Origin of the sequence: Streptomyces sp., assembly GCF_019510245.1 — a bacterium.
GTDB lineage: Bacteria > Actinomycetota > Actinomycetes > Streptomycetales > Streptomycetaceae > Streptomyces.
In genome coordinates, this window is the sequence record NZ_JAEKKT010000167.1 from 1 (window position 1) to 46,321 (window position 46,321).

Sequence of the window (46,321 nt, forward strand, 5' to 3'; positions counted from 1 at the left end):
TCAGCGGGGCGTTACGGTGGGACACGAGGGCCTCCTGAGCGTCGGTGCAGATGTCGCAATCCACACCGAACCCAGAAGGCCCTCACTCGTTCAAGCACCCAACCCGCGTGTCACCAACGTTCCGGGACAGCACACCTAGAACGTGAGCACCCCCCGCGCCACCCGCCCCGCCTCCGCGTCGGCGCGGGCCTTCTCGAAGTCCTCCACGGAGTACGTCTCGGTCACCAACTCGTCTAGCAGCAGGCTTCCCTGGCGGTACAGCCCGGCGTAGAGGGCGATGTCGTGCTGCGGGCGCGAGGAGCCGTACCGGCAGCCCAGGATGGACTTGTCGAGGAACATGGAGGCGACGACGAAGGACGCCTCGGCGGTGGCGGCGGGCATGCCGAGGAGGACGGCCTGGCCGTGCCGGTCGAGGAGGTCGACGGCCTGCCGGACCAGCTCGACCCTGCCGACGCACTCGAAGGCGTGGTCCACCCCGGTCGGCAGCAGGTCCTTCACCGCCTCCGTCGAGGTCAGGAAGTCGGTCGCGCCGAACTGCCGGGCCACCTCCTCCTTGGCCGGGTTGGCGTCCACGGCCACGATCCGCAGCGCGCCCGCGATCCGCGCGCCCTGGATGACGTTCAGGCCGATCCCGCCGGTGCCGATGACCAGCACGGTGTCGCCGCGGTCGACCCGGGCGCGGTTCAGGACGGCGCCCACACCGGTCAGCACCCCGCACCCGATGAGGGCGGCCGACGTCAGGGGGATGTCCTTCGGGATCCGTACCGCCTGCACGGCCTTGACGACCGTCCGCTCCGCGAAGGCCGAGTTGCACGCGAACTGGTACACGGCCCGGCCGCCACGCGTGAACGGCTTCTGCGGGCGCCCGATGGCCTTGCGGCACATGGTGGGCCGGCCCCGGTCGCAGTCGGCGCAGGCACCGCAGTTGGCGAGCGTGGACAGGGCGACGTGGTCCCCCGGCGCCACATGGGTGACGCCCACACCCACGGCCTCCACCACACCGGCACCCTCATGACCGAGCACCACAGGAACGGGGAAGGGTATGGTCCCGTCCACCACCGAAAGATCGCTGTGGCAGAGCCCAGCCGCCGACACCGCGACCAGCACCTCCCCGGGCCCCGGCTCCCGCACCTCCAGATCGTCGACGACCTGCACCTGCTTGCCGTCGAACACGACCCCACGCATCACGACTCGACCCCCTTCGGTTCCCTCGGCAGACCGAGCACCCGCTCGGCGATGATGGTGCGCTGGACCTGGTCCGAGCCGCCGTAGACGGTGTCGGCCCGGGAGAAGAGGAACAGGTGCTGGGCGGCGTCCAGTTCGTACGGTGCGGCGGCCGACCAGCCGGCCGGGCCGACGCTCGCGGCCGCGCCCCGCACCAGCACCGCGAGTTCGCCGAGCCGCTGGTGCCAGCCGCCCCACAGCAGCTTGGCCACACTGGGCGCGCCGGGCTCCGCGGCCGAGTTCCCCAGCGTCCGCAGGGCGTTCCACCGCATCACCCGCAACTCGGCCCACTGCCGTACCAGCCGCTCCCGTACGACGGGATCGTCGGCGGCCCCGCTCTCCACGGCGTCCCGCACCACCCGCCCCAACTCCTGCGCGAACCCGATCTGCTGGGCGAGCGTGGACACCCCGCGCTCGAACCCGAGCAGGCTCATCGCGACGCGCCACCCGTTGCCCTCGCCTCCGACGACGTGCTCCACGCGCGCGTGCGCGCCGTCGAAGAAGACCTCGTTGAAGTCGCTGGTGCCGGTCATCTGCCGGATCGGGCGGACCTCGATGCGGCCCGGCTGGTCCATGGGCACGAGCAGGAAGCTCAGCCCGTGATGGCGCCGCGAGCCCGCCTCGGTGCGCGCCAGCACGAAACACCAGTCGGCCTCGTGCGCGAGCGAGGTCCAGATCTTCTGCCCGGTGATGCGGTAGCCGTCCCCCTCGCGCACCGCCACGGTCCGCACGCCGGCGAGGTCGGAGCCCGCGCCGGGTTCGCTGTACCCCTGGCACCACAGCTCATCCCCGGCGGCGACGGCCGGCAGGAAGCGTGCCTTCTGCTCACTGCTGCCGTGCGCGATGAGCGTCGGGGCGAGCAGGTTCTCCCCGATGTGCCCGGAGCGGGGCGGCGCGGCCGACCGCGCGTACTCCTCGGCCCAGGCGACCTGCTGGGTGAGCGTCGCGGTCCGGTTCCCGTACCCGCCCTCCGCCCATCCCAGCCCGATCCACCCGTCGGCCCCGAGAGTGCGCTCCCAACTACGCCGGTCCACCCCGGACTCGGCATGCGCACCCAGCCAGGTCCGGACTTCACTGCGAAACACCTCGTCCTCCGGCGCTGCGCCGAAATCCACGGTGACCTCCATAGATGCGTCGGGGTTGGGGCGGTAGGAGAACCGCCGGTGACCACCGTGGTGGCTGATCACCGTCGCGGTGGAGAAGGGAAGGGGGCCGACGGGATGTGTGGATTGACGACCCGGCGGCCGGGGACTGTGGAACGCGACGTGGACAGCCAACCCAGGGCGCGGGGAACTGCGCGAACACCCCCGACCGCGCCGCACCCGCCCAACGCCCCGCCCCCCGCAACGGCGGTCAGGCGCCCGGCCCGCCCCCTCATGTGTTCGGCCGCTCCCCGGCCCGCGCGGCCGCCTCCATCGCCGCCAGCCGCGCCAGCATCGGCATCGGATCCGTCCCCACGCTCCCGGGCAGCGCCTCCGCGATCCGCTCCGGCGTCCAGGAGCCCCCGTCGGCGTACGCGGCCCGCAACTCCCTCGGCTGGGCCCACACCGCGATCTTCGGTCCGGCCACGGTGTAGACCTGCCCGGTGACCCCGGCGTCCCGCGCCGCGTCCGACAGCAGGTAGACCACGAACGCGGCCACGTCCTCCGGCTCGCCGATCTCGGTCAGCTCCGTCGGCACGCCCGCCGACATCCGGGTCCGGGCCACCGGCGCCACGGCGTTCGCGGTGACCCCGTACTTGTGCAGGCCCAGCGCCGCGCTCCGCACCAGCGAGATGATCCCGCCCTTCGCCGCGCTGTAGTTGGCCTGCGAGACCGAGCCCTGGTGGTTGCCGCTGGTGAAGCCGATCAGCGTGCCGGCGCCCTGCTTCCGCATCACCGCCGACGCCGCCCGGAACACCGTGAACGTGCCCTTGAGGTGGGTGGCGACCACCGGGTCCCACTCCTCCTCGGCCATGTTGAACAGCATCCGCTCACGCAGGATCCCCGCCACGCACACGACCCCGTCGAGCCGCCCGTACGACGCCAGCGCCGTGTCCACCACCCGCTGCCCGCCGGCCATCGTGGAGATGTCGTCGGCCACCGCGACCGCGTCCCCGCCCGCCGCCTCGATCTCCTTGACGACGGCCTCGGCGACCTCGCTGGTGGGCGAGGCGCCGTCGACCGAGACGCCGTAGTCGTTGACGACGACCTTCGCCCCCTCGGCCGCCGCCGCCAGCGCCACCGCCCGTCCGATCCCGCGCCCCGCACCCGTCACGGCGACGACCTTGCCTGCCAAGAAGTTCCCCACGCCCGGCCCCTTCCCGCGGTTTCTGACGGACCGTTAGATTTTATGGCGCGTCGGATGTGCGGACACAAGCCCCGGGGAGGACCCAGATGCCAGCGCTGTCATCTCATCCCGCGTTCCACGACATCGCCAAGCGCGTCAACAACTGGGGGCGCTGGGGCGCCGACGACGAGATCGGCACGCTGAACCTGATCACCGACGAGGTGGTGCGGGAGGCGGCGGCGACGGTCCGGACCGGGCGACGCGTCCCGCTCGCCCTGCCGCTCCGGCAGGACGGCGTGCAGACGGGGATGATCCCCGGCCGGGTCAACCCCCTGCACACCATGGTGCAGATCAACCAGGAACTGTTCGGCCCGGGGACCGTCGCGTGCAGCGACGACGCCGTGACCATGGGGCTGCAGGCCGGCACCCACTGGGACGCCCTCACCCACGTCTCGCACTCGGGCCGGCTGTACAACGGCCGCCCGGCGGACACCGTCACCGCGCACGGCGGAGCGGAGTTCAGCGGGATCTCGACGGCGCGGCACATCGTCTCGCGCGGGGTGCTGCTGGACGTGGCACGCGCGCGTGGCGTGGACCGGCTGGCGGGCGGCCACGCGGTCACCCCGGAGGACCTCGACGCCGCCGAGGAGTTCGCCGGGACGACCGTGCGCGGCGGCGACATCGTCCTCGTACGGACCGGGCAGGTGCAGGTGTACCTCGCGGGGGACAAGCACGGGTACGGCTATCCGTCGCCGGGCCTCTCGGTGCACACCCCGGAGTGGTTCCACGCGCGCGACGTGGCCGCCGTCGCGAACGACACCCTGACGTTCGAGATCTTCCCGCCGGAGATCGAGGACCTGTGGCTGCCCGTGCACGCCCTGGACCTCGTGGAGATGGGGATGCTCCAGGGGCAGAACTGGAACCTCGAAGAGTTGTCCACAGCCTGTGGAGAAACTGGCCGGTACGCGTTCCTGCTGTCGGCGATGCCCGAGCCGTTCGTCGGGGCGACGGGCACTCCGGTCGCGCCCGTGGCCGTCCTCTGAACGGCGCCCGTCCGGAAGCCGGTGTCACGCCCGAGGGGACGTGACACCGGCCTTCCCCCATTCCCCCCTGAATCCGGACGGCTGCGCGCACCGGCCCGCCCCGAGCCCGGTCCCGCACGCCGCCGTCCGGCCCGACCCACACTCGACGAGGGCATCCGTCGCCAGACCCTCGCCGTCCCCTCGCGGCGAATCGCAGACCTCAAGCGTGAGCACGTGGTCACAAGGCGTCAACACCCGTTCGGGGTTTTACGACTTATGCCCCGGTTCACGATGGGCGCGCACGGATGCAAACCCCGGCGCATCGCCGCACACCGGGATCACACCGCCTCGAAGGCCAGCCCTTCGTACGAGGCCAGGCCGCCCCCGTACGCCACCGCCGCGCTCTGCCTGGTCTCCGAACAGCGGTCGAGCTCGCACCAGATGCGCTTGCCGGCGCCTTCGGGGCTCCAGCCCCAGCGGTCGGCGAGCCCGTCGACGAGGGCGAGGCCCCGGCCGCCGGTCGCGTCGCCGTCGGCGCACCGCGGCACGGGCGCGCGGTCGCTGGCGTCGGCGACCTCCAGCCGCACGGTGACCGACCCGTCGGGGTCCCCGCGGTCCGCCCCCGGCAGCGAGAGCCGCAGCACGGCCGGACAGCCGGTGTGCACCACGGCGTTGGTGACCAGCTCGGAGACGAGCAGGATCAGCGTCTCGGCCAGCGGCTCGTCCGCCGCTATACCGGACCCGGCGAGGCGCGAGCGAGCCCACCTTCTGGCACGCCCCACCTCCGTGGGGTCGGGCCGGATCTCCAGCTGCACTTGAAGCACCTGCACCGCTCACACCATCCGAACCGGCGGACACATGAACCCGCACCGAGCGAGCGCCGCGACGAGTGCCGCGGCGACAAGCACGGCGAGGGCCACGATCGTAGCCATTTTCTGCATGGCCAGAACAACGGCCAGAGCAAGGGTCACGGAACGTGATTCCCTTACGAGACAGCATGGTTGACGTACAGTCACCCCAACAAGCGCTTCGGGCATATTCCAGCGCGAAGGAGTACGCCCACGGCATACTGTGCGACGCTCGCGGCGGGGAGTCGAACAAGCGGGGGCGCAAGCCCTTACCGCCCTGCGAGCGGCGGTACGCACCCCGAGCGGCGGGGCCGCTTCGACGGCACCGCCGGCATGGCTCGTCCTCGGAACCACTCGCATCCCACAGAAGGTACCCGAGGGGGCAGCCGACTCCAGGCCGTGACGAGTCACGCGTTGGACACAACCCGGTATCAACGCTCAGTGATTCCGGTATGCCACAATCCGCGACATCCAGGTCGCCAGAACCCAGGATTCCGCAGGCCAGACCGGTTTCGAACGCTCAGCCGAGCAGCTCTGCGGCGAGCATTTCCTCACTCTCCGTATTCACTCCCGTACGCTGCGTCCGCACCCATGTCCGTTTCAGATGCAGATGCACCTCCGACTCCCACGTGAAGCCCATCCCGCCGTGCACCTGGAGGCAGTCCCGGGCGCCGCGCACCGCGGCCTCGTCGGCGAGCAGCCGGGCCGCCGCGATGTCCATCGGGTCGGAGGTGACGGCGGCGGCGTAGACGGCCACCCGCGCGGTCTCGGTGCGCACCAGCATCTCGGCGCACAGGTGCTGCACCGCCTGGAACGCCCCGACGGGCCGGCCGAACTGCACACGTGTACGGGCGTGTTGCACGGCCAGCTCGCACGTGCGCGTGGCCGTGCCGAGCTGTTCGGCGGCGGTCAGCAGGACGGCGAGGGGACCGGGCGGCCCGGCCGCCCGCCCCGGAACCCGGTGCAGGGGCGTCAACGGGTCGACCGAGCGCACCGGTACGGCCCCCGACGCGTCCCCGGTCACCGCGTCCGCCTCGGCAAGCCACTCCACCAGGCCGCCGTCCACGCGGGCCACCACGGCCTCCCCGGTGGCCGCGCCGGGCACCTCGGCGGCCGCGAGGTGAGTGGCCACCAGCGGTCCCGGCAGCAGCGCCCGCCCCGCCTCCTCGAACACCAACACGGCTTCCGGCAGCCCGAGTCCGACCCCGCCGTCGGCCTCCGGAAGCCGCAGCGCGAAGAACCCGGCGGTCCCCAGCTCCCGCCACAGGCCCCGGTCGAGACGCCCCGGCCCGTCGGCGGCCGCCCGCAGCGCCGCACCGTCGAACCGGCGCCCGAGCAGCTCCCGCATGCCCTGCCGGACCGCCTCCTGGTCACGGGTCAGTCGAAAGCGCACGTCCGCTCACCGCCCCTTCGGCAGCCCGAGGATCCGCTCGGCCACGATGTTCCGCTGGATCTGCGAGGTCCCGGCCGCGATGGTGTACGAGAGCGAGGAGAGCCGGTCGAGGACCCACGGCCGGTCCAGGTCGAGCGCGTCGGGGCCGAGCACGGCTGCCGACGCGTCGTAGAGCTCCTGCCGCGCGTGCGAGTAGCGCAGTTTGAAGACCGAGCCGCCGACGCCCGGCACGCCCCTGCCCTCCGCCTCGCTGACGTTCCACTGGGTGAGCCGCCACAGCGCCCGGAACTCGGCGTTCAGGCGGCCGAGGCGGCGGCGCAGTTCCGGGTCGTCCCAGGCGCCGTTCGCGCGCGCCGCGCGCGCGAGGTCGCCGAGGACCCGGCGGCAGGCGACGACCTCGCCGACGAAGGCGGTGCCGCGTTCGAAGGAGAGGGTCACCATGGTGACGCGCCAGCCGTCGTTCTCGGCGCCCACCCGGTTGGCCACGGGCACCCGCACCTCGTCGAGGAACACCTCGGCGAACTCGGCCGACCCGGCGAGCGTGCGCAGCGGACGTACGGTGATGCCCGGCGCGTCCATGGGCATGGCCAGCCAGGTGATGCCCCGGTGCCTGGGCGCCTCGGCGTCCGTCCGCACCAGCAGCTCGCACCAGTCGGCGACCTCCGCGTGGGAGGTCCAGATCTTGGAACCGCTCACCACGTAGTCGCCGCCGTCGCGCCACGCGCGCGTGCGCAGCGCCGCCAGGTCGGAGCCGGCGTCCGGTTCGCTGAAGCCCTGGCACCACACCTCGTCGCCGCGCAGGATCGGCGCCAGCCAGCGGGCCCGCTGCGCCTCGGTGCCCTCGGCGGCGATGGTGGGGCCCGCGTGCAGCAGACCGACGAAGTTGGCGCCCACATAGGGCGCGCCGGCCTTCTCGGTCTCCTCCAGGAAGATCAGCCGGATGGTCGGGGAGGCGTCCCAGTGGACGTCGGCGTACCCGGCGTCGTACAGCGTGCGCTGCCAGCCGAGGTCGTAGGCGCGGCGGCCGGGCCAGTCCTCGGGGCGCGGCTTCGGCGGCAGGCCGGGCAGCACCTTGGCGAGCCACTCCCGCAGCCGGGCCCGGAAGTCCTCCTCCTCGGGCGTGTACGACAGGTCCACCGGCAGACACCCCCACGGAGCTGATGGTTCGTCAGGCTTGGTCGGCCATCGCAGGCTAGCCCCGCACCCCTGGACCGACAAGGCGCCAGGACCTACGATCTGACGACTCGTCAGTTACGCGGTTCCGCTGGGCAGGGGGACGCCATGAACGCCACCGCACACGAGCTGAGCACCTCCCGCACCCTCTGGGACCTGGTCGCCCGCCGTGCCGAACTCACCCCCGGCCGACCGGTGTTCCTCCAGGGCGACCGCGTCCTCTCCTTCGGCGGGCTGCGTGCGCGTGCCGAGCGCGTCGCGGCCGGGCTCCACGGCATGGGCGTGCGCCCCGGCACGGTGGTCGCCTGGCAGCTGCCGACCCGGATCGAGACGGCCGTGCTGTCCTTCGCGCTGGCCAGGCTCGGCGCCGTCCAGTCCCCGGTCATCCCCTTCTACCGGGACCGCGAGGTCGGCTTCGCGCTGCGCGAGTCCAGGGCCGAGTTCTTCGCGGTGCCGGGCGTGTGGCGCGGCTTCGACCACACGGAGATGGCGCGGCGGCTGGGCGCGAAGGGAATCTTCGAGGCGTACGACGACCTGCCCGACGGCGATCCGGCCGTGCTGCCCGCCCCGCCCGCCGAGGGCACCTCCGTCCGGTGGATCTACTGGACCTCGGGAACCACCTCCGACCCCAAGGGCGTTCTGCACACGGACCGTTCGCTCATCGCGGGCGGTTCGTGTCTCGCGCACGCGCTGCGGCTCACCGCGGACGACGTGGGCTCGATGGCGTTCCCGTACGCGCACATCGCCGGTCCCGACTACACGGTGATGCTGCTGCTGTACGGCTTCCCGGCGGTGATGTTCGAGCAGTTCGCGCTGCCGGACGCACTGCCGGAGTACCGCAGGCACGGGGTGACGGTGGCGGGCGGGTCCACGGCGTTCTACTCGATGTTCCTGGCCGAGCAGCGCAAGCAGCCGGGGGTGCCGGTGATTCCCTCGCTGCGGCTGCTGGCCGGCGGCGGGGCGCCCAAGCCGCCGGAGGTCTACCACGCGGTGGTGCGCGAGATGGGCGTGCAGCTGACGCACGGATACGGCATGACCGAGGTGCCGATGATCACGATGGGGGCGCCGGACGACACCGCGGAGAACCTGGCGACGACCGAGGGGAAGCCGCCGGCGGGGATGGAGATACGGATCGCGGAGGGCGGCGAGGTGCGGCTGCGCGGCGAGGCGGTGTGCCAGGGGTACCTGGATCCGGCGCAGTCCGCCGCGGCCTTCGACGAGGAGGGCTTTCTGCGCACCGGCGACCTGGGCCGGGTGACCGGGACCGGCCACCTCGTCCTCACCGGGCGGCTCAAGGACGTGATCATCCGCAAGGGCGAGAACATCTCGGCGAAGGAGATCGAGGACCTGCTCGCCGCACACCCGGTGGTGGCCGACGCGGCGGTGGTCGGACTGCCGGACGCGGAGCGCGGGGAGCTGGTCTGCGCCGTGGTCGAACAGCGGCCGGGCACGGTCGCGCTGACGCTCCCGGAGGCGGTGTCGTACCTGCGCGCGGAAGGGCTGTCGGTGCACAAGCTGCCGGAGCGGCTGGAGGTGGTGGACGCCCTGCCGCGCAACGAGACGCTGCGCAAGGTGCTCAAGTACAAGCTGCGCGAACGGTTCTCCGGGGTTCCCGCCCCGGCCCCCGGGGGCGCTACTCCGGGATCGTGAAGTAGCGGGCGAACGCGGGGACGATCTCGGCCTCCGCCACGTTGCCGTCGCCGTCGGTGTCGAGGCCGGACGCGATCGCCCGCGCGAGTTCCGGGGCGACCCCGAGGGTGCGCAGCACGCGCGCGGTGTCGTCGACGGTCGCCGTGCCGTCGCCCTCGGTGTCCGCGAGTGCCAGGGCCGCGTGCAGGAAGGGGCGGGCGATCTCGCCGAACCGCTCGGGGTTGTCGTGCAGCCGCTTGACCGCGCCGCTCACGAACTCCTGGCGGCTGATGCGCTGGTCGCCGTCCCGGTCCGCGATGCCGGCCATGCCCTGCCAGAAGGCCTCCGCGCCCGCGTACAGGGCCTGGCCCTTGTCGGAGCGGGCGGGGGTGCCGAACTCGGCGAGCAGTGCCTTGGCCGCCGAGTTGAAGTCCTCGCGGTCGATCCAGCCGTTGCCGTCCTGGTCGAAGGTTGCGAACCGGGCGGCGATCCGTCGCTCGTACTCGGTGCTGACCATGTCTGTTCGGGCCGCCTTACGTGACGTGGGGGTTCATCTCGCAGGGAGCGTACGACGCGGCGGCGGGCGCGGAGCGCGAAAACGACGGTTGTGCCAAGACCGGGGGAATTCCGGGACAACAACGTGGCACTGCCGTGATCGTCGGTTATGGGGTGACGAGGCACGGTGTTATGGGGTGCCGGGGCACGGCTAGGCCGACAGCGGGTCCTCCTCGTCGGCGGTCGCGCTGTCGACGTCGGCGTAGACGTCGAAGAGCCGTCGGACGCCGAGGGCGCCGAGGACCCGGTTGACGTGAGAACCGTCACTCGCGCCCCGGGCGGGCAGGATCAGCCGCAGCCGGCCCCGGCAGGAGCGGATCAGGCGGCGGGCGGCGATGAGGACGCCGACCCCGCTGGAGTCGCAGAAGAAGACGTCGGACAGGTCGAGGACCAGGCTGTGGTGGCCCTCGGCGACCACGTCGTGCACCCGCTGGCGCAGCACCGGCGAAGTCACCAGGTCCAGTTCGCCCGAGACCCCGAGCACGGCCCACTCGCCCTGTTCGACGCCGGTCACCTTGAAAGCCACGGCTCAGCCCTCCGCTCGCCGGATCTCCGGAACCGCCCGGAAACGGAGCGTGTTCCTACGCTTCTTGTCGCGCGGCTGCCCAGCGGCCGTTCCCCGAAACCCCGGATGACAAACGAGCACCGATCGGGAAGGGTCTTGTTTCGGTCACGGTCAGTCCTGTTCGATCAGAAACAGAAGTGTGGGCCGAAGACGCCCGTGAGAGCCGAGGAGTGGTCGAGGAGCAGCCGAGGAGCAGCCGCGGAGTTGAGAAGTACCGGAAGCGCCTACTACCACCTGCGGTCCGTCAAGGGGCGCGCATTGCCATAAAGGGGCGTGCGCTGCCGGACGTGCCGACTACATTCGAGGTGACGGTGGAGACACGCTGGACACGGACACGGGGAGGGGGCCGCATGGCGAAGAAGGACGTACCGCCCCGCTGGGACCGCAAGATGCAGCAGCGGCTCGCCCGCGGCGAGGCGGCCGCCCTCGGTGAGCTGTACGACCGCTACGCCTCGCTCGTGCACGGCCTCGCACACCGCGTCCTCGGGGACGAGCGGGCCGCCGACGGCATAACCCGCGAGGTCTTCACCCACGTCTGGGAGCACCCCGACGCCTACGACCCGCGGCAGGGGCCGCTGCGCTCCTGGCTCGCCGCGCTGGCCCACCGGCTCGCCGTGCAGCGCCTGAGGGCCACCGAGACCGCCGCGCTCGCCCCCGGCGACAGCGGCTCCCCGCAGGCGGCGGAGGAGCTGGAGCACAAGGTGCGGCGGGCTTCCGTCGCGGCCCGCGCGGACTACATCGTGCACTCCATGCCGACCCCGCTGCGCGCCGCCCTGGAACTCGCCTACTTCCAGCGCCGCGACTACCGGCAGACCGCGGTGGACCTCGGCGTCACCGAGGACGAGGCCCGTCGGCGGCTGCGCCTGGGCCTGCAGCTGCTGTCCACCGCGCACGACGCCGGGACGCCCCCCGGATACGGAGGTGGGCGGTGACCGGCGCCGAGTTCTCCGGGGCGCACGACGGCACCGGTTCCGGCGACGGTGACGTGCCCCGGGACGGCGGTGGCTTCGGCCGGCCGCCGCGCATACCGCTGCCCCGCGCCTCCGTCGAGGACGGCGGGCAGCCGCTGCCCGAGGCCGCGGGCCTGCCGCCCGTGCCGCTGGAGCTGTCGCACGACGTCCTGAAGTCGATGCTCGGCGCGTGGGCGCTGGCCGCGTGCTCGACGGCGGAGTCCCTCGCCGTCGAGGTCCACCTCGGGGACTGCGGGGCCTGCGCGGACGAGGCGCGGCGGCTGCGCGAGGCCGTGGGGCTGCTGCACCAGCCGGAGAGCCTGGACCTCGACCCGGGCCTGCGCACCCGGGTCCTGGAGGCCTGCCTGGACCGCCGGCCGGCCAGGATCCCGATCCCCGCCTGGGCGGCGCCCTACGACGCGGAGACCGCCCGCCTGGACGCCCTGCTCCAGGACATCGGCGACGCGGAGTGGCACACGCCCGTGCGGCTGCGCTGGTTCGACGGCGCGGCGGCGGCGAGCCGCCGTACGACGGTCGCCGGCGTGATCGCGCATCTGCTGACCGTCGACGGGCTGGTGGCGGCGGCGCTGGGTCTCGACGACCCGCTCGGGGAGACCCGGGCACAGGGCCCGGCCGCCCGCACCGAGGCGTTCTGGCAGGCCTCGCACTTCCCGCCGACGCGTGCGGTGCGGGTGCCCTGGCGGGAGCAGAGCCACCGGCTCGTGCAGACCGTCTCCTTCACCGGCGGCGGCGCCGGGCGCCTCGGGGTGTCGTACGGCGACTTCGAACTGCCGTTGCACGACGCGATGCTGGACCGCGCCTTCGAGTGCTGGGTGCACGCGGAGGACATCGCGGAGGCCGTGGACTATCCCTACGGGCCGCCGGCCCCCGGGCACCTGCACCGGATGATCGACCTCGCGGCCCGGATGCTGCCCGCGGTGCTGGCCGAGCGCCGACGGGCGGGGCTGGCGTCGCCCGGCCAGATGCCCCACCTGGTCCCTGCGGGACGGCCCGGCCGCAGCCTGCGGCTGGAGATCGAGGGCAACGGCGGCGGCGAGTGGCTCATCCCCCTCGACTCCCCCGGGGCCGTCGGCTCGGCGGAGTTCGAGGTGGCCCACGTCGCCCTGGACGACGTCGAGTTCTGTCAGCTGGCCGCGGGCCACGTGTCACCGGAGGAAGCCGCCGCCGGGCAGCGGGGGGACCGGGCCGCGATCAGGGACGTACTCTTCGCCGCGGCGAGCCTGAGCCGGATGTAGCGGCGTTCGCCGAGGGGCGGGGTGGTTGCGTCGTACGGCGGCTGCGGGCGCGTGGGGGCTGGTCGCGCAGTTCCCCGCGCCCCCAAAGGAAAGGGGCGCCGTAGTTCGCCCCTTCAGGGGCGCGGGGAACTGCGCGACCAGCCAGGAATCACCTGCACCCGCCGTACGACGCAACCACCCCGCCCCTTGGGCGAACGCCCCACCCCCGCACGGAAAAGTGCCGTCAGGCGAAAACGACCGTCCGGCGGCCGTTGAGCAGGATGCGGCGCTCCGCATGCCACTTCACCGCCCGCGCCAGCGCCTGGCACTCCACGTCGCGGCCGATCGCGACCAGCTGGTCGGGGGTGACGTCGTGGCCGACCCGTTCGACCTCCTGCTCGATGATCGGGCCCTCGTCCAGGTCGGCGGTGACGTAGTGCGCCGTCGCACCGATCAGCTTCACGCCCCGCGCGTGCGCCTGGTGGTACGGCTTCGCGCCCTTGAAGCTCGGCAGGAACGAGTGGTGGATGTTGATGATCCGGCCGCTCAGTTGCTTGCACAGGTCGTCCGAGAGGACCTGCATGTAGCGGGCCAGCACCACCAGTTCGACGTTCTCCTCACGAACGAGGTCGAGCAGCCGGGCCTCGGCGTCGGCCTTCGTCTCCTTCGTCACCGGGATGTGGTGGAAGGGGACGTGGTACGACTCCACCAGCTCCGCGAACTCGGTGTGGTTGGAGACCACGGCCGCGATGTCCACCGGCAGGGCGCCGATACGGGCGCGGAAGAGCAGGTCGTTCAGGCAGTGGCCGAACTTGCTGACCATGAGGACGATGCGCATCCGCTCGTCGGCCCGGTTGATCTGCCAGTCCATGTGGAAGGAGTCACCGATCGCCGCGAAGCTCGCCCGCAGCTTGTCGACCGTCACCGGCTCGTCGGCCGAGAAGTGCACGCGCATGAAGAACAGACCCGTGTCGTGGTCCCCGAACTGCTGGCTGTCCTCGATGTTGCAGCCGGTCATGAACAGGTAGCTCGACACGGCGTGCACGATGCCCTTTTTGTCCGGGCACGAGAGGGTGAGGACGTACTGGTCGGCCGGGGCGGCCTGAGTTCGGGTGGACTGATCGGTCATGCACCACAGAATCTCATGCCCCGCCCGCCCCGGCGGCCGCTGTCCGCCACGCGGACCGGCGGCTCAGGCGGCCCGGGTCATGATCCGCAGCACGTCGAGGCTGCGCGGCGGGACGTCCGGATCGTCGCCGTCGCTCGCCGCCAGGCGTATGTGCGCGTCCCGGGCGGCCCGGACCGCGTCCGGCCACCCCTGGTGGTCGAGGTACGCGGAGACCTGCGCGTCCGGCCCCACCTGGTGCATGATCCGCAGCACCCGCAGCACGGCGGTGTCGACGAGCGCCGCCTCCTGCGAGTCGCGGAATATCGTCCCGACGTATTTCTCCGCGGACCAGTTGTCCAGCCAGGTGTCCTCGACCAGCCGGTAGACCGCGTCGGTCACGTCGCCGTACCCGTCCTGCCCGGCCAGCCAGACGTTCCGCTGGAAGTCCGGGTCGGAGAGCATGTGCAGCGCGGAACGCACATTGCTGCGCCAGCGCCACCACGGCATGTCGTTGAGTGGCATGCCGCCCATGGTGGAGGAGCGACGGCCGCGACGGGAAGAGTTCTCCGAACCTTGCACGGTCATCGATCGTACGTTCCTCGTCACACCCCCTGAACAACACCCCCGTAATTCACCTGTAGGTCACCCATCGTTGACCATGGGTCACTTCCGGGTTAGTGATGTGACGGAATCGTGCGTGTCCATGACCGGCAGGCGCCCCACTTCCAGCTCCACCCACAACAGCATCCGTCCCGCGGCCCACCGGCGCGTCAGAGCCGCCGCTCTGTCCGCCGTGGCCATGACGGCCTGCGCCTCGCTCGCGGCCGGCTGCGGTGTCGTCCCGGGACTGTCGACCTCGACGGACGACTCGGTCAAGGTCATGACCTGGGCACCCCAGGGAACCAGCGCCACCAACAAGCCCGGCATGCCCGCCATCGCCTCCGCCTACGTCAAGTGGGTCAACTCGCAGGGCGGCATCCGCGGCCACAAGCTCGAGCTCGTCACCTGCAACGACCACAACTCCAGCGTGGGCGCGGCGAACTGCGCCCAGCGCGCGGTCGACGAGAACGTCGTCGCCGTGGTCGGCTCCTACAGCCAGTTCGGCGACTCCTACTTCGCCCCGCTGGAGGGCGCGGCCATCCCCTACATAGGCGGCTACGGGGCGTCGAACGAGGAGTTCACCAGCCCCGTCTCCTACCCGGTCAACGGCGGCTCGCTCACCCTGCTGGCCGGACTCGGCGAGGCGCTGGCCGACTCCTGCGGCATCGTCACCCTGGTCCGCCCGGACACCATCGCCGGCGACCAGCTGCCCCAGCTGCTCGACTCGGGCCTGCAGGCGGCCGGCCACGCCAAGGCGATCGACCAGCTCGCGGCAGAGGACCTCACCGAGTACGACCAGCAGTCGCAGAAGGCACTGCAGAGCGCCGGCTCGGACTCGGGGAAGACGGGCTGCGTGGTGCCCGAGCTCGGTGACCGCACGACCACCTTCATGGACAGCTTCCAGCGGGCCCGCAAGGGCTACCCGACGGTGAAGACGGCCGCCGAGATCGGCAGCGTCGACCAGACGGTGATCAACTCCACCGGCGGCGCGGGCGGCCCGTACGAGGGGTCGTACATCACCGGCTGGTACCCGGTGGCCTCGGACTCGCGCTGGAACGAGATGAAGAAGGTCATCAGCAAGGAAGCCTTCGGCGACAACCGGATCGACCCGGCCGACGCCGGGGTGCAGACCACCTGGATCGCCTACCAGGTCCTCACCGCCGTGCTGGAGAAGATCGGCGACGGCGAGGTCAGCGCCGACAGCGTGCGGCACACCCTCAACGACGGCCTGAAGGTCTCCACCGGCGGCCTCACCCCGTCCCTGTCCTGGCCCTACCAGGGCAAGCTGGCCGCGTCCGGCTTCGCCCGGCTGGTCAACGCCGACGTGAACGTCCAGACGGTCAGGAGCGGCCTGCTGGAGTCGGCGAACAAGCAGGCCCTGGACATGACCGAGATCCTGGAGAACGCCGACCTCAGCTGACCGGCACGCGCACCCGCGCGCGCCGGCCGGCCGCGGTCACAGCTGGGTCGGCTGCCGCTGGGTCAGGCCGTACTTGCTCGCGATCGCGTTCCACAGCGCGGCCGCCTTCACCTTCTGGCTGCTGGCGGTGCCGCTCTCACGGTTGCCGGCGGCGGTCTGGCCGGTGGCGCGAGCCTGGCCCTTGCGGCAGCCGTGCTTGCCCTTGGCCTGGTCGGCCCAGGCCGCGTAGTGGTTGTCGGCGTTCGCGGAGGCCTGCCAGGCCTTGGTGAGGGAGGCGCTCAGCTCGGCGTTGCCCGGGAGCTTGTCGACGGACAGCTTCGACAGCCGGGTGACCAGGTCGGCGCGCTGCTGGGCGGCGTTGCGCAGGTCGGAGGCGGAGCCGTCGAGGTCCTTGCACTGCTTGACCTGGGCGACGGCGTTGATCACCGAGGCCCGGCTGCTGCCGCTGTCGGCGAGCAGCTTGTCCAGGGCGACGGCCTGCGCCTTCGCGGGGTCGGCCGCGGCCGACGAGGAACCGTCGGAGGCCGTGGCCGACGCGGCCACCGTCTTGCCGGCGTCGTCCGAGCCCCCGCCGCCCCCGCTGAACAGGGCCCCGGCGCCGATGCCGAGCACGGCGATGCCGATCCCGACGGCCGCGATCAGCGGCACCTTCGACCTGCCGCCCCGGCCGCCCCGGCCGCCGCCGTCGTCGTCGTGGTCGAAGGACGCCGGGGGCGGGGTGTACGCCGGCGGCTGCTGGTAGGCGCCGTTCTGGGGCTGCTGCTGGAAGCGCGGCAGCTGCGCCGTGGACGCGGCCGGGACCTCGCCGCCGGGCCCGCTGCGGAAGAGGTTGTCGAACTCGGCGGGCGGCTGCCGGTCGGCGCCGCCCTGCGGGCCGGCGGCCGGGTACGGCGCGATGTACTGCGTGGCCTCGGCGTCGGAGTGCGCCGCGGGGGCCTGCGGGCCGCCCAGGTAGGCGGTCTGCTCGTGGGAGGCCTCGGGCGGCAGCGCCCCCGGGCCCACCGGGGGTATGAGCTGGGTGGCCCCCTCCGGGGCCGCCGCCACCGGCGGTATGTACTGCGTGGCGCCCTCGTCCACCGGCGCGCCGGGCACCGGCGGGAGGAACTGGGTGGCGCCCTCGTCGGCGGTCGGCAGCGCGCCGCCGTAGCCGCCATGGCCTCCCTGCGGGACGGCGGGCGGCAGCCCGGCGCCCGGAGCGCCGTAGGGGTCCTGGCCGGCGGCGGGGGGCAGCGGGGCGCCGTAGGGCTGCTGGGCCTGGGGAGCGCCGTAGCCGTACGACTGCTCGTAGCCGCCGTACGACGGGGCGGGCGCGCCCTCGGGCGGGAGCGGACCGGCGCCGGGGCCCTGGCCCTGACCGGTACGGGTCTGGGCGGCGTGCGACTGGGCCGCGTGCGACTGGGCGTTCCAGGCGGCCGGGAGCTGCTCCGGAGCGTCCCACTCCTGGCCGGCCGCCTGCGGCCAGTCCTGGCCGGGCTGCTGGGGCTGCGGGCTCTGCTGCTGGCCGGGGCCCCACGGCTGGCCCCAGGACCGGCCCTCGGACGGCGCGGCGGCCGGGGCGGGCGGCTGCGCTGCGGGGACGGAGCTGCCCGCCATACCCGGCAGCAGCGGCTCGCCACCGTCGGAGGGCAGCACGATGCCTTCGCGTGCGGGCTCGCCCTGTCCACTCTGCGTCACCGGGACTCCTACTAATGGGGGACCTTGTGAATCGGGCTCACGCTACCGGGTTCCCTCAGGAAGGTGCCACGCAGCCAGGGGCGCGATCTTGTTCCCTGTGACAGCAGTAACAAAACCGCCCCGCGGTGCGCTGTATACGCCGCTTCTTGCGCGGCAAGGCGCGGTTTCCCGCACGTTCACGCAGCCGCGGGGCAGGAATTCATGCGGCCGCCTGCAGATCCAGCCGCGCTCCGAACTCCCTGACCACGGGTTCGTCCCGGAACGGCTCCAGCCGCTGCTGGAAGTCCTCCAGGTACTCGGCACCCCGGTTGGAGCGGACCGTCTCCAGCAGCTCGACCGCCTTCGTCCCGGTGGCGCAGGCCTGTTCGATCTCGCGCTGCTGCACCTGCGCTGTGGCGAGGAGCACATAGCCGATCGCCCGGCGCCGCGCGCGGGTCTCCGGATGCCCGTCCAGCGACTGCTGTGCGCACCTGGCGGCCGCCTCGGCCTGCCCCAGGTCGCGGTGGCAGTGCGCCAACTCGTCCGCCAGATAGGCCTCGTCGAAGTGCTTGATCCACACCGGGTCGTCCCCGGACGCCGGATCGGCCGCCTCCATCGCCGACACGGCCCGCCCGGACGCCAGCTGAGCCGACCGCACATCGCCCAGCAGGGCGTGGCCGCGGGCCTCGGCCGCCAAGAACATCGCCTCCGCGCGCGGGGTCACGCGGCCCCGCGCCCCCTCCTGAGCCGCCCGCGCCAACTGGGCGATCTCGCGCGGGTTGCCGAGCTGCGCGGCGAGGTGGCTCATGGAGGAGGCGAGCACGTAGCCGCCGTAGCCACGGTCGCCGGCCGCCTGCGCGAGGCGCAGCGACTGGATGTAGTACCGCTGGGCGAGCCCGGGTTGACCGGTGTCGACGGCCATGTACCCGGCCAGCTCGGTGAGCCGGGCGACCGCGGCGAACAACTCCCGCCCCACGGACTCCCGGTAGGACCCGGCCAGCAGCCCGGAGACGACACTGTTGAGGTAGTGCACGACGACCGGGCGCACATGCCCGCTGCCGAACTGGTGGTCCAGGTCGGTGAGGGCCTGCGTCATCGCCTTCACCGCCGCGACGTCCGACGGCCCGACCCGCGGCCCCGCCTGCCGTGCCACCTGCGCGTCCGGCGCCGAGATCAGCCAGTCCCGGCTGGGCTCCACCAGCGCGGACGCGGCGACCGAGGAACCGGACAGGAAGTCCCGGCGCCCCACGTCGCTGCGCCACAGCTCGCAGACCTGCTCGATGGCCCCCAGTACCGTCGGCGAGAACTGGAGACCGACGCCCGAGGCGAGGTTCTTGCCGTTGGCCATGCCGATCTCGTCGATCGTGACCGTACGGCACAGCTTGCGCCCCAGCGCCTCGGCGATGATCGCGGGCGCCCGGCCCCGCGGCTGCTGGCCGCGCAGCCAGCGCGCCACGGACGTCTTGTCGTACCGCAAGTCGAGACCGTGCTCGGCGCCGCACATGTTGACCCGGCGGGCCAGCCCGGCGTTCGAGCACCCCGCCTCCTGGATGAGCGCCTGCAACCGTTCGTTCGGCTGCCGCGCGACAAGCGGCCTTGCGGCCATGGCGTACCCCCTGCGAACTCCCTGTAGGGAAAAGATCCGGCCTTTGCGATCACTGCCCAGCGGACATACCGAAAATGCGGGACATGCGAGGATTGCCGGGTCAAGGCAGCGGAATTGCGGCTACGGCCGCCACCGACCCCCCATGTGTGACTACCCGCTCACGCCCCGGTTCCTCCTGCGCGCCCCCACACATGCATCCATGCGCCCCAGTTGCGGAAAGGATGCTCCTCCCCCGCGCGCGTTACGCCCGTAACTCCAGGTGGGTGCGGGAGTTGTGTTGAGCGTGGAAGAGACGATCGTCGGCGCCGAAGCCGCTCAGATTCCGAAGCAGCGCGGGGAATCGCTGCTGGACACCGCCGTACGCTACGCCGAGGAGCGCCACTGGGACGTCTTTCCCGGCACCTGGCTGGAAGCGGTCGAGGGGGTGCAACGCTGTTCCTGCGGTGAGGTCGCGTGCGTCGCGCCCGGCGCGCACGCGGCGCGCCCGGACTGGGCGACGCAGGCCACCGGCAGTGCGACGGTGGCGCGCCGGATGTGGCAGAAGCAGCCGACGGCGTCGATCCTGCTGCCGACGGGACGTACCTTCGACGCGCTGTCCGTCCCGGAGACGGCGGGGTTTCTCGCGCTGGCGCGCATGGAGCGGATGGAGCTGACGCTGGGGCCGGTGACGCTGACGCCCAACCGCCGGATGCAGTTCTTCGTCCTTCCCGGGGCGTCGGTGAAGGTGCCGGACCTGGTCCGGAAGCTGGGCTGGTCGCCGGCGTCGCTGGACCTCATGGCGCTCGGGGAGGGGGCGTACGTGCCGGCGCCGCCGACGCGGTACGGGTCGCGGGGGGCCGTGCAGTGGGCGTGCCGGCCGACGGCCGCGAACCGGTGGCTGCCGGATGCGGAGGAGCTGATCTCGCCGTTGGCGTATGCGTGCGGGAGGGATCGGTAGCGCGCGTACGGGGCTGCCGGGTGCCTGTCTCGTCGGCGACTGCGGGTGCGATGTGGCTGATCGCGCAGTTCCCCGCGCCCCTGAAGGGGCGCTGCAGCCACCGCTTCTTCCCAGCCGCGGGCAGGCGTGCCGCAGGGCTGCACGGGTGGGCGCTGGGGTCCCCCCGGCCGAAGGCTGGGGGAGGCACCGTGCAAGCGCCGGTAAGCGTCCCCACCCCCACCTCGGCCCCGCCGACCCGCACCACCAAAACTCGCCGCACCCATAGGGTTGGCCCATGACCGATGCCGTACGTGTTCGTGGGCTCTGGAAGCGGTTTGGGCAGCAGGTGGCCGTCGGCGGGATCGACCTGTCGCTGCCCGCCGGGAAGTTCGTCGGGCTGGTCGGACCCAACGGCGCCGGCAAGACCACCACCCTCTCGATGGTGACCGGACTGCTCCGCCCGGATCAGGGCTCCGTCGAGGTCGTCGGCCACGACGTGTGGCAGGACCCGGTGGCCGTGAAGGCCCGCATCGGCGTCCTCCCCGAAGGCCTCCGTCTCTTCGAACGGCTCTCCGGACGCGAACTGCTCGGCTACTCCGGCCGCCTGCGCGGACTCCCCGGCGCCGAGGTCGACAAGCGGGCCACCCAGCTCCTCGACGTCCTCGACCTCGCCGGCGCCCAGCACAAACTCGTCGTCGACTACTCGACCGGCATGCGCAAGAAGATCGGGCTCGCCGCCGCTCTCCTCCACAATCCCGAAGTCCTCTTCCTGGACGAGCCGTTCGAGGGCGTCGACCCGGTGTCCGCGCAGACCATCCGGGGCGTGCTGGAGCGCTACACCGCCTCCGGCGCGACCGTGGTCTTCTCCTCCCACGTGATGGAACTCGTCGAGTCGCTGTGCGACTGGGTCGCGGTGCTGGCGGCCGGGCGGATCCGCGCGACCGGGACGCTGGAAGAGGTGCGCGGGGCGCATCCCACCCTCCAGGCCGCGTTCCTCGAACTCGTCGGGGCGAGCGGCCGGGACACGGCCTCCGACCTGGACTGGCTGGGCGGCGGGGCGGCCCGATGACGGACGTGACCGCCACCGTCGTACGGCTGAAGCTGTCGCTGCTGCGCAACGGACTGCGGCAGTCCGGCGGCCGGCGGGCCGCGTTCGTCGCGTCGGCGGTCGTCGCGCTGCTGTTCGCGGCCCTGCAACTGCTGGGCCTGGTCCTGCTGCGCGGTCACCCGCACGCGGACGCGGTGGCCGTCCTGGGGGCCGCCGTACTGGCGCTGGGGTGGGCCTTCATGCCGCTGTTCTTCCCGAGCGGCGACGAGACCCTGGACCCGACCCGGCTGGTGATGCTCCCGCTGCGGCCCCGGCCGCTGGTACGGGCCCTGCTGGCCGCCTCGCTGGTCGGCATCGGTCCGCTGTTCAGCCTGGTGCTGCTGGTGGGCTGCGCGGTGTCGGTGGCGCACGGCGCGGCCGGCTACGGCGTCGCCGTCGTCGCCGTGGCCCTCGCGCTGCTGGTCTGCGTGGCCCTCGCGCGCGCCGTGGCCACCGCGAACGTACGGCTGCTCAGCAGCCGCAAGGGACGTGACCTCGCCGTCCTGAGCGGCCTCGTCATCGCCGTCGGGGCGCAGCTCGTCAACTTCGGCGCGCAGAGCCTCGGTGCGGCCGGACTCGGGCGGCTCGCGCCGGTGGCCGACGTGGTGCGGTGGCTGCCGCCCGCGTCGGCGATCGGCGCGGTGCGCTCGGCGAGCGAGGGGTCGTACGGCACGGCCGTCCTCCAGCTCGGCCTGTCCCTCGCCGCGCTGGTGCTGCTCGTCGGCGCCTGGGCGCGGACGCTGACCCGGCTGATGACCTCACCCGACGGTTCCACGCTCCAGGCGCCCGACGCGGCCGCCCGGAGCCGTTCGCCGGAAGGCGGCGGGATGGGGCGGCTGCTGCCCGGCGGGCGCACCGGCACGGTCATGGCGCGCAGCCTGCGCTACGTCTGGCGCGATCCGAAGACCAAGGCCGCCTGGGTGACCTCGCTGGCCATCGGCCTGATCGTGCCCGTCTTCAACGCCCTCCAGGGCACCGGTTCGATCTACTTCGCGTGCTTCGCCGCCGGGATGCTCGGCATCCAGATGTACAACCAGTTCGGGCAGGACACCTCCGCCTTCTGGATGGTGGCGACGACCATCTCGTCCGGGCGGGACGTCTACTCCGAACTGCGCGGGCGGGCGCTGGCCCTGCTCGTGATCACCCTGCCGTACGCCACGCTGGTGACCGTCCTGACCACGGCCATGCTGGGCGACTGGCCCCGGTTGCCCGAGGTGCTCGGCCTCTCCTTCGCCCTGCTCGGCGCGATGCTGGCGACCGGCGCCTGGACCTCCGCCCGCTTCCCGTACTCCATCCCGCAGGAGGGCCACAAGAACGTCGCCCCCGGCCAGGCCGGCCTCGCCTGGATCGCGATCTTCGGCGGCATGGTGTCGGCGGCCCTGCTGTGCGCCCCCGTCATCGCCCTGACGATCGCACTGAACGTGAGCGCGGGGGGCGAGGCGTGGACCTGGCTGCTGCTGCCGGTGGGGGCGGCCTACGGCGCGACGGTCACGTGGGCGGGCCTGCACGCGGCGGCCCCGCGCACGGCGGCGAACCTGCCGGAAATCCTGACGGCTGTCAGCAAAGGGTGACTACAGCGCCCCGTCAGGGGCGCTGGGGGTACCCCCGGCCGAAGGCTGGGGGAGGAACTGCGCGACCAGCCACAACGCACCCGCGGCCGCCTACGTCGCGCGGCCCCTGCCCCATGGGCGCTCTTCACTCCCCCACCCGATCAAGAAACGGCTCCACCGCCGCCCGCCAGGCCTCAGGCCGGTCATACGGCAACAGGTGACCCGCGTCCGCCACCTCCGCGTACTCCCCTTTCGGCAGCACCCGGACCATCTCCTGCGCCTCCGCCCGCCCCAGCTCCCCGTCCACCCCGCGCACCACCAGCGTGGGACACGGCACCTGGGCCAGCTCCTCCCAGTGCGCGTCGTACACCCACGTCTCCCGGGACCTCAGCATCCGGTCGGGGTCGAACACCGGCCGCCAGCCGTCGGCGCCCTCGTGCATCACCTCGGCGTAGAACTCCCCGCGCGCCGGGTTCGGCCGCTCCACCCAGGGATCGTCCTCGCCGAACCACTTGCGTACGTCGGCGAGCGTGGCGAAGGGAACGGGCCAGGACCTGAACCAGTCGGCCCACTCACGCTGTGAGGCCGCGCCGAGCGCGGAGGCCCGCATGTCGCAGATGATCAGGCCCCGTACCAGTTCGGGGCGCTTCGCGGCGAGCTGCCAGGCGGTCAGCGCGCCCATGGCGTGGCCGATGAGCACGGCAGGGGCGAGGCCCAGCTGCTCGACGGCGGCCGCGGCGTCCTCGACGTACGCCTCACGGGTGTACGCGGCCTGCGGGGGCTTGTCGCTCTGGCCGTGGCCGCGCTGGTCGAGTGCGACGGCACGGTGCCGGCCGGCGAGCCAGCGGGCGGTGGACGCCCAGTGCGAGGCGCGGCCCATCAGGCCGTGCAGTAACAGCACGCCGGGAGAGGTGTGGTCCGGATCCTCCGTCTTGGGCGGGTCCGCGAACTCCCAGGCGGCGAGGTGTACGCCGCCGGCTCCTGTCACGTCGATGCGCCGTGCCATGGGCTTGGCACCCCCCCTAGCTCCGCGTGCCTGTGTCGCCTCGTATCGCTTCGTGGTGCTCCGGTACCACTGCAGACTATCGAACCCCTATTCGAAAATCGGCTTCCTGCGGGCAACACCCCTCATTCGAGTGACCCCTCCCCAGGCATGATCGGCGCCGCCGGGGGGATTTGTTCTGCGGGGGGCGGGCCGCTCGGGGAAAACGGTCCGAGGGGATGACCCTGAGAGCTCGGGGCTCCGGGTCAGCACTGGGGAGGACAGGCCCCGGCACCGAAAGGTGCCGGGGCCAACCCCACGTCTTCGGCACATCCTCCCCGCCCCCTCAGGTCATATGCCTCTCGCGACAGCCTTGCACGCGAAACGTTCCAGCGCTGCGATTCGGCGCACTGGATCTTGGATTCGACGCGTTCGACACAGGCGGCAAAGACGCCGGGCGGAAACCTCAACTTCCCCACCGGCAACAGAAGTTGAACGATGCTCTGGTTCTGCCCGAGCGGTTGGCGCTCAGCGCTTGGCGACGAACACGTGGGAGGCGACGTCCGACTCCAGCTCGGCCGCCTCGCCACCACTGCCCACCAGCACCCCGCCGGCCGACTCCGTCACGCTCACCACCGAACCGGGCTGCACACCGGCCCGCCGCAGCGTGTACATCAGCTGCGCGTCGGTCTGGATGGGCTCACCGATCCGGCGCACCACCACCGTCTTGCCGTCCGCACCCGGGTCGAGGTCGGCCAGCGACACCATGCTCTCGTCCAGGAACGGGTCCGCGCCGTCCTTCTCGCCCAGCTCCTCCAGACCCGGGATCGGATTGCCGTACGGCGACTCGGTCGGGTGCCGCAGCAGCTCCAGGACGCGGCGCTCCACGGCCTCGCTCATCACGTGCTCCCAGCGACACGCCTCGGCGTGCACCTGCTCCCACTCCAGGCCGATCACGTCCACCAGCAGGCACTCGGCGAGCCGGTGCTTGCGCATCACGCGCGTCGCCAGCCTGCGCCCCTCGTCGGTCAGCTCGAGGTGCCGGTCGGTGGCGACGGACACCAGACCGTCCCGCTCCATCCGCGCCACCGTCTGGCTCACCGTCGGCCCGCTCTGGTCGAGCCGCTCCGCGATGCGGGCGCGCATGGGGACGACGCCTTCCTCTTCGAGCTCGAGGATGGTGCGGAGATACATCTCCGTGGTGTCGATCAGTCCGGACATTCGTGCCCCTCGATTACCTCTGCCGGAAGCCCCGGCGGCGTGCGCTGGCCCTGTAACCAATTCTGCCGGATCCCACTGACAAGCGGGGGACACCGGAAGAACGGGGGGCGGGCCGACCTTCACCCGCGGGCCGGTGCGGGCTGATCGCGCAGTTCCTCCCCCAGCCTTCGGCCGGGGGTTCCCCCGGCGCCCCTTACGGGGCTACTCAACCGCGGGCAGTCGTGCCGCCGGGGCGTCCCCACCCGCTCCGGCCCCCACCCGCCCGCACGGAATCACCGGCCGTATTGACACGACACTGGTCCAGACCTGAGGGTGATCCGCGACACAGACGCTGACGCCGACCGTGCAAAGGGGCCCGCATGAGCGACGGCACGCCCGCCGACCTGTTCTTCGACGCCGCCATCGGCCTCCTGCAACGGGCCCGCGACGAGGAGGCCGAGGCCATCACCGCCGCCGGCACCCTCCTCGCCGACACCGTCACCTCCGGCGGCCGCCTCTTCGCCTTCGGCGCCGGCCACTCCTCCCTCCCCGCCCAGGACGTCGTCTACCGCGCCGGCGGCCTCGCCCTCATGAACCTCCTCGCCGCCCCCGGCCTCGTCGGCGTCGACGTCATGCCCGCCACCCTCGGCTCCCGCCTCGAACGCGTCGACGGACTCGCCACCGCCGTCCTCGACACCTCACCCCTGCGCGCCGGCGACGCCCTCGTGGTCATCTCCCTGTCCGGCCGCAACGCCCTGCCCGTCGAGATGGCCCTCGAGGCCCGCCGGCGCGGCGCCAAGGTCATCGGCGTCACCTCGGTGGCGTACGCCACCGAGACCACCTCCCGGCACTCCTCCGGCACCTACCTCAAGGACCACTGCGACATCGTCCTCGACTCGAAGATCGCCGTCGGGGACGCCGAACTCACCCTCGACACCATCCCGGCGCCCTTCGCACCCGCCTCCACTGTCGTCACCAGCGCCCTGCTCCAGGCCGTCCTCGCCACCACCGCCGCCACCCTCGCCGACCGCGGCACCGAACCCCCGCTGCTGCGCTCCGGCAACGTCGACGGCGGCCACGAATGGAACGCCCGCGTGTTCGAGGAGTACCGCGACCGGATCTTCTACCAGCAGTGAGGCACGCCGGCCGCTACTGCCGGCGGTCCTTCGCGAGGTGGGCCAGATCCAGCGCGGTGGCGATACGCACCGCCACGTCCTCGGCGTACGTCGCGTCCGCGCGCTCGAAACGGCTGCGGCCCGCCCCGCGCAGGAACGTCACCACACCCAGCGTCCGCCCCCGGCTGCGCAGCACCGCGCACAACGCGTGCACCGCGTCCCCGGGCCACTGCCGGTCCAGCGCCCACTCCCGCGCCCGGTCCAGCGGCACCGAACCGGCATCCGCCCGCACACTCCCGGCCCGCGCCACGCACTGCAACGCCGGATGCCCCTCCTCGTAGCGCACCGGCAGCCCCGCCGCGCCCGTCAGCATGCTCGGCCCCGGCGCCCCCGACGGCGTGGCCGCGATCCGCACCAGCCGCACCGGCCCCACCTCACCGTCGGCCCGGGAACCGCCCACCACCCGGTCGATCACCGCATGGTCGGCGAACCCGGCCAGCGCGAAGTCCAGATGGACGGTGGCCGCCTCCGCCGGCTCCTCACACTCCGCGGCCGCACGCGCCGCACGATGCAGCTGGTTGGCCCGGAAGCGCAGCATCGCCGCCTCCTGCTCGGCGTGCTTGGCCTCCGTGACGTCCTGGAACAGCCAGCCGACCCCGAGCGGCACCGGCTCCTCCGCAAGCGGCGACGCCAACCGCAGGAACCCCGACCGCCAGCAGCGCCGCTGCTCGCCCTCCGGCGTCCGCACGCTCAGCCACATCTCGGCCGGCGCGGGCGGCGCCCCCTCCGCCAGCACATGCGTCAGCGCGCTCTCCAGATCCTCGACGCCCAGCGCCAGCAACTCCCCCAGCGGCCGCCCGAGCGCCGACGTACGCCCGATACCGAGCACCCGCGCGGCATACGCGTTGACGACGGCCGGCCGCAGATCCGCGTCCACGACCACCACACCCCAGGCCGCGTCCTCGAACAGCGCCTCGCTCAGCGCGATCGACCGCTCCAGGTCGATCTGCGCGTGCACCTCGCTGAACGCGCAGTACACCCCCGCCGGCTTCCCGTCCGGCCCACGCACCGCCGCCGACTGCGTCCGTACGAGCACCCGCCCGCCGTCCTTCGTGAGCAGCGCGAACTCGTGCACCTGACGCCCCGGGGCATGCATGGCCGACAGCAGCCGCCCCTCCACCTCGTGGGCGTCCGCCTCCCGCACCGCCCACCCGGCGAACCCGTGCCGGCCCACCGCCTCGGCCGCCGTCCACCCGAGAATCCGCTCCGCCTCACGGTTCCAGTGGGTGACGAACCCGTCCGCGTCGAAGGCACACAAGGCCGCATCCATGCCGTCGAGCAGCGCCGCGAGCAGGTCGGACCCACCCGAGTCCTCCGGAACATCCCGCTCCGGCTCCGGCTCGGGCTCGTCGGGCCCCAGCTCGTCCGTGGCCCCACTACGCCGGGAAGCACTCACCTGGACCCCCATCAGGCTCACTCACTGCCCTTCATTCAACTCGAACGTGACGCAGCCCACACCGTGTTCCCGCAAGATTGAAGGAATCGTTGCAACGCGCCGCCCGCCGCCCCGTCACAGCACGAGCCGCAGATCCACCCACTCGTCGCTCTCCCCGTCGAGCACATACCGCTCCACCTCGGCAAACCCGTACCGCCGCGCGAACCGCAACCCGTCCTCGTTGACGCCCAGCACACACGTCTCGACGACCTCGGCCCCCTGCACACGCGCGTACCCCAGCGCATGCTCGTACAAAGCCGCCCCGAACCCCCGCCGCCGAAACTCCGGCAACACCCGCGCGATCACCGTCACCACCCCACCGACGACAGGCCGCACCGTCGAACACCCCACCAGCACGTCCCCGTCATACGCGTTCTCCAGCCGATACCCCCGCACAAGCCGCTCCCGCGCCTCCCCGACCGACATCGCAGCAGCCGGCACCACCACGTTGTGCACATACCGCCACTCCTCCAGCGCCTCGTCCCCGTCCACAAGCCCGACCCGGAAACCACTCACGCGCCACCCTCCTCAGAAATCGACCAACCAGCACCGCAGGAAAGCACCACGGAGCCATACGCTGCACACGCATGAAGGATCTCGGCAATCAGCTCGCGTACTGGGACGGCGCCGGAGCCGCGAAGACGTTCACCCACCCGGTGAACCTCACCTGGCTGTCCGGAGTGAACCGGACCGCGCGGATCCTGGACTACGGCTGCGGATACGGACGCGTCACGGCCGAACTGAGCGAGCACGGCTTCTCCGCCGTGTCCGGCGTCGACCCCTCTCCCGCTCTGATAGAACGCGCCCGCCGACTCAACCCGGACCTGCGGTTCACGGTCCTGACGACCCCACCGAAACTGCCCCGCGACTCGGGGAGCGTCGATGTCGTCCTCCTGTTCGCCGTCCTGACCTGCGTCCCGGACGACGATGCCCAGCAGGCACTCGTCAACGAAGTGCACCGCGTCCTGGCACCCGGCGGGCTGCTCTACGTCAGCGACATGGTCCTACAGGACGACGAACGAAACCGAAATCGCTACGCCACCCACGCCGATCGGTACAACACCCCATACGGGGTGTTCACCACCGACGACGGCGCCGTCTGCCGACACTACGACACCTCAGAGCTGCACACTCTTCTGTCCGCCTTCGACTGCATGGACGAGCACCCGCTCAAGGTCAACACCATGAACGGCCACCAGTCACAGGCCCTGCAACTACTGGCCCGCAAGCGGTGAGCCTCGGGCGCCTAGCAGGGAAATCACGTGCGCGTTCGGGAGACCGGCCAGATCCGCACAGACGAGCGACTCTGGCTCGATCAAGGCAACAGCTGCGGTCCGGATCAGTAGTTTCACCTGCATACGCCGAAAGGAGGTCACTCGTTCCCCGGCCACAGGGCCGTCGAGTGACCAGCCCCAGTCATCACGATCGCAGGATCAGGGAGGTGCCCCCGATGACTACGTTTCCCGCAGGCGAGCAGACCCACCAGGCTGTGCTTCCTCAGCAGCCTGCTCTGGAACCCGTGAGCGCAGACACCCCCGGGAGCAGGGACGAAACGGCTCACGGACACCCCGCCACCGCGCGGGGCACCGGCAGGGAACATGGGCGAGGGGAGACCGACGGGACCCGCACCAAGGCCCGTCGGCGACACGCCAAACGCGCCGCCCCGGTGGCGCAGGCGGCAGAGAACGGGAGCGGTGACGCTCCCACGCACACACCGCAGTACACGGGCGGAAGCGGCGCCGACAGAGTCTTCGTCCTGTCCAAGGAAGGGCACCCGCTCATGCCCTGCCACCCGGCCCGCGCCCGTGAACTCCTCCGGAAAGGACGAGCCGTCGTCGTACGACAGACGCCCTTCGCCATCCGGCTCAAGGACCGCACACTCGCCCAATCGGCCGTCGACGGCGTTCAGCTGCGCATCGACCCCGGCTCCAAAGGCACCGGACTCGCCCTCACCGACGAGAAGAAGGAGACCGGAGGAGACGGCCGCGTCGTCGCCGCGCGGCGCGGACTCTTCTCGATCGAACTCCAGCACCGCGGCGACCAGATCCACCACACCATGGGGCAACGCGCCGGATACCGGCATCGACGGCGCTCGGCACACTGCCGCTACCGAACACCGCGATCGAACAACCGCAGCGTGGCACAGGGCTGGCTCCCGCCGTCCCTCCGCCACCGCGTGGACACCACGTTCTCCCTGGCCAACCGCCTCTGCCGCTACGCACCCGTCACCGAGATCCACCTCGAACGCACGACCTTCGACACCCACTCCATGAGCGCGGGGCGCCGCCTCCACGGCACGGACCACGCCCAGGGCCCACTCGCCGGCAGCACCACACGCACGTACCTCCACGCCAAGTGGAACAGCGCCTGCGCCTACTGCGGCGCCACCGGCGTCCCCCTGAACATCGACCACGTACGGCCTCGCAGCCACGGCGGCTCGAACCGCATCACCAACCTCGTCCTCGCCTGCGTCCCCTGCAACAAAGCCAAGGACAACCGCTCCGTCGAGTCCTTCCTCGCCCACCACCCCGACCGCCTCGCCAAGGTTCTTGGCCAGCTCAAGACGCCCCTGCGGGACGCCGCCGCCATGAACGCGACGCAGGCGAGGCTCGCGGAAGCACTGGAGACCCTGGGCAAGCCTGTGCATGCCTGGCCCGGCCACCTCACCATGGCCAACCGCGTGACAACCGGCCTCAGCAAGACACACACCCTCGACGCGCTGGCCGTCGGACACCTCGATCACGAGGGCGGAGACGCGATCGTGAGGTTCCCCGAACGGGTCCTGATCGCGAAAGCCACCGGCCGCGGCTCGTACGCACGCACCACACCCGATCGGTACGGATTCCCGCGCCTACAGCGCTCTCGTACCAAACAGCACTTCGGATACTTCACAGGGGACCTCGTCCGCGCCGTGGTTCCGTCAGGCAGGTGGGCGGGCACCTGGACCGGGCGTATCTCTGTCCGTGCCATGGGGCAGCACAGCCTCAGCACGACGTTCGGCCGGTTCAACGTTCGCCACCGGAATCTGCGACTTCTGCAGCGGGGCGACGGATACGGCTACAGCACTCGGCCTGAACTCATTCCGCCAGCATCTCCAAAAAACAGTTGAGTCCTTCCGAACAGCTTCCTAGAGTTGCTGATACTTCGGAAGGGAGGTGGTTCGGTAGATGTATGCATATCGGACGGAAGAGGTGGCTGCGGGCTAGCGGCCCGCCACCACACGATGTGCGGTGCCGGACCGGCGTGCACGAGATGCACGCAGCCGGCCTAATCCAACGCAGTCACCCGACCCGCGAGCTCGCCGGTACGTCCGGCCGGCTTCTCCGCCGTATGGCGGAGGGACCCGAGCTCGCGGGTCGTCTGCGTGTGCGGGCCCTAGGGCTCAGGGGCTGAGGCGTTCCACGTGCCAGGTGCCGGCGGGGTCGGCGACGTAGCGGAGGCGGTCGTGGAGGCGGTTCTGGCGGCCCTGCCAGAACTCGACGGTCTGGGGGGCGATGCGGAAGCCGCCCCAGTGCGGGGGGACCGGGACCTGTTCGCCCTCGGGGTAGCGGGCGCTGAGCTCCGCGTAGGAGGCGTCGAGTTCGGCGCGGGAGTAGATGACCGTGGACTGGGTGCTGGCCCAGGCGCCGAGCTGGGAGCCGTGCGGGCGGGTGCGGAAGTAGGCGGCGGTCTCGTCGCGGCCGGTGCGGCGGGCGGTGCCGGTGACGACGACCTGGCGGGCGATGGCGTGCCAGGGGAAGACCAGCGAGACGTACGGGTTCGCGGCGAGGTCCTGGGCCTTGCGGGAGTCGTAGTTGGTGTAGAAGACGAAGCCCCGGGTGTCGTACTGCTTCATGAGGACCGTGCGGGAGCTGGGGCGGCCCTCGGCGTCGGCGGTGGCGACGACCATCGCGTTGGGTTCGTAGATCATGCCTCCCCCAGAGGGGGTACCCCCAGCGGCGGCCCGCGCGGCCTGTTCGAACCAGCGGGTGAACTGGTCCATGGGGTGTGCGGCCAGGTCGTGCTCGTCGATTCCCTCGGCCCGGTAGTGCTTGCGCATCGCGGCGGGGTCGAGGACGGGTTCGTCGGAGGCGGCGGCGTCACGGTCGGTCACGCGGTCATCTTGCCGTATGCACATATGGGTCCGGGGCACATGTGACGCATACCTATGGTGGCACTGAGTGCCGCTGGGCTCCCCATCTGTGGCACTCGGAGTTATGGTGCAGTTGCCTCCGCCTACACCCATGAGGAGCCGCCCCATGTCCGACTTCGTGCCTGGGCTCGAAGGAGTCGTCGCGTTCGAGACGGAGATCGCCGAACCGGACAAGGAGGGCGGCGCCCTGCGGTACCGGGGCGTCGACATCGAGGATCTGGTCGGGCATGTCTCGTTCGGGAACGTGTGGGGGCTGCTCGTCGACGGGGCGTTCAATCCGGGGCTGCCGCCGGCCGAGCCGTTCCCGATCCCCGTCCACTCGGGTGACATCCGGGTGGACGTGCAGTCGGCGCTCGCCATGCTGGCGCCGGTGTGGGGGCTGAAGCCGCTCCTGGACATCGATGCGGACCAGGCCCGCGAGGACCTGGCGCGGGCCGCGGTCATGGCGCTGTCGTACGTCGCCCAGTCCGCGCGCGGGCAGGGGCTGGCGATGGTGCCGCAGCGGGAGATCGACAAGGCGCACTCGGTGGTCGAGCGGTTCATGATCCGGTGGCGGGGGGAGCCGGATCCGAAGCATGTGGCGGCCGTGGACGCGTACTGGACCTCGGCTGCCGAGCACGGGATGAACGCGTCCACGTTCACCGCGCGGGTGATCGCCTCGACCGGTGCCGACGTCGCCGCCGCGCTGTCGGGTGCGGTGGGGGCCATGTCGGGGCCGCTGCACGGGGGTGCGCCCTCGCGGGTGCTCGGGATGATCGAGGAGATCGAGCGGACCGGGGACGCGGTGGGGTACGTCAAACGGGCGCTGGACCGTGGTGAGCGGCTGATGGGGTTCGGGCACCGGGTGTACCGGGCGGAGGATCCGCGGGCGCGGGTGCTGCGGCGGACGGCGCGGGAGCTGGGGGCGCCGCGGTTCGAGATCGCGGAGGCGCTGGAGAAGGCGGCGCTGGAGGAGTTGCACAATCGGCGGCCGGACCGGGTGCTGGCCACGAACGTGGAGTTCTGGGCGGCGATCATGCTGGACTTCGCGGAGGTGCCGGCGCACATGTTCACGTCGATGTTCACGTGTGCGAGGACCGCCGGGTGGTCGGCGCACATTCTTGAGCAGAAGCGGACCGGGCGGCTGGTGCGGCCGTCGGCGCGGTATGTGGGGCCGGGGGTGCGGAAGCCTCAGGACATCGGGGGGTTTGCGGATATCGCCCACTGAGTTTCCTGTGGGCGTGCGTGGGCGGGTGCGGGTGCGTGGGGGCTGGTCGCGCAGTTCCTCCCCCGGTCTTCGGCCGGGGGTACCCCCAGCGCCCCTGGAAGGGGCGCTTCAGCCGAGCGTCTCGTCCAGCAGTGCCGCCCACTGTGTCACCACGCGTTCCCGCCGTGCCCTGTCGTCGGTCAGGAGATTGGCGAGGCCCAGGCCGCGTGCCATGTCCAGGAGGCCCTGGACGGTTTCGCGGGTGCCGGGGCGGGTTTCGTCGGCGGCGAGGAGGTCGACGGCGATGCGGTGGGTCTCGCGGCCGACCCGGGCCTCCAGTTCGGTCACGCGGGGGCGGAGCTGGTCCTCGTTGGAGGCGGCGACCCAGAGGTGGAGGGCGGCGCGGAAGAGGGGGCCGGTGTAGAGGTCGACGATGGCGGAGACGGCTGCTCGGCGGTCGCCGGTGGTGTCCTCGGGGAACAGGGCGCGCAGGGCTGTGGAGCGTTCTTCGGCGACGTATTCGACGGCGGCGGTGAAGAGGTCCTCGCGGGTCGGGAAGTGGTGCTGGGCCGCGCCCCGGGAGACGCCGGCGCGTTCGGCGACGACGGCGACCGTGGAGCCCGTCCAGCCGTGTTCGGCGAGGCAGGCGACGGCGGCCTCCAGGAGCCGCTGCCGGGTGGCCCGGCTGCGGTCCTGTTTCGGGGCGCGTTCCTCCGCGGTGGTCCCCGTGGCCGTCCCCGCGGTCGTCCCCGTCGTCACCCTTGTGTTCACACCACCCACGCCGCGTCCCGTCGTTCGAGGAAGGCCGTCATCCCCTCGCGGGCCTGGTCGGAGGAGAACAGCCTGGCCGAGAGTGCGGTGAGGGTGCCCGCGTCCCGGTCGAATGTCTCCAGCACCCTAGCCGTGAGCAGCTGTTTCGTCGCGGCCAGGGCCTGGGGTGCGCAGCGGCGGAGGCCGTCGAGGACGGGGGCGAGGGCGGTGTCGACGTCGTCGGCGGTGGTGGTGAGGAGGCCCAGGTGTACGGCTTCGGGCGGGGTGAAGCGTTCGCCGGTGAGGTAGTAGCGGGCGAGGGCGCGGGGGTCGGTTCGTGGGAGGAGGGGCAGGGAGATCACCGCGGGGGCGACGCCGATGCGTACCTCGGTGAAGGCGAAGGTGGACTCGGTGGACGCGGCGGCGATGTCGCAGGCGGCGAGGAGACCGAGGCCGCCGGCGCGGACGTGGCCGGTGACGCGGGCGACGACCGGTTTGGGCAGTTCGACGATCTGGCGGAGGAGGCCGACGAGCGCGTCGGGGTGGGGCGGGTCGCGCAGGTCGGCGCCGGCGCTGAAGGTGCTGCCGGTGTGGGTGAGCACGACCGCGCGGACGTCGGGGTCCTTGGCGCAGTCGGTGAGGGCCTCGGCGAGTTCGGCGACGAGGGCGGCGGACAGGGCGTTGCGGGTGGTGGTGGCGTCGAGGCTGAGGGTGGTGACGGCACGCGTGTGTGTCCGTCCGATCGACGTCATGGGCGCTCCTCCGGTTCCGTGGTCTTGGTGAGGGCGCGCAGTTCGCGGCGGAGTATCTTCCCGGAGGCGGCACGGGGCACTCCGGCGATGAAGGTGACCTTGCGGACGCGCTTGTAGGGCGCGACGCGTTCGGCGACGTAGAGCATGGTCTCGTTCTCGGTCAGGTCGCCGGCGGTGGGCCGGCGGACGACGAAGGCGTGCGGGATCTCGTTGCCGTCCTCGTTGTAGGCGCCGACGACGGCGGCGTCGGCGATGCCCGGGTGGGTGAGCAGGAGCGCCTCCAGTTCGGCGGGGGCCACCTGGAAGCCCTTGTACTTGATGAGTTCCTTGACCCGGTCGACGACGTACAGCCAGCCGTCGGCGTCGACGTGGCCGACGTCGCCGGTGTGCAGCCAGCCGTCGGTGTCGATCATGTCGGCGGTGGCGTCGGGGCGGCCGAGGTAGCCCTTCATGACCTGGGGGCCGCGGATGGCGATCTCGCCGGGTTCGCCGACGCCGAGGTCCTTGTGCGGGTCGTCGAGGGAGACGATCCGCATCTCGGTGCCGGCGATGAGCTTGCCGACGGTGCCGGGCGGTGCCTCGCCGAGGGCGTCGAGGGGGACGATGTGGGTGCCGGGGGAGAGTTCCGTCATGCCGTAGCCCTGGGCGACGGGCGGCAGGCCGAGGCGTTGTCCGCCGGCGGTGGCGAGTTGGGCGTCCAGGGGTGCGGCGGCGCTCATGACGTACTTCAGGGAGGACAGGTCGTACTGCTCGACCAGTGGGTGCTTGGCGAGGGCGAGGACGATGGGCGGGGCGACCCACAGGCCGGTGATGCGGTGGTTCTGGATCGCGGCGAGGAAGGTCTCCAGCTCGAAGCGGGGCAGGACGACGACGGTGGCGCCCTTGCGCAGCGGCGCGTTCATGAGGGCGGTGAGGCCGTAGATGTGGAAGAACGGCAGGACGGCGAGGATGCGGTCGCCGGGGCCGGACGGCACGGAGACGTCCAGCTGGGCGAGGTTGGTGGCGATCTGCCGGTGGGTGAGCATGACGCCTTTGGGGACGCCGGTGGTGCCGGAGGAGTACGGCAGTGCGGCGATGTCCTCGACGGGGTCGATGTCGACCTGCGGCTCGGGGGCCTGACTGGCCAGCATGTCGATGAGTGAGCGGTGTCCGGGTGCGCTGTCGCAGACGAAGATCTCCGCTACGCCGCCGGCGAGTTCGGCGGCTCGGCGGGCGGTCTCCAGGAGCGGTGAGACGGTGACGATCCAGCGGGCCGCGGAGTCCTTGAGCTGTTTGGCGAACTCCTCGGGAGTGGCGAGCGGGTGCACGGTGGTGACGGAGGCGCCCGCGCGCGTGGCGGCGTAGAACGCCGTGGGGAAGGCGACGGTGTTGGGGCTGTGCAGGGCGAGTACGTCGCCCTTGCGGACGCCGGCGTCGGCGAGCGCGGCGGCGATCCGCCGGTGGAAACGGTCGAGTTGTGCGTAGGTGAGGGTGGTGCCGTCGGTGCCGTCGATGAGGGCGGGGGCGTCGCCGAACTCGGCGGCCCGGCCGAGTACGGCTTCGTGGATGGGCAGTTCTACGGGCGGAACGTCTGCGTACTCGCTGCGGAACACGGTTCCTCCAAGGCGGCCTCGGGCCTCAGTTCGGCCTGCGTGCGACCTGAGTGGGGCCTCAGTACGACTTGGGCAGGCCGAGGGTCTGGTGGGAGACGTAGTTGAGAATCATCTCCCTGCTCACCGGAGCAATACGAGCCACGCGCGCGGCCGTTATCAACGAGGCGAGCCCGAATTCCCGCGTGAGTCCGTTGCCGCCGAGGGTGTGCACGGCCTGGTCGACGGCCCGCACGCAGGCCTCGCCTGCCGCGTACTTCGCCATGTTGGCGGCTTCACCTGCGCCGATGTCGTCGCCCGCGTCGTACAGGTGGGCTGCCTTCTGCATCATCAGGCGGGCGAGTTCGAGGTCGATGTGCGCCTGGGCGAGGGGGTGGGCGATGGCCTGGTGGGCGCCGATGGGGGTCTTCCAGACGGTACGGTCGCGCGCGTACCCGATCGCTTTGGAGAGGGCGTAGCGGCCCATGCCGATGGCGAACGCGGCGGTCATGATGCGCTCGGGGTTGAGGCCGGCGAAGAGCTGGAGGAGTCCCGCGTCCTCGTCGCCGACGAGTGCGTCGGCGGGGAGGCGTACGTCGTCCAGGGTCAGTTCGAACTGCTTCTCGGCGGCGCTGAGTTCCATGTCGATGGGGCGTTTCTGGAAGCCCTCGGCGTCCGTGGGGACGATGAACAGGCAGGGCTTGAGGCGTCCGGTGCGGGCGTCCTCGGTGCGGCCGACGATCAGGACGGCGTCGGCCATGTCGACGCCGGAGATGAAGACCTTGCGGCCGGTGAGCAGCCAGTCGCCGCTCGCCGGGTCGCGGCGGGCGGTGGTGGTGATGCGGTGGGAGTTGGAGCCGGCGTCGGGTTCGGTGATGCCGAAGGCCATGAGGCGGGTGCCGTCGGAGAGTGCGGGCAGCCAGGCCCGCTTCTGTTGGTCGGTGCCGAAGCGGGCGATCACGGTGCCGCAGATCGCGGGTGAGACGACGAGCATGAGGAGTGGGGAGCCGGCGGCGCCGAGTTCCTCCAGGACGATGGAGAGTTCGGCGATGCCGCCGCCTCCGCCGCCGTGTTCCTCCGGGAGGTTGACGCCGAGGTAGCCGAGTTTTCCGGCTTCCTGCCAGAGTTCGGTCGGGGGGCGGCCTTCGGCGATGGTGCGGGTGATGTAGTCGCGGCCGTACTTGGCGCCGAGGGCGGCCACCGCTGCGCGGAGTGCCTTGTGTTCGTCGGTTTCGATTTGAGGGCTCATCGTGGCTCCTTCGGGTGCGGGTTGGGTGTGGTTGCTCGCGCAGTTCCTCCCCCCAGCCTTCGGCCGGGGGTGCCCCGAGCGCCCCTAAAGGGGCGCCTGTACCACCGCCAGGAGAGAGCCGGGCTCCACCTGCTGTCCTACGGCCACTCGCAGCTCGGTCAGCGTGCCCGTCACCGGCGCTGTGATCTGGTGCTGCATCTTCATCGCCTCCAGCCAGAGCAGCGGTTGGCCGACCTCGACCGATGCTCCCTCGGCCAGCCCCTCGGCGATCCGTACGACCGTTCCGGGCATCGGTGCCAGCAAGGACCCCGGAGCCAACTGGGCCTTGGGGTCGGGGAAGCGGGGCAGGGCGGTGAGGGTGAGGTTGTTGACGTGGATCCGGTCGCCGTAACGCGCCACCGCGAACTTGCGGTGCACGCCGTCGATGTCGAGTACGACGAGACGCGTATCGGCGTGCACGACCCGTACGCCCTCTGCCGTGAGGCCCTCGCGGGTGTGCCGGTAGTGGGCCTCGTGCTCCTCGCCCGCCATCAGGTAGCGCTTGGTCTGGGGCTGGGAGGGCAGGTTGCGCCAGCCGCCGAAGCGGGAGCGGCCGTGGGCGTCGGCCAGGGCGGCGGCGAGGGGGGCGTGCGGGTCGGCGGCGAGGGCCGTGAGTGCGGTGAGGTGGCGGTCGTAGAAGCCGGTGTCCATGCGGGCCGTCGCGAACTCCTGGTGGCGCAGGGAGCGGACGAGGAGGTCGCGGTTGGTGGTGGGGCCGTGCAGGGTGGCCTGTTCCAGGGCGTGGGCCAGTTTGCGCAGGGCTTCCGCGCGGGTGGGGGCGTGGGCGACGGCTTTGGCGAGCATCGCGTCGTAGTGGACGCCGATCTCGTCGCCGTCGGTGTAGCCGGTGTCCAGGCGGACGCCGTCCGGTACGGCGAGGCGGTGCAGGGTGCCGGTCTGCGGGGCCCAGTCGCGGGCGGGGTCCTCGGCGTAGAGGCGGGCCTCGATCGCATGGCCATGCGCGCGTGGGGCGTCGAGGGGAAGGGCGTGGCCCTCGGCGACGCGGATCTGTTCGGCGACGAGGTCGAGGCCGAACACGGCCTCGGTGACGGGGTGTTCCACCTGGAGGCGGGTGTTCATCTCCAGGAAGTGCGCCTTGCCGTCGGCGACGAGGAACTCGACGGTGCCCGCGCCGACGTAGGCGACGGAGCGTGCGGCGCGCACGGCCAGTGCGTGCAGTTCCTTCACCAGGCCCTCGGGGAGTCCGGGTGCCGGTGCCTCCTCGATGACCTTCTGGTGTCTGCGCTGGAGTGAGCAGTCGCGGGTGCCGAGCGGCCAGACCGTGCCGTGTGTGTCGGCGAGGATCTGCACCTCCACATGGCGGCCGCGTTCGATGTAGGGCTCGACGAAGACCTCGCCGTCGCCGAAGGCGCTCGCGGCCTCGGCGCGTGCGCCCTCCAGCGCGGCGGCCAGTTCGTCGAGGCGGCGTACGACGCGCATGCCGCGCCCGCCGCCGCCGGCGGCCGCCTTGACGAGTACCGGCAGGTCGGACTCGGTGACCTCGCCGAGCGGGGCGATCCCCATGAGCTGCTTGGCGCGGGTCTTGGAGGCCATCGCCTCGATCGCCTCCGGCGGTGGCCCGATCCAGACCAGGCCGGCGTCGATGACGGCGCGCGCGAAGTCGGCGTTCTCGGAGAGGAAGCCGTACCCGGGGTGCACGGCGTCCGCGCCGGCGCTCACGGCGGCCTTCACTACCAGGTCGCCGCGCAGGTAGGTGTCGGCGGGCGTGGCGCCCGGCAGCCGTACGGCGGTGTCGGCCACGCGCGCGTGGAGCGCGTTCGCGTCGGCGTCGGAGTGCACGGCGACCGTGCGGATGCCGAGGTCGGCGCAGGTGCGGAAGATCCGGCAGGCGATCTCGCCGCGGTTGGCGACGAGCAGGGTCGAGATCACGTGGTCCCTCACATCCGGAAGACGCCGAAGCCGCCGCGTGCGCCTTCGTAGGGGGCGGTGTGGATGGCGGACAGGCACAGGCCGAGGACGGTGCGGGTGTCGCGCGGGTCGATGACGCCGTCGTCGTACAGCCGCCCGGACAGGAACTTGGGCAGCGACTCGGCCTCGATCTGCTGCTCGACCATGGCGCGCAGGGCCGCGTCGCCGTCCTCGTCGTACGGCTGTCCCTTCGCGGCGGCGGACTGCCTGGCGACGATCGAGAGGACGCCGGCGAGCTGCTGGGGGCCCATGACGGCCGACTTGGCGCTGGGCCAGGCGAACAGGAAGCGGGGGTCGTAGGCGCGGCCGCACATGCCGTAGTGGCCGGCGCCGTAGGAGGCGCCCATGAGGACGGAGAGGTGCGGGACGCGGCTGTTGCTGACCGCGTTGATCATCATCGCGCCGTGCTTGATGATGCCGCCCTGCTCGTACTCCTTGCCGACCATGTAGCCGGTGGTGTTGTGGAGGAAGAGCAGGGGGATGTCGCGCTGGTTCGCCAACTGGATGAACTGGGCGGCCTTCTGGGACTCCTGGCTGAACAACACGCCCTGTGCGTTCGCCAGGATGCCGACCGGGTAGCCGTGCAGGCTGGCCCAGCCGGTCGCGAGGCTGCTGCCGTACAGGGGCTTGAACTCGTCGAAGTCGGAGGCGTCGACGAGCCGGGCGATCACCTCGCGGGGGTCGAAGGGGATCTTCAGGTCCTCGGGGACGATGCCGAGGAGGTCGTCGGCCGGGTACTTGGGGGGTTCCGCCGGGCCGGGGTCGGGGTGGGCCTTGCGGTGGTTGAGGCGGGCCACGACGCGCCGTGCCTGGCGGAGCGCGTCCGGTTCGTCGACGGCGAAGTAGTCGGCGAGTCCCGACACGCGCGCGTGCATCTCCGCGCCGCCCAGGGACTCGTCGTCGCTCTCCTCGCCGGTGGCCATCTTCACCAGGGGCGGTCCGCCGAGGAAAACCTTCGCGCGCTCCTTGACCATGATCACGTGGTCGGACATGCCGGGGATGTAGGCGCCGCCGGCGGTCGAGTTGCCGAAGACGACGGCGACGGTGGGGATGCCGGCGGCCGAGAGGCGGGTGAGGTCGCGGAAGATGGCGCCGCCCGGGATGAAGATCTCCTTCTGGGAGGGCAGGTCGGCGCCGCCGGACTCGACCAGGCTGATGCAGGGCAGCCGGTTGGCGAGGGCGATGTCGTTGGCGCGCAGGGCCTTCTTCAGCGACCAGGGGTTGCTGGCGCCGCCCCGCACGGTCGGGTCGTTGGCGGTGATGAGGCACTCCACGCCCTCGACGACCCCGATGCCGGTGACCAGCGAGGCGCCGACGGCGTACTCGCTGCCCCAGGCGGCCAGCGGGGACAGCTCCAGGAAGGGGGTGTCGGGGTCGAGGAGGAGTTCGATGCGCTCGCGGGCCAGGAGCTTGCCGCGCTTCCGGTGCCGTTCGACGTACTTCGGGCCGCCGCCCGCGAGGGCCTTGGCGTGCTCGGCCTCCAGGTCGGCGAGCCTGGCGAGCATGGCGTCGCGGTTCGCCCGGCGGTCGGGGGTGTGCGTGTCGAGGGTGGTCTCGATGACCGTCACAGCAGGGCCTCCGGGATGTCCAGGTGGCGGGAGCGGAGCCATTCGCCGAGGGCCTTGGCCTGGGGGTCGAAACGGTGTTGGGCGGCCACACCCTCGCCGAGGATGCCCTCGACGGTGAAGTTGAGGGCGCGGAGGTTGGGGAGCAGGTGCCGGGTGACCGGCAGCTCGGCGGTCTCCGGGAGGAGGTGGCGGAAGGTGTCGACGGTCAGGGTGTGCGCGAGCCAGCGCCACGCCTCGTCCGAGCGCACCCAGACGCCGACGTTGGCGTTCCCGCCCTTGTCCCCGCTGCGGGCCCCGGCGACGAGCCCGAGGGGCGCCCGCCGGGTGGGGCCGGCGGCGGGGGGCGGCTCGGGCAGGGGTGGCTCGGGCGGGTCCTGGAGTACGAGGGTGTCCTGGGCCGGCGGCACGGGGATCCGTCGTCCGTCATGGAGGACGGCCATATGGGGCACGTCGCCATGGGGGACGTACACATCCTCGAAGACCCCGTAGGGTGCGCCCTTCCCGGGTGGGGCGAGCACATGGAAGCCGGGGTAGCTGGCGAGTGCCAGTTCCACGGCGGCGCCGGTCAGCGCCCGGCCCACGGTCTCCTGGTCCCGGTCCCGGACGACGAGCCGGAGCAGCGCGCTGGCCCTCTCCTCGGTGTCCGCGTCGGGACGGTCGGTGCGGACCAGCTCCCACGTGACACCGGACGGCGGTGACTTGGCGAGGGCGTCGGCCATCTGCTCCCGCACCAGCGCGGCCTTCGCCTCGATGTCGAGCCCGGTGAGCACGAAGACGACCTCGTTGCGGAAGCCGCCCAGCCGGTTGCGGCCGACCTTGAGGGCCGGGGGCGGGGCCTCGCCCCGGACCCCCTCGATCCGCACCCGGTCCGGGCCGTCCTGGCTCAGCCGGACGCTGTCCAGGCGGGCGGTGACGTCGGGGCCCGCGTAGCGGGCGCCGCCGGTCTCGTAGAGGAGCTGGGCGGTCACCGTGCCGACGTCGACGAAGCCGCCGGTGCCGGGGTGCTTCGTGATGAGGCAGCTGCCGTCCTCGTGCAGTTCGGCGAGCGGGAAACCGGGGCGTCGCAGGTCACGGCCGGCCCCGGCGTCGGCTCCCGCAGCGGCTCCCGCAGCGGCGAAGAAGGCGTAGTTGCCGCCGGTGGCCTGGGTCCCGCACTCCAGGACGTGCCCGGCGACGACGGCGCCGGCGAGCCGGTCGTACTCCCCCGGCCCCCAGCCGAAGTGGGCGGCGGCGGGCCCGGTGACCAGGGCCGCGTCGGTGACCCGGCCGGTGACCACGATGTCCGCGCCGGCCCGCAGGCACTCGGCGATCCCGAAGCCGCCGAGGTAGGCGTGGGCGGCGAGGCTGCCGGGGTGGGCGGCGGTGAGGTCGTCGCCCTCCACATGTGCGACGCGCACAGGTATGCCGAGCCGGTCGGCCAGCTGCCGTACGGCGTCGGCGAGTCCGGCCGGATTGAGACCGCCGGCGTTCGTGACGATCCGCACGCCCCGCTCCCGGGCCAGGCCCAGGCAGTCCTCCAGCTGGCGCAGGAAGGTGCGGGCGTATCCGGCGCCGGGGTCCTTGAGCCGGTCGCGGCCCAGGATGAGCATGGTCAGCTCCGCGAGGTAGTCGCCGGTGAGGACGTCGAGTTCGCCGCCGGTGAGCATCTCGCGCAGCGCGTCGAAGCGGTCGCCGTAGAAGCCGGAGGCGTTGCCTACGCGCAGGGTCACGGGGTGCCGCCCTTCGGGGTGCGGCCGGGGCCGGGCGGGCCCGCGAAGGCCTGGGCGACGTCCAGCCAGCGGTCGGCGTCCGGGCCGGTGGCTTCGAGGGCGAGGTCGGCGCGGTGGGCGCGCTGGGTGACCAGGAGGCAGAAGTCGAGAGCTGGTCCGGTGACCCGGTCGTCGGCGTCCTCCGGGCCGTACGTCCACAGCTCGCCGGACGGCGCGGTCAGTTCGACGCGGAACTCCTCGAACGGCACGGGCAGTCCGTGCACGCCGAAGGCGAAGTCGCGGGTGCGGACGCCGAGTCGGGCGATGTGCCGGATCCGGTCGGTGGGGGTGCGGGTCACGCCCAGCGCGTCGGCGATGTCCAGGCCGTGCGCCCAGGTCTCCATCAACCGGGCGGTGGCCATGGAGGCGACCGACATAGGGGGTCCGTACCAGGGGAAACGTGTCCGTGCGGGCGCCGCGCGCAGCGCCTGGTCCAGGGCCTCGCGCCCGGCCCGCCAGTCCGCCAGCAGCTGGGCGGGGGGCTTGGCGGCGCCTTCCTCCGCCCCGTTGTCCACGAAGTCGCCGGGCTGGGCCAGCGCCTTCTCGACCTCGCGGGAGAAGGCGTCCTGGTCGGTCACGGCCAGCAGCGAGGAGTGGTCGGTCCAGGCGAGGTGGGCGATCTGGTGGGCGACGGTCCAGCGGGGCGCGGGGGTGGCGAGAGCCCACTGCTCGGCTCCCAACCCGGCTACCAGCCGGTCGAGTTCCGCACTCTCCTCACCCAGGTCGTCGATGACGGGCGTCGGATCGGACATGGGGGGAGCATGGCAGCGGCCCCGGAAACAATCAAGCACGCTTGCATGAATTTGGCAGAGCCGTGGCCGCGAGCCCGGGACCGGGAACTGGCATCCCGGCGGGAAGCTGGGCACGAAGTCCGCGCCGGTCGCGCTGGACGCCCAGACCGTGAAGAAGATCCAGCGACCGGCGAACGGCTATCAGGACGCGCTGCCGTTCCCCTCGGGCTGAGCGCCGACGGCCGGCTCCGGCTGGACGGCGGCGACCGGCTCCGGCTGGACGGCGGCGACCGCCGGGTCCGGCCGGGCGTCGACCGCCGGTTTCCGGCCGCGTCCCACCTGGGAGCGGACCGCCCCGATGCTCGCCGCGATGACGAGGGCGACGGCGGCCGCCTGGGTCGCCGACAGGGCCTGGCCGAGGACGAGGAAGCCGGCGACGGCGGCGATGGCCGGTTCCAGGCTCATGAGGACGGCGAAGGTGTGCGCGGGCAGGCGGCGCAGCGCGAGGAGTTCGAGGGTGTAGGGCAGGACCGAGGAGAGGACCGCGACCGACGAGCCGAGGGCGACGGTGGTCGGGTCCAGGAGCCTGCCACCGGCCTCGGCGATGCCCAGGGGCAGGAACAGCAGGGCCGCGACCGCCATCGCCATCGCCAGCCCGTCGGCCTGCGGGAAACGGCGGCCGGTGCGGGCGCTGAAGACGATGTAGGTGGCCCACATGGCGCCGGCGCCCAGGGCCAGGCCGACGCCCACGGGGTCGAGGCCGCTGAAGTCTCCGCCGCCGAGCAGGAAGACACCGCCCAGCGCCAGTCCGGCCCAGAGGGCGTTGATCAGGCGCCGGGAGGCCAGCACGGACAGGGCGAGCGGCCCAAGCACCTCCAGGGTGACGGCGAGCCCGAGCGGGATGCGGTCGACGGCCTCGTAGAAGAGGCCGTTCATCGCGCCCATGGTGATGCCGAAGACGATGACTGTGCCCCAGTCGGTGCGGGAGTGGCCGCGCAGCCGTGGCCTGCAGAAGACGAGCAGGATCACCGCGGCCGCGAGCAGCCGCAGGGTCACCACGCCGAGCGCACCCGCCCGGGGCATCAGGGTCACCGCGAGGGCCCCGCCGAACTGCACGGAGATCCCTCCGGCCAGCACCAGCCCGACGGGCCCGAGCGAGCCGAGCCGGCCCGGGAGGCCGGAGGTGGCGGGCGCGGACACCGGGGCGGCCGTGGACGTCGGCGCCGACTGCGAGGTGCTGGGGGTGGTCACGGGCGGTCCTGGAGATTCGTTGTTCATTACGATGCACTTCTCAGTCCAGGGTAATGGACCTAGACAGGCGCGTGAACCCCTTATGGAACTGTCCTGGATGCCGAGATGCCGAGCGGAGGGAGCCGACATCGGAGTCGACACCCTTTCGGCCTCGCCCGGGTGCGGGGCGAGGCCGAACGGTAGGGAAACGAATCTTCAGAGATCTTCGGCCGGCGGCCGGACGTTACTTCACGTCGACGTAGTCGCCGGTCGCCGTCGTGGCGCCGGTGGTGGCGTTGGTGGCGAACGAGTAGCGGTAGTAGCCGTCGACGGTGGCCTTGGTGGTGGTCTTGAGGGCGCCGCCGATGCCGGCGGTGATGGTCTTGAGGGTGGTGTAGGTGGTGCTGCCCTTCTTGCGGAACTGCAGCTGCACCTTCTGCGACGCGTAACCCGCGTACGTGCCGGTGTTCCAGTTGGCGCGCGTCAGCTTGCCGGTGACGGTGATGGTCTTGCCCTTCTTCACCGGCTCCGGGGTGGCGTTGACGGTCAGCTTGGACGCCTTCTTGATCTTGGTGGTGGCGACGTTGTCGTCGATGCTGGCGTTCGCGGAGAGGTCGAAGCCGCCGAGGAACAGCTTCCAGGTGCCGGCGGCACCGTTGTTCTTCAGGTCGGTGGCCGCGTCGATGTTGAAGACGGCCTTGCAGCTGTAGACGCCGGTCTGGGTGGTCGACTCGACGCAGTTGGGGTCGTCGTCGGTGTCCAGTTCGCCGGTGATGCCGGCCGCGCTGGAGCTGTCGGTGCCCTGCCAGAGGGCGGCCACCGTCAGCGCGACGCCGTTGTCGCTGGTGGCGGTGTAGGTGGCGGTGACGGACTTCTTGGTGGTGGTACCGAGGACGATGTCCTTGCCGCCGTTGACGACGCCCTTCGAGAACTTGATGTTCCCCTGCGCGTCCTTCGGGTGAACGGTCTTGGCGGAGAAGGAGGCGAGTCCATCCTGCGCGCCGGAATGTTCCGCCGCCTGAGCGGCCACCGGCACAGCGAGTGCGGACAGGACGACCGCGCCGGAGAGAACGGTGGCCGCGACACGTATGCGCATGTGAATCTCCTGGGATCGCGAAAGGTCCGCCGGGGTCTCGCCCCGCCGGGCCATGGACCCACGCAGCGTACAAATCGGATGGAGAACCCTTGAAGATCCTTTGTGCAATAAGTGTGTAACGGCATACTTTTGACAAGCATTCAGCACTCGCAGGCTCGTCTGCCCGGCCAGGGCTACTAGTCGCGGAACAGGTGGCGGCCGCCGGAGAGTGTGGTCGGGAGGGGCGAGCCGTAGTCGGTCTCTGCATATCCCCGTCTCCATACGCGTCCGGCCCCCATGGCAGCTACCGCACCACGCGGCGACGTGCCCACCTGCACCGCTCACCCGCGAAAAGTTGGGTCGGCGTCCTGCTCGCCGAGGAGGAGTTCGTCCCCGCTGGGGAAGCGGGCGGTGCCGCCCTTCTCCCAGGTGAGCACGATCGCCAGGCCGCCCATCGGTCCCCGGGCGGCCGTCGCCGTCTTCACCCTGCGCCACTGTCCCTCGTAACCGATCACGTCACCGGGGACGACGACGGCCGCGCGCTTCGTCGGGACGCTCAATCGGTCCCGGCGCGACGGACGCGGTCCAAAGGGGTGTCCCACTCGATGCCACCCCCTTGCGGGCGGATGTACGCGGTGCGGCTGATGACCCGTCCGGTGTCCTTGAGGCGTTCCTCGATCACGCCCTGAAGCTCGCCGGTGCGTCCCGAGACACCGTCCTCGACGAGCGTGCCCTGCGGGTACGGCAGGGTGCCGTGATCGACCATCGTT

Annotated in this window: 41 protein-coding genes and 1 pseudogene; 13 read left to right on the top strand and 29 right to left on the bottom strand. The window is 71.9% G+C overall.

Annotation, left to right across the window (positions count from 1 at the left end; genetic code table 11):
- Positions 1–135 precede the first annotated feature (135 nt).
- The 3 genes from JF597_RS32300 to JF597_RS32310 all read right to left on the bottom strand — a co-directional run bounded on the left by JF597_RS32300 (position 136) and on the right by JF597_RS32310 (position 3,513).
- Positions 136–1,185 carry a Zn-dependent alcohol dehydrogenase gene (locus tag JF597_RS32300; protein ID WP_294003407.1) on the bottom strand — a complete coding sequence of 350 codons (1,050 nt, stop codon included), beginning with the start codon at positions 1,183–1,185 and terminating at the stop codon, positions 136–138.
- On the bottom strand, positions 1,185–2,339 hold the full coding sequence (locus JF597_RS32305) for an acyl-CoA dehydrogenase family protein (RefSeq protein ID WP_294003409.1): 1,155 nt from the start codon (positions 2,337–2,339) through the stop codon (positions 1,185–1,187). Before JF597_RS32305 ends, JF597_RS32300 begins: the two co-directional genes overlap by 1 nt.
- 259 nt (positions 2,340–2,598) lie before the next feature.
- Entirely contained in the window at positions 2,599–3,513 is a 915-nt protein-coding gene (locus tag JF597_RS32310) for an SDR family NAD(P)-dependent oxidoreductase (protein WP_294003411.1), read from the bottom strand.
- Between the two features lie 95 nt (positions 3,514–3,608).
- Between JF597_RS32310 and JF597_RS32315 the strand changes: the two genes are divergently transcribed.
- Positions 3,609–4,535, top strand: coding sequence for a cyclase family protein (locus JF597_RS32315; RefSeq protein WP_294003480.1), 927 nt, complete (start codon positions 3,609–3,611; stop codon positions 4,533–4,535).
- A 317-nt stretch (positions 4,536–4,852) separates the two neighbouring features.
- Here JF597_RS32315 and JF597_RS32320 read toward each other — a convergent pair whose 3' ends face one another.
- From JF597_RS32320 to JF597_RS32330, 3 genes are all read right to left on the bottom strand, one after another.
- A complete protein-coding gene (locus JF597_RS32320; protein ID WP_294003482.1) occupies positions 4,853–5,329 on the bottom strand; it encodes an ATP-binding protein in 477 nt (158 codons plus the stop codon).
- 553 nt (positions 5,330–5,882) lie between these two features.
- On the bottom strand, positions 5,883–6,755 hold the full coding sequence (locus JF597_RS32325; RefSeq protein WP_294003413.1) for an acyl-CoA dehydrogenase family protein: 873 nt from the start codon (positions 6,753–6,755) through the stop codon (positions 5,883–5,885).
- 6 nt (positions 6,756–6,761) lie between these two features.
- Positions 6,762–7,892: an acyl-CoA dehydrogenase family protein gene (locus tag JF597_RS32330; RefSeq protein WP_294003415.1), complete on the bottom strand. Its 1,131-nt coding sequence runs from the start codon at positions 7,890–7,892 to the stop codon at positions 6,762–6,764.
- Between the two features lie 144 nt (positions 7,893–8,036).
- On the opposite strand from JF597_RS32330, the gene JF597_RS32335 reads away from it, so the two are divergent.
- Positions 8,037–9,578, top strand: coding sequence for an AMP-binding protein (locus tag JF597_RS32335; protein WP_294003417.1), 1,542 nt, complete (start codon positions 8,037–8,039; stop codon positions 9,576–9,578).
- On the opposite strand, the gene JF597_RS32340 is transcribed toward JF597_RS32335, so the two are convergent.
- On the bottom strand, positions 9,562–10,074 hold the full coding sequence (locus JF597_RS32340; RefSeq protein ID WP_294003419.1) for an EF-hand domain-containing protein: 513 nt from the start codon (positions 10,072–10,074) through the stop codon (positions 9,562–9,564). The genes JF597_RS32335 and JF597_RS32340 overlap by 17 nt on opposite strands.
- Before the next feature lie 189 nt (positions 10,075–10,263).
- Positions 10,264–10,638: an STAS domain-containing protein gene (locus JF597_RS32345; protein ID WP_294003421.1), complete on the bottom strand. Its 375-nt coding sequence runs from the start codon at positions 10,636–10,638 to the stop codon at positions 10,264–10,266.
- A gap of 389 nt (positions 10,639–11,027) precedes the next feature.
- Between JF597_RS32345 and JF597_RS32350 the strand changes: the two genes are divergently transcribed.
- On the top strand, positions 11,028–11,609 hold the full coding sequence (locus JF597_RS32350; protein WP_294003424.1) for a sigma-70 family RNA polymerase sigma factor: 582 nt from the start codon (positions 11,028–11,030) through the stop codon (positions 11,607–11,609).
- Between the two features lie 53 nt (positions 11,610–11,662).
- A complete protein-coding gene (locus tag JF597_RS32355; protein WP_294003484.1) occupies positions 11,663–12,883 on the top strand; it encodes a maleylpyruvate isomerase N-terminal domain-containing protein in 1,221 nt (406 codons plus the stop codon).
- A gap of 223 nt (positions 12,884–13,106) precedes the next feature.
- Here JF597_RS32355 and purU read toward each other — a convergent pair whose 3' ends face one another.
- Both purU and JF597_RS32365 read right to left on the bottom strand, forming a co-directional pair.
- Positions 13,107–13,991, bottom strand: coding sequence for a formyltetrahydrofolate deformylase (purU, locus tag JF597_RS32360; protein ID WP_294003426.1), 885 nt, complete (start codon positions 13,989–13,991; stop codon positions 13,107–13,109).
- A gap of 63 nt (positions 13,992–14,054) precedes the next feature.
- Positions 14,055–14,555 carry a hypothetical protein gene (locus JF597_RS32365; RefSeq protein WP_294003428.1) on the bottom strand — a complete coding sequence of 167 codons (501 nt, stop codon included), beginning with the start codon at positions 14,553–14,555 and terminating at the stop codon, positions 14,055–14,057.
- Between the two features lie 118 nt (positions 14,556–14,673).
- Here JF597_RS32365 and JF597_RS32370 point away from each other — a divergent pair, with 118 nt between their 5' ends.
- A complete protein-coding gene (locus JF597_RS32370; RefSeq protein ID WP_294003430.1) occupies positions 14,674–15,990 on the top strand; it encodes an ABC transporter substrate-binding protein in 1,317 nt (438 codons plus the stop codon).
- Positions 15,991–16,026: 36 nt separating this feature from the next.
- Here the strand turns inward: JF597_RS32370 and JF597_RS32375 are convergent, their stop codons facing one another.
- Both JF597_RS32375 and JF597_RS32380 read right to left on the bottom strand, forming a co-directional pair.
- Positions 16,027–17,664 (bottom strand): hypothetical protein, encoded by a 1,638-nt coding sequence (locus tag JF597_RS32375; RefSeq protein ID WP_294003432.1) that lies wholly within the window; start codon positions 17,662–17,664, stop codon positions 16,027–16,029.
- A gap of 199 nt (positions 17,665–17,863) precedes the next feature.
- A complete protein-coding gene (locus JF597_RS32380) occupies positions 17,864–19,249 on the bottom strand; it encodes a transcriptional regulator (RefSeq protein WP_294003434.1) in 1,386 nt (461 codons plus the stop codon).
- A 274-nt stretch (positions 19,250–19,523) separates the two neighbouring features.
- Between JF597_RS32380 and JF597_RS32385 the strand changes: the two genes are divergently transcribed.
- The 3 genes from JF597_RS32385 (at position 19,524) to JF597_RS32395 (ending at position 22,823) form a co-directional block, all read left to right on the top strand.
- Entirely contained in the window at positions 19,524–20,186 is a 663-nt protein-coding gene (locus tag JF597_RS32385; protein ID WP_294003436.1) for a bifunctional DNA primase/polymerase, read from the top strand.
- A 274-nt stretch (positions 20,187–20,460) separates the two neighbouring features.
- Positions 20,461–21,234: an ABC transporter ATP-binding protein gene (locus tag JF597_RS32390; protein WP_294003438.1), complete on the top strand. Its 774-nt coding sequence runs from the start codon at positions 20,461–20,463 to the stop codon at positions 21,232–21,234.
- Positions 21,231–22,823 (top strand): transporter, encoded by a 1,593-nt coding sequence (locus JF597_RS32395; protein ID WP_294003440.1) that lies wholly within the window; start codon positions 21,231–21,233, stop codon positions 22,821–22,823. Before JF597_RS32390 ends, JF597_RS32395 begins: the two co-directional genes overlap by 4 nt.
- A 124-nt stretch (positions 22,824–22,947) precedes the next feature.
- Here JF597_RS32395 and JF597_RS32400 read toward each other — a convergent pair whose 3' ends face one another.
- Together JF597_RS32400 and JF597_RS32405 are read right to left on the bottom strand one after the other, a co-directional pair.
- On the bottom strand, positions 22,948–23,808 hold the full coding sequence (locus tag JF597_RS32400; RefSeq protein WP_294003442.1) for an alpha/beta hydrolase: 861 nt from the start codon (positions 23,806–23,808) through the stop codon (positions 22,948–22,950).
- 504 nt (positions 23,809–24,312) lie between these two features.
- On the bottom strand, positions 24,313–25,005 hold the full coding sequence (locus tag JF597_RS32405) for a metal-dependent transcriptional regulator (protein ID WP_294003444.1): 693 nt from the start codon (positions 25,003–25,005) through the stop codon (positions 24,313–24,315).
- A 359-nt stretch (positions 25,006–25,364) separates the two neighbouring features.
- Here JF597_RS32405 and JF597_RS32410 point away from each other — a divergent pair, with 359 nt between their 5' ends.
- Positions 25,365–26,120 (top strand): SIS domain-containing protein, encoded by a 756-nt coding sequence (locus JF597_RS32410; protein WP_294003446.1) that lies wholly within the window; start codon positions 25,365–25,367, stop codon positions 26,118–26,120.
- Between the two features lie 13 nt (positions 26,121–26,133).
- Here the strand turns inward: JF597_RS32410 and JF597_RS32415 are convergent, their stop codons facing one another.
- Both JF597_RS32415 and JF597_RS32420 read right to left on the bottom strand, forming a co-directional pair.
- Entirely contained in the window at positions 26,134–27,555 is a 1,422-nt protein-coding gene (locus tag JF597_RS32415) for a PAS domain-containing protein (protein WP_294003448.1), read from the bottom strand.
- A 114-nt stretch (positions 27,556–27,669) separates the two neighbouring features.
- Complete coding sequence (locus tag JF597_RS32420) at positions 27,670–28,110, bottom strand: GNAT family N-acetyltransferase (RefSeq protein ID WP_294003449.1); 441 nt, start codon at positions 28,108–28,110, stop codon at positions 27,670–27,672.
- Between the two features lie 71 nt (positions 28,111–28,181).
- Between JF597_RS32420 and JF597_RS32425 the strand changes: the two genes are divergently transcribed.
- Both JF597_RS32425 and iscB read left to right on the top strand, forming a co-directional pair.
- A complete protein-coding gene (locus tag JF597_RS32425; RefSeq protein ID WP_294003451.1) occupies positions 28,182–28,829 on the top strand; it encodes a class I SAM-dependent methyltransferase in 648 nt (215 codons plus the stop codon).
- A gap of 431 nt (positions 28,830–29,260) precedes the next feature.
- Positions 29,261–30,703 carry an RNA-guided endonuclease IscB gene (gene iscB / locus JF597_RS32430; RefSeq protein WP_294003486.1) on the top strand — a complete coding sequence of 481 codons (1,443 nt, stop codon included), beginning with the start codon at positions 29,261–29,263 and terminating at the stop codon, positions 30,701–30,703.
- A gap of 273 nt (positions 30,704–30,976) precedes the next feature.
- Here the strand turns inward: iscB and pdxH are convergent, their stop codons facing one another.
- Positions 30,977–31,711 carry a pyridoxamine 5'-phosphate oxidase gene (pdxH, locus tag JF597_RS32435; RefSeq protein ID WP_294003453.1) on the bottom strand — a complete coding sequence of 245 codons (735 nt, stop codon included), beginning with the start codon at positions 31,709–31,711 and terminating at the stop codon, positions 30,977–30,979.
- A 121-nt stretch (positions 31,712–31,832) separates the two neighbouring features.
- Between pdxH and JF597_RS32440 the strand changes: the two genes are divergently transcribed.
- A complete protein-coding gene (locus JF597_RS32440; protein ID WP_294003455.1) occupies positions 31,833–32,933 on the top strand; it encodes a citrate synthase 2 in 1,101 nt (366 codons plus the stop codon).
- A gap of 108 nt (positions 32,934–33,041) precedes the next feature.
- Here the strand turns inward: JF597_RS32440 and JF597_RS32445 are convergent, their stop codons facing one another.
- The 8 genes from JF597_RS32445 to JF597_RS32480 all read right to left on the bottom strand — a co-directional run bounded on the left by JF597_RS32445 (position 33,042) and on the right by JF597_RS32480 (position 43,267).
- Complete coding sequence (locus tag JF597_RS32445) at positions 33,042–33,671, bottom strand: TetR/AcrR family transcriptional regulator (RefSeq protein WP_294003457.1); 630 nt, start codon at positions 33,669–33,671, stop codon at positions 33,042–33,044.
- A gap of 8 nt (positions 33,672–33,679) precedes the next feature.
- Positions 33,680–34,414: an enoyl-CoA hydratase family protein gene (locus JF597_RS32450; RefSeq protein ID WP_294003458.1), complete on the bottom strand. Its 735-nt coding sequence runs from the start codon at positions 34,412–34,414 to the stop codon at positions 33,680–33,682.
- A complete protein-coding gene (locus JF597_RS32455; protein ID WP_294003460.1) occupies positions 34,411–36,006 on the bottom strand; it encodes a 4-coumarate--CoA ligase family protein in 1,596 nt (531 codons plus the stop codon). Before JF597_RS32455 ends, JF597_RS32450 begins: the two co-directional genes overlap by 4 nt.
- 58 nt (positions 36,007–36,064) lie before the next feature.
- A complete protein-coding gene (locus tag JF597_RS32460; RefSeq protein WP_294003462.1) occupies positions 36,065–37,231 on the bottom strand; it encodes an acyl-CoA dehydrogenase family protein in 1,167 nt (388 codons plus the stop codon).
- Between the two features lie 84 nt (positions 37,232–37,315).
- Complete coding sequence (locus tag JF597_RS32465) at positions 37,316–39,160, bottom strand: biotin carboxylase N-terminal domain-containing protein (RefSeq protein ID WP_294003464.1); 1,845 nt, start codon at positions 39,158–39,160, stop codon at positions 37,316–37,318.
- Between the two features lie 8 nt (positions 39,161–39,168).
- On the bottom strand, positions 39,169–40,767 hold the full coding sequence (locus tag JF597_RS32470; RefSeq protein ID WP_294003466.1) for a carboxyl transferase domain-containing protein: 1,599 nt from the start codon (positions 40,765–40,767) through the stop codon (positions 39,169–39,171).
- Positions 40,764–42,476 carry an acyclic terpene utilization AtuA family protein gene (locus JF597_RS32475; RefSeq protein WP_294003468.1) on the bottom strand — a complete coding sequence of 571 codons (1,713 nt, stop codon included), beginning with the start codon at positions 42,474–42,476 and terminating at the stop codon, positions 40,764–40,766. Before JF597_RS32475 ends, JF597_RS32470 begins: the two co-directional genes overlap by 4 nt.
- Positions 42,473–43,267 (bottom strand): TIGR03084 family metal-binding protein, encoded by a 795-nt coding sequence (locus JF597_RS32480; RefSeq protein ID WP_294003470.1) that lies wholly within the window; start codon positions 43,265–43,267, stop codon positions 42,473–42,475. The genes JF597_RS32475 and JF597_RS32480 overlap by 4 nt, the downstream gene beginning before the upstream one ends.
- Positions 43,268–43,346: 79 nt before the next feature.
- On the opposite strand from JF597_RS32480, the pseudogene JF597_RS32485 reads away from it, so the two are divergent.
- A pseudogene (locus tag JF597_RS32485) lies at positions 43,347–43,478 on the top strand (TIGR03943 family protein); the annotation flags it as partial.
- Here JF597_RS32485 and JF597_RS32490 read toward each other — a convergent pair.
- The 4 genes from JF597_RS32490 to JF597_RS32505 form a co-directional block, all read right to left on the bottom strand.
- Positions 43,448–44,524: an EamA family transporter gene (locus JF597_RS32490; RefSeq protein ID WP_294003472.1), complete on the bottom strand. Its 1,077-nt coding sequence runs from the start codon at positions 44,522–44,524 to the stop codon at positions 43,448–43,450. The pseudogene JF597_RS32485 and the gene JF597_RS32490 overlap by 31 nt on opposite strands.
- Positions 44,525–44,720: 196 nt before the next feature.
- A complete protein-coding gene (locus JF597_RS32495; protein ID WP_294003474.1) occupies positions 44,721–45,572 on the bottom strand; it encodes a hypothetical protein in 852 nt (283 codons plus the stop codon).
- Positions 45,573–45,892: 320 nt separating this feature from the next.
- Positions 45,893–46,111, bottom strand: coding sequence for a hypothetical protein (locus JF597_RS32500; protein WP_294003476.1), 219 nt, complete (start codon positions 46,109–46,111; stop codon positions 45,893–45,895).
- Positions 46,108–46,321 (bottom strand): hypothetical protein (locus JF597_RS32505; protein ID WP_294003478.1); only part of this gene is annotated, 214 nt, incomplete at its 5' end. The genes JF597_RS32505 and JF597_RS32500, both read right to left, overlap by 4 nt.

What these genes read in the sequence shown, in the direction of transcription:
- JF597_RS32400 (WP_294003442.1), bottom strand. Translation starts at nt 23,808, where the DNA reads ATGGCACGGCGCATCGACGTGACAGGAGCCGGCGGCGTACACCTCGCC.
- JF597_RS32495 (WP_294003474.1), bottom strand. Translation starts at nt 45,572, where the DNA reads ATGCGCATACGTGTCGCGGCCACCGTTCTCTCCGGCGCGGTCGTCCTG.
- JF597_RS32365 (WP_294003428.1), bottom strand. Translation starts at nt 14,555, where the DNA reads ATGACCGTGCAAGGTTCGGAGAACTCTTCCCGTCGCGGCCGTCGCTCC.
- JF597_RS32300 (WP_294003407.1), bottom strand. Translation starts at nt 1,185, where the DNA reads ATGCGTGGGGTCGTGTTCGACGGCAAGCAGGTGCAGGTCGTCGACGAT.
- JF597_RS32350 (WP_294003424.1), top strand. Translation starts at nt 11,028, where the DNA reads ATGGCGAAGAAGGACGTACCGCCCCGCTGGGACCGCAAGATGCAGCAG.
- JF597_RS32340 (WP_294003419.1), bottom strand. Translation starts at nt 10,074, where the DNA reads ATGGTCAGCACCGAGTACGAGCGACGGATCGCCGCCCGGTTCGCAACC.
- JF597_RS32395 (WP_294003440.1), top strand. Translation starts at nt 21,231, where the DNA reads ATGACGGACGTGACCGCCACCGTCGTACGGCTGAAGCTGTCGCTGCTG.
- JF597_RS32450 (WP_294003458.1), bottom strand. Translation starts at nt 34,414, where the DNA reads ATGACGTCGATCGGACGGACACACACGCGTGCCGTCACCACCCTCAGC.
- JF597_RS32480 (WP_294003470.1), bottom strand. Translation starts at nt 43,267, where the DNA reads ATGTCCGATCCGACGCCCGTCATCGACGACCTGGGTGAGGAGAGTGCG.
- JF597_RS32335 (WP_294003417.1), top strand. Translation starts at nt 8,037, where the DNA reads ATGAACGCCACCGCACACGAGCTGAGCACCTCCCGCACCCTCTGGGAC.
- JF597_RS32425 (WP_294003451.1), top strand. Translation starts at nt 28,182, where the DNA reads ATGAAGGATCTCGGCAATCAGCTCGCGTACTGGGACGGCGCCGGAGCC.
- JF597_RS32460 (WP_294003462.1), bottom strand. Translation starts at nt 37,231, where the DNA reads ATGAGCCCTCAAATCGAAACCGACGAACACAAGGCACTCCGCGCAGCG.
- purU (WP_294003426.1), bottom strand. Translation starts at nt 13,991, where the DNA reads ATGACCGATCAGTCCACCCGAACTCAGGCCGCCCCGGCCGACCAGTAC.
- JF597_RS32440 (WP_294003455.1), top strand. Translation starts at nt 31,833, where the DNA reads ATGTCCGACTTCGTGCCTGGGCTCGAAGGAGTCGTCGCGTTCGAGACG.
- JF597_RS32490 (WP_294003472.1), bottom strand. Translation starts at nt 44,524, where the DNA reads ATGAACAACGAATCTCCAGGACCGCCCGTGACCACCCCCAGCACCTCG.
- JF597_RS32410 (WP_294003446.1), top strand. Translation starts at nt 25,365, where the DNA reads ATGAGCGACGGCACGCCCGCCGACCTGTTCTTCGACGCCGCCATCGGC.
- JF597_RS32380 (WP_294003434.1), bottom strand. Translation starts at nt 19,249, where the DNA reads ATGGCCGCAAGGCCGCTTGTCGCGCGGCAGCCGAACGAACGGTTGCAG.
- pdxH (WP_294003453.1), bottom strand. Translation starts at nt 31,711, where the DNA reads ATGTGCATACGGCAAGATGACCGCGTGACCGACCGTGACGCCGCCGCC.
- JF597_RS32405 (WP_294003444.1), bottom strand. Translation starts at nt 25,005, where the DNA reads ATGTCCGGACTGATCGACACCACGGAGATGTATCTCCGCACCATCCTC.
- JF597_RS32370 (WP_294003430.1), top strand. Translation starts at nt 14,674, where the DNA reads ATGACCGGCAGGCGCCCCACTTCCAGCTCCACCCACAACAGCATCCGT.
- JF597_RS32390 (WP_294003438.1), top strand. Translation starts at nt 20,461, where the DNA reads ATGACCGATGCCGTACGTGTTCGTGGGCTCTGGAAGCGGTTTGGGCAG.